Here is a 54,693-nt window from a genome sequence, read left to right on the forward strand (position 1 = left end):
GCGCGGTCCGCCGACCTCTCCCAATGGGAGAGGTGACTTGGTCTCTCAGGCGGCCTCCTGAGATGAAAGTCTCCACTCCTGTCCGAACCAACCGGTGTGACACTTGAAAGCGGGGGCATCGATTGCGCTGGCCCGTCACTCGGCCTATGTGTTTCGCCAAGAGCTGCTGTTGATGCGGCACCAAACGGAGACACGTCATGGCCTCGCCGACACCGGCCCCAGAAGGCACTTTGTTAGGCATCTCGCCAGGCACCGCACAACGCGGCCCGAAGCCCCCTATTCCGCTTTCCGTCCTGACCGGTTTTCTGGGCGCGGGCAAGACCACGCTTTTGAACCGGATCCTGAAGGACCCGGCGATGGCGGATACGGCGGTCATCATCAACGAATTCGGCGAGATCGGCCTCGATCACCTCTTTGTCGACCAGGCGGGCGACGGCATTGTCGAACTGGCCTCCGGGTGCCTGTGCTGCACCATCCGCGGCGACCTGGTGACGACGCTGGAAAACCTGTTGCGCCGGCTGGACAACGGCCGCGCCGAGAAGCTCAGCCGCGTCATCGTCGAGACGACAGGCCTTGCCGATCCGGCGCCGATCCTGCACACGGTGATGCTGCATCCCTATCTGGTGATGCGCTACCGCCTGGAAAGCGTCATCACGCTGGTCGATGCGGTCAACGGCCTCTCGACGCTGGACGAGCATGAAGAAGCCCGCAAGCAGGCCGCCGTTGCCGACCGGTTGGTCTTCACCAAGACCGATCTTCTGGAAAGCGCGGACGCCCGGGCTGGTTTCGAGGCGCTGACGCAGCAGCTTCTGGGTCTGAACCCCGGGGCGAAACGCCTGGACGCGCAGTTCGGCGACGCGACCCCGGACAATCTCTTCAATGCGGGGCTCTACGACCCGAAAAGCAAAATCCCGGATGTCGCTGCCTGGCTCAACGCGGAAGCCTATGAGGCGCCGCATGATCATGGGCATCATGATCATCACCACGGGCACGATCACGGGCACCATCATCACGACGTGAACCGCCACAGCGACTCGATCCGCGCCTTCACCCTGTCGACGGACCGGCCGGTGCCGGCCTCGGCGCTGGAAATGTTCCTGGATCTGTTGCGCTCCGCTCACGGGCCGAAGCTGCTTCGGGTCAAGGGCATCGTGCAGCTGCGGGAAGATCCGGACCGGCCCGTCGTCATCCACGGCGTCCAGCACGTCTTCCACCCGCCGGCAACCCTCGCCGCCTGGCCGGACGACGACCACCGCACCCGCATGGTCTTCATCACCAAGGACCTGCCGGAAGGCTTCGTGCGCAAGATGTTCGAGGCTTTTTCGGGTGCTCTCCTGCCCGACACACCGGATCACCAGGCCCTCACGGAAAATCCGTTGGCAGTATCGGGCTTCACCAGCCCGCTGCGGTGAGTTGTGCGACCACTCAAGGACAGCCCGACCACCAACTCAGCCTCATCCTGAGGAGCCCGGCGAAGCCGGGCGTCTCGAAGGATCGGCCACGCACTCAGGAACAAGCGGCCCATCCTTCGAGACGGGCCTCTCGGCCCTCCTCAGGATGAGGTTTTTGGTGTGGGCAAGGCTGTGGGGATGACCGGCCTGGTGAGGTGAACAGGGAAAAAAATCAGAGACCAAGACAGCCCCTCCACCCATTCCGCCTCATCCTGGGGAGCCCGGCAAAGCCGGGCGTCTCGACCCCCTCAGGATGAGGTTTTTGGGGTGGCAAGGCTGTGGGGATGACCGGGCTACACCAGCCCGCTGCGGTGAGTTGTGCGACCACTCAAGGACAGCCCCACCACCAACTCAGCCTCATCCTGAGGAGCTGCGCAGCAGCGTCTCGATGGATCGGCCACACACTCAGAGCCAAGCGGCCCATCCTTCGAGACGGGCCTCTCGGCCCTCCTCAGGATGAGGTTTTGGGGTGGCATTGCTGTGGGTTTGACCGGGGTTCACCAACCCCTGCGGTGAGATGCAGATCCACACCAGGACAGCCTTACCACCAGTTCAGCCTCATCCTGAGGAGCTGCGCAGCAGCGTCTCGAAGGATCGGCCACGCACTCAGGAACAAGCGGCCCATCCTTCGAGACGGGCCTTTCGACCCTCCTCAGGATGAGGATTTTGGGGTGGGCAAGGCTGTGGGGATGACCGGGCTACACCAGCCCGCTGCGGTGAGTTACCAGTTCCACCAGGACAGCCTCACCACCACCTCAGCCTCATCCTGAGGAGCTGCGCAGCAGCGTCTCGAAGGATCGGCTACTTGCTCAGTCTTTCCTTGACTTCCTGCCCCGCTTTGACAATTCAGGCAGAAGCTCGAAGTCGCCGCGGATCAGCGCCTCTTTCTTCTCCCGCCGCCATCCCTTTATTTGCCGTTCGCACTCAATCGCTTCGGTTATGCGTTCGAAATGGCAGTTGAAGACGAGTTCGACAGGCCGATGCCGAGCCGTGTATCCGTCATAAAGTCCCTGCTGATGCTCGCTCACCCGGCTTTCGAGATCTTTTTTGGTGACTCCGGTGTAGTAGCTGCCGTTGGAGCATTTGAGGATATAGACGGTTGCGCTCATGCAAGTTGCGTATCACGGTCCTGAAACTTAAGGGAGTTTTTTCAGGCAGGCGGCCCTCCTCAGGATGAGGTTTTTGGGGCGGCAAGGCTGTGGAGATGACTGGCCTGGTGAAGTGAACAGGGCAAAAAATCAGGGCCAAATCAGCCCCTCCACCCATTCCGCCTCATCCTGAGGAGCCCAGCAACGCCGGGCGTCTCGAAGGATCGGCCACACACTCCGGAGCCAGGCGGCCCATCCTTCGAGACGGGCCTCTCGGCCCTCCTCAGGATGAGGGAGTGGCGGGTTGACGCCCCGGTTTACGCCGGAACGCTCGGGTATTTCATGCCGGCGACTTCCTGCATCAGGCGGATGACCTGGGTGCTGTAGCCGGCTTCGTTGTCGTACCAGACGTAGAGAACCAGGCGGTTGCCGTCGACGATGGTGGCCTGGCTGTCGACCACGCCGGCATGGGTGGAGCCGACGAGGTCGGAGGAAACCAGTTCGGTGGACGCCGTGTAGTCGATCTGGTCCTGCATCGGCGACTGGACGGAAATGCCGCGCAGGTAGTCGTTCATTTCCCTGGCCGTCGTCTCGCGCTTCAGGTTGAGGTTGAGGATCGCCATGGAGACATTGGGGATCGGCACCCGCACCGCGTTGCCGGTCAGCTTGCCCTTCATTTCCGGCAGGCACTTGGCGACGGCGCTGGCCGCGCCCGTGCTGGTCAAGACCATGTTCAGCGGTGCTGCACGGCCGCGGCGGTCGCCGCTGTGGTAGTTGTCGATCAGGTTCTGGTCGTTGGTGAAGGCGTGGATGGTTTCCACGTGGCCGTTCTCGATGCCGAACTCGTCGTTGATCACCTTCAAGACCGGCGTGATGGCGTTGGTGGTGCAGGAGGCCGCGCTCAGGATGCGGTCAGCGGCCGTGATGTCGCCGTGGTTGACGCCATAGACGATGTTCTTGATGCTGCCCTTGCCCGGCGCGGTCAGGATCACCTTCGCGGCGCCCGGGCATTTCAGGTGCTTGCCAAGGCCGTCCTCGTCGCGCCAGATGCCGGTGTTGTCGACCACCAGCGCATTCCTGATGCCAAACTTTGTGTAGTCCACCTCGGCGGGCGAATTGGCATAGATCACCTTGATGGTGTTGCCGTTGGCGATGATGGCGTTGTTTTCTTCGTCAACAGTAATAGACCCGCTGAAGGCGCCGTGGACGCTGTCCCGCCGCAGCAGGCTGGAGCGTTTTTTCAGGTCCCCCGCCTTGCCGCCGCGCACGACGATGGCGCGCAGGCGCATCTTGTTGCCGGCGCCGACGCGCTCAATCAGCATGCGGGCGAGCAGGCGGCCGATGCGGCCGAAGCCATAAAGAACGACGTCCTGCGGTTCCGGCAGGATGGTGGCCTTGCCGGTGTTGACGCTGGCCAGCTCCCGCGCGACGAAGCTCTTGACGTCGCCGCCCTCTTCCATGAAGCGGTGGCACAGCTTGCCGAGATCAACGCGGGAGGCGGCCAGGTCCATCTCCAGCATCGCCTTGACGATCTCAAGGCTCCTGGTGACGTCCAGCTCCTGGCCGGTGATCTGCAGCGCATAGCGGTGCGCTTTCAGGATCTCGATGGCGGAGTTGTTCAAAAGGCGGCGGCCGAAGATGCGGATGTTGATGCCGTAGTCGCGGTAGAGAAGCCCCACCAGCGGGATCATCTGCTCGGCGGCGGATTGCTGGTCCTTCCAGTTGTCGAAGTGATTGTCCATAACCGCCAACATCTCCTTGATTGTCTTTTTGAAGCTTCCCGGTGGGCTCAAGTCTTTCGCCCGCGCCCGGGGTTTAGCTGCAGTGCAAACCAAATGTCCAGAAGGTGTTTGAAGACTAATCGATTGAAATGTCTGGGAGTGACTTATGTCGCATTTCGGAGGCGAGAAAAGTTACAGTGCGGGTGTTGGGGAGGGCGGGAAATTGAGGCGGGGAGACTTGGTTTGGGGGGAATGGAAGGTGGCATGGCGTGTTCTGTGGCGTTGAGTATGTATTTCACTCACTGACGATGCTTGTTGATGTCTTTCATGCGGCAGATATGGCGACTCGTAGCGTTCGATGGGGCTCAAGCTAAAAGCCGTGAATGTTAAGCGAAGGGGCCACCGGTATCTGAACGCTAGGTCGCGGCAGTGTGGTAGTCCCTACCCATTTTTCAATTGTTTGGATATACTCGAAATGTTCGGTTGTTGGGGGAATTCAGATGCAGCGCGTTCGATCATTTTGCTTTGCGATAGCGACAAGTTTGCTCCTAGTGGCGGGCGCTGCCGCACAAGATGTTATGCCGTTAGCGCAGCCGACGGATGCCCTTATTCAGCTCAAGGAAACGGATTGGCCAGAGCTAGCCAAAGCTGTCGAAGTAATTTCTGTGGAATGGGATTTCATAGCGGAAAGTTTTGACAAGGCCGGCGGCCCGCCCACAGACCGATTTCAGCTAACGATGGAGCACAATAAATCACTATTACAAAAGGCCGCAGCCGCGCCTAATAATCAATACTCGCTTGATATTGTTGGTTACGTTGAAGAAGATTTAATGCTGAAAGCTAATTATATTAGAGAAAAATCGGCTGGAGCTGTCGTCACTGCCGCTGCGTATAGCGAAGTTGCTGTAGATGTTAGGACAATGAAGAACGGTAGCGAGGTCGACGGCTATTTTATTGGCTTTAGTCCCAGGTATATGGCGGGTGGCAATCCTTTAATTACCTTCAACAATCCAACTAACCCGAGTGAGGGATCTCTTGCTCCTGGTAGATACGAGATGATGGCAATCCAGGACGGCAAGGTTGTCCAGCGCCAAGAAGTAAGCGTTGGAATACTAGGCCAAAAGGGGCCCATCATTTGTTTGGTTCCCTAAAATGAAGCTTGAAGACTTAACAAAAGAGCTAAAGGCAGGTTGGGTTGCTGCGTCAACTTTGGCCGCTTTTGTTACGACTATTATCGCAGGCATCGTTGCAAGTCCTCCCACGCTTTGGCGCGAGGCAGGACAGACACCTGAAGTAGTTAACTTTTTGGTGACCATCGTTGTTGCGGCTGGCATTGGGAGTATCATGGCGGGGAGAAGCCTTGAGCAGCGTGCAACTTTCACGCGGATCGTGCCACTGGCACTTGTATCCGCAATTGTTTACTTTCTCTTAAGTGCACAATTCAGCTGCCCGTTTTCCGACAATCGGATGGCGATAGGCTGGACCTATTTGGCTGATGCTGCGAACCATCTTGCCAGAAATCCCGAGCAAGGTTGCAGCCTGCTTATTGCCGACTTCACAGGAAATACAGACAAGATATGGCCGAAACACGAGATCTTGATCGTGTGGTCTGCACTCTTCTTGAGTTATGTGGCGGCAGTAACATTCCTAGCGACGACAATAGTGCGGGTTATGCAGCATCTCTTAGGTCGATAAATCGAAACATCAACGACCTGCACGATCCCTTGTCATAAAAGATTACCTCGTGATAGCTGCAAGCTATCCGATAGAACGTCTCTCCCGCTTGCTGGCCTTCACTTCCCTTCTAAGTTTCGACTTCATCGCTGTAGCGTGAACGCATCTCTTGTAACATTCGCTTCAATTCGCCTGTTCTGCTAATAGTGACTGCTTCAAGTTCGCTTGAAAAAATCAGTGTTGCCATGGAGCCACCGTCGAATTCCGCCGCAGCGAACTCGGCTTGTGACTTTGCATACTGTTCCCAGTTTTCTTGTGCGTCCTTCAGGGCTAAGAGCTGCTTCTCTTCCAGCCAACCTGACTTTTCGAGTGCAATAATAGCTCTTTCCATCTGTTGTCTGGCGACGTCTGCGCGCCGAAATGCCTCTGCGTTCATCTCAGCCTGCGTCATATAGGTGCTTTCGATAACTTCAACTGCGTTATCAACGAAAGCTTCTTGCTGGTTAGTGAGCACACTTAAAAATTTCGTGGATTCATCTCGGGCATGTACGGCTAGCTTTGGATCTTTGCCAAGAGCCTTGAGTTTCTCCATAATTTGCAGAATTAACAAGTTGTCCTCGACGTTGGCCTTCTTTTTGGCCGAAGGGATGAACTTGTTTAGCCACTCGGTGGTAGCAGGCATGAATACTGATCGAAATAAATCAGCTGCAAATCCAAGAATGAAACCGCTCAACCAATCCATTTCAAATGTTCCGCTTTAGGCAAAGCAAGGCTACCCGAAAGCTTTACAGCTCACAATGCCAGAGGGCTGGCGTACAACTATGTTTCAAAAGCTACAATTCAAAAAAGTATGGCCAAACGCTCATCCAACAAACGGCGTGAAAGGCTGCTTTTAGACTGCAAGCAGGCAAATGCCACCGATCATGTTCGTCCATTTGGTAGTCAGCGTTGGTGATGTTGGAACCACTGTTGGACTGAAATCTCAGAATATCTTGCGCTCGGGCGAAAATGGGCCATAGGGGATTTCGAACAGCGGTCGTCCGAGTTCCGCTTCCATACCAACAATAGCGAAATTCTGCGCCTGTGCCGAACGCTCAAACTCGATAGTTGATAGCGTAATGGTATCTTCAGCCCCAACGACAAGAGGCCCAAGATCCCGAGCTTGGTTTTGTTCGGTACTGAGCCGGGAAAAGTGAATGATAAGTCCATCGAAATAGAAGCGAAACGTTGGCTCTTCAATGGCTGCCTGCCCTTCTTCCAATGAAGGAATTGTTTTCGTGAAAGCGATCGGAGCATGGTTGTGCCTTATCCCGATTGTCGAGATCTGTGTCAGGCTAATCGCATAAAAAGCTACTGGTTCCGGATCACCGTTGAGTACCATCTGTCTCAGCCGTTCGAGATGATCAGCAGGGATTTGGATCTCATTGAACTCCGGCCGACTGGTAGCTGCAGCTCTCCAAAGCAAGCTGAGAAAGAAAAGTCGCAACTTTTTCCAGTTGTCTCCGGAAACTGATCTGAGACCCCACGGCGAGCCTGGAAACTCGTCATAATCGTTGAGAGAAATACGTGGTCCCCAACCGCTCCAAACCATTGCGTGTTTGCGAAGAATCCTGATCGCCCAATCGTCATAGTGAGCCAAAATTTTTTCGCCCTCGGCGACCACAAGATGCTGATCGTACCAACTGCTTGATCGCTTCTCCTTGCGACCGTTTCCGAACTGGACAAGACCAGGAGCAAGGCCTTCAGCCTTAGTGAGCGCTTTCGGCAAAAGATGCGAGTCAACAAACGTGCCTCGTTCTCCCGTCAGTTTGCAGACACCATCGCGAGAAAGCTTCGCCCTATTGCCCATATTAACCTACTCCAAATTCTTGCAGTCTAAGGTTTTGCAAGCCTAGGTGTCGTCGAAATTGATAAATTCGATCAACTCCAAGCGGAATGCGGGTACAAATCGAATGACAAGCGTCGAATGGCTGTCAAGTGAGGCTAAACGACCGCAATGAAGCCAACACTCTATTTGGAGAACGACTAACGGGTTTGGCAGATTTTTTGATTTTTGACGCCAAATCGCTGAAAGTCAGGGCTCTTTTTGGTCATTTGCATGGATCGCAGCGATTTTCCGCTTCCCGCCCTTTCAAGGTATTGGATCAGCGTGCTGCGAACGGCAGCTTTGCAGATTAGGTCGAAATCCTGCGAATGACCGAAATGGCGACGCGCCTCACTCCTTAGCCCGCACCCTGATCAACCCCTCCTGCGCCGTCGAGGCAATCAGCACGCCCTCGCGCGTGAACAGCGAGCCCCGGTTGATGCCGCGCGAGCCTGAACTCGACGTGCTGTCGGTGGCGTAAAGCAGCCAGTCGTCGGTGCGGAAGGGGCGGTGGAACCACATGGCGTGGTCGAGGCTGGCGGCCTGGATCTTGGGGCTAAAGACGGAAGTGCCGTGGGGAAAGAGGGACGTGTCGAGCAGCGTCATGTCGGAGGCATAGGCGAGCACGCACTGGTGGATGCGCTCGTCGTCGGGCAGCTTGCCCGTAGCGCGCACCCAGACATATTGCTGCGGCGGCAGGGGCTTTTTTGAGAAATAATGGGTCATGTCGACCGGGCGCATCTCGATCGGCCGTTCGCGCTCCCAGTAGCGGCGGATGTTTTCCGGCGCATGCGAAAGAAACTTCTCCTTCAGCTCCTGTTCGCTCGGCAGGTCTTCCGGCGCCGGAACCTCCGGCATGCCGGTCTGGTGTTCCAGGCCTTCCTCGATCACCTGGAAGGAGGCGGACATGGAAAAGATCGCCTCGCCATGCTGGATCGCCACCACCCGGCGGGTGGTGAAGCTGCCGCCGTCGCGGATGCGGTCGACCTCGTAGATGATCGGCACGGCGGGATCGCCCGGCCGCAGGAAATAGCCATGCAAGGAGTGCACATGCCGGTCTTCGACGACCGTGCGGGAGGCCGCGACGAGGGCCTGGCCGATCACCTGGCCGCCGAAAACGCGCTGCCAGCCGACCTGGGGGCTGCGACCACGGAACAGGTTGCGTTCCAGCGGTTCCAGGTCGAGAATCTGAAGAAGGCTGTCAATGGCCGTGTTCATCCGCGCGATCCTTGTTATACCGACGAGTGTTGATTAAGCGGCTGGTAGATGGGTGCCGTTTGGGGCGTGCCGGTTGAGGCGTCGTTCCATGGCACTCTTGGACGGCAGGTGACGTTAAAGTCAAGATGTCTTTGGGGCTAGCCCGGGACAGGGGTTGGGCAAGGAGTAAAGACGATGGCGAAGAAAAAGGCCGCCCCGGACAGGAATACAGGCACGAATAAGGGCCTGAATACGGACATGTTCGATGTGGTGATCGCCGGCGGCGGCTATGTGGGCCTTTCGCTGGCCGTCGCGCTGAAACAGGGCGATCCCGGTCTTGCCTGCGCCGTCGTCGATCCGAAGCCCATGGCAGACCTTGCCAGGGACCCGCGCGCCTCGGCGATCGCCGCTGCCGCCTCGCGCATGCTGAGCCAGCTCGGCATCTGGGAGGGCATTGCCGGCGCCGCCCAGCCGATCAACGAGATGATCGTCACCGACAGCAAGCTGCGGGATGCGGTGCGGCCGGTGTTCCTGACCTTTGGCGGCGAAACCACCGAGGGCGAGCCTTTTGCCCACATGATGCCGAACGGCGTGATGATGCCGGCGCTCTATGAGGCCGCCAGGAAGCTGGGCGTCGAGTTCTTCGCCCCCGGCACCGCCGAAACCTTCCGCAGCCATCCCGACCATGTGGACCTGACGCTGGAAGACGGCATGGTTCTGAAAAGCCGCCTGCTGGTCGCCGCCGACGGGGTGCGCTCGCGCTTAAGGGATCTTGCCGGTATCCGCACGGTCAACTGGGACTATGGCCAGTCCGGCATCGTGACGACGGTGAAACATGAGCGGCCGCATAACGGCCGGGCGGAAGAGCATTTCCTGCCCGCCGGGCCCTTCGCTATCCTGCCGCTGCCGGAGAACCGCTCGTCGCTGGTCTGGACGGAAAAGACGCTGGATGCAGAGCGGCTGGTGCGCTCCGACGATTTCACCTTCGAGCTGGAGCTGGAACGCCGCTTCGGCCATCACCTGGGGGCGCTTGAACTGGCAGGCCCGCGCCGGGCCTATCCGCTGGGGCTGAAGCTGGCGCGCGATTTTGTCAAGCCGCGCTTTGCGCTGATCGGCGATGCCGCCCACGGCATCCACCCGATTGCCGGCCAGGGGCTGAACCTCGGCTTCAAGGACGTGGCAGCGCTCGCCGAAGTGCTGATCGATGCCCGCCGTCTCGGCCAGGACGTTGGCGGCTATGACGTGCTGGAGCGCTACCAGCGCTGGCGGCGGTTCGACACGTTCCAGATGGGCGTCGTCACCGACGTACTCAACCGGCTCTTTTCCAACGACAATGACGTCTTGCGGGCGGTGCGCGACTTCGGCCTCGGACTGGTTGATCGCATGCCGGGCCTCAAGACGCATTTCATCAAGGAAGCGGCGGGCTTTGCCGGGCCGGTTCCGAAATTGCTTTCCGGGGAGCCAATCTGATAGGAGTTCGGTCTCAAGTTTTTATGCCGGGCTTCTTTTTGAATGGATGATTACCCCCAGAGCTTTGCCGCGCCACGCTCGATCCTGATCACGGGGTGCTCGTCCGGCATCGGCGCGTCGGCGGCGCATATCCTGCGCGGGCGCAACTGGCGGGTTTTTGCCGCCGCCCGCCAGCAGAAGGACGTCGACCGGCTGACCGGGCTCGGCTTCGAGGCCTTCCTGCTGGATTACGAGGATGCGGCGAGCATCGCGGCGACAGCGGATACCGTGCTGGAGCGGACGGAAGGGCGGCTCGACGCTGTCTTCAACAACGGCGCCTATGCGGTGCCGGGCGCCCTGGAGGACATCCCGACGGCGGCGCTGCGGGCGCTGTTTGAAGCCAATTTCATCGGCTGGCACGATCTTACCCACAGGCTGCTGCCGGGTATGATCGCCAGGCGGTCCGGCCGCATCGTGCAGTGCTCGTCGGTTCTGGGCTTCGTGGCCCTGAAATATCGCGGGGCCTATACGGCCTCAAAATTCGCGCTTGAAGCCTATTCCGACACGCTGCGGCAGGAGCTTTCCGGCACCGGGGTGCAAGTCAGCCTGATCGAGCCGGGGCCGATCGACACCCGCTTCACGGCGAATGCGCTGGCGAATTTCGATCAGTGGATCGGCGATAAAGGTCTGCAGGCCTCTCGCCACCGTAAAACCTACGAAAAGCGCCGGGTGCGCATGGAGCGCGGCGAGCCGGGCCCCTTCAAGCTGCAGCCGGAGGCCGTCGTCAAACGGCTGGTGCATGCGGTGGAGGCGAAGCGGCCGAAAGCGCGCTATCATGTGACGGTGCCGACCACCGTCATGGCCGTGGCGAAACGCCTGCTGCCGACCGGCCTTCTCGACCGGTTCTGCATCCGGGCGGCCGACAGCGAAGAATAACGGGCGGAACTTTCGCCCACCCAGAGCATGTCTCGTTTGTACTGAGTCACTCGACATGCTCTAAGAGTTTGTTTTGACGCGTTTCCGTACGGCGAACCGGTTCCCACTTCGCCTGGAAACGCTCGAGGAAAAGAACATGGCAGACATTATCAACACGCTCGTTCCCATCGGCATGGCCGCCGTCGCCCTTGTCCTTCTGCTCGGCATCTGGAACATGTTCCGCGCCGGGCCGTCCAACCGGTCGCAGATGCTGATGCGCTGGCGCGTCGGCCTGCAGTTTCTGGTTATTGTGCTGGTGATGGGCGGCCTCTACTTTTTCGGGACCGGGCATTAGGCTCCGGTCAAGGACCTGCGATTGATCCGGTAGAGCTAGGGGACGGGGCTGAATGGTTGTTCTGAACAAGATCTATACGAAGACCGGCGACGACGGCACGACGGCCCTCGGCTCCGGCGAACGGCGGCCGAAGAACGATCTCAGGATCGAGGCCTACGGCACGGTTGACGAGACCAATGCGGTGGTCGGCCTCATCAGGCTGCATACTGGCAACGGTGCGGGCAACGGGGCGGGCGAGGGCGCGGCAGAAGTCGACACGGTGCTGGGCCGCATCCAGAACGATCTCTTCGATCTTGGCGCAGATCTGGCAACGCCGGAGACGGACCAGGATCTCGGCTACGAGCCGCTGCGCATTACCGACGGCCAGGTGAAGGCGCTGGAAGAAGCCATCGATGCCCTCAACGGAGATCTGAAGCCGCTGCGCTCCTTCGTCCTGCCGGGCGGTAGCGCGGCCGCGGCCCATCTGCATCTTGCCCGCACGGTCTCGCGCCGGGCCGAGCGGCTGATGGTGGAGCTGTCGGCGCGGGAAAAGATCAACCCGGCAGCCGTGCGCTACATGAACCGGCTTTCCGACTATTTCTTCGTCGCCTCGCGTTATCTCAACGACAAGGGGGCCCAGGACGTTCTCTGGGTTCCGGGTCAAAACCGCTGAGCGCGGCAGGCGGATCATATTGAAGGGGTGGAGGCCGGGTCCTGAATGTTTCTTCCCCTGCATGATCAGAACCGGCTGGTGCGGGTTCCACGGCCCTATGTGAACCTCGCGCTCATCGCCGCCAACGTGCTGATCTTCCTGTTCTACCAGCAGGCGGGCACGGAAAAGGCGGTCGCGGCCTCGTCCTATTCCTTCGGGCTCATTCCGGTGGTGCTGTTCGACATCCGCGATCTGGCGCCGGCCCTGCAGATGCAGCCGGACTGGATGTCGCTGGTGACCTATGCCTTCCTGCATGGCGGCTTCATGCATCTCATCGGCAACATGCTGTTCCTGTGGGTCTTCGGCGACAATGTCGAAGATGCCATGGGGCACCTGCGCTACCTGATCTTCTATCTCCTGTGCGGCATTGCCGGCGGCCTTGCCTATGCCATGGTGGACGTGGATTCCGCCGTGCCGCTGATCGGGGCATCGGGGGCGGTCTCCGGTGTCGTCGCCGCCTATCTGGTGCTGCATCCGCGGGTCAAGATCTGGGTTCTGGCATTGGGCCGCATTCCCTTGCGGCTCTCGGCCATGTGGATCCTCGGCGCCTGGGTGCTCTACCAGGTCTATAACGCGGTCACGGCTCCGGAGAGCGAAGTCGCCTGGATCGCGCATCTCGGCGGCCTTGTCGCAGGCGCGGTCCTGATCGTTTTCCTCCGCCACAGGGACGTGCCGCTGTTCGACCGGGGAACGGAGTAGAGCGGTTACTCAGGCCTGTTCCGGGTTGCCGACGGCGCGGATATAGCGGGTCAGGTCGTCCACCTGGCCTTCGATCACCGCCGGGTCCTCGAATAGGTGGGTCAGGAGCGAGGCGCCCTGCAGGACGGTGAGGACGTGGACCGCATGCTGGCGGGAGACCCCTTCAGAACAGCCAAGCGCCCGGAATTCACCGGTTAGCCAGTCGAGGAGCCCGGCGAAGATGGCGGCGAGCTCAGCTCTCAGAGCCTGGTCCTGCTTGCCAAGCTCGGTTCCAAGCGAGCCGACCGGGCAGCCGAAGCGGCTCAGAGACTCGCTGTTCCCGGCGGTCATCACGACAAAGGCGAGGATCCGTTCACGCGGGTCCGGCAACGCCTCCCAGCTGCTGCGCATCTCCGCATAGCGATCGGCAAGGGAGGCGATCACGCCCCTCGCGACATCCTCGCGCGTCTTGAAATAGTAATAGACGCTGCCGACGGGAATGCCGGCTGCCTCAGCCACATCGGCCAGCGTCGTCCTGGTATATCCCTTTTCGTAGATGGTCCCGGCGGCGGCCTCGGTTATCTCGGCCTTCCGGTTGGAAGCGGGTCTGGGCATGGTCGTCCCCCATCGCGCACCGTCGCCTCGGGTCGGTTCGGCGGTGGCGTGGCCTGTTGCATTTCGGAAAGGCGCCCGGCTCTGCGGTCCGGGCCCCGTCCGAAAGATTTCACGGTCTGAGGTCATTCCGCCTCGCCTTGTCCGGCTGCGGCTGGGTGACCTAGTCAACTAACTACCTATAAATTTCATCGCCGGTTCAAACTGTCAAGATTGCCCAACCTGTCAAGATTGGCCGAATTTCCCCACCGTCCCCTCGGCCGCGACGAGGGTTGACTCTTCCAGGAATTGAATCTAGCTAGTTAACTAACTACAAAATGAACATCGAGCCGGACCGGTTTCGAAACAGCGTGCCCAATCGTTGCGGGCAATCGATGCGGCCAGACTGTCTCGCCAAATGGTCCGATCCAGTGTTCCGGTCCAGTGACCCGGACTAAAGGCCCGGCCCGATGGCCCTGCGGCTCCGGCAGACTGGATCCGCCGAGTGACGTGGCAAACCCGGCCGGCATGGCATTGCCGGCACAAGCTGAAGGAGGACAAGATGACAGACCTGTTCCAGGCTCATGACGAGACAACGGCTCCCAAGGAGGTGCGTGAGGCGATCGCGGCCATGCGCGGCCGTCTCGGTTTCCTGCCGTCGATGATGGCGAAATTCGCCGAAGCCCCTGCCCTTCTGAAAGGCTACCAGGCGGCCGCGGGCGAATTCGAGAAGACCTCGCTCAGCCCGGAGCAAAGGCTCGTCGTGCTGATGACGGCGAGTTTCCTGCATAATTGCGACTTCTGCATGAGCGCCCACAGCTGGGGCGCCCGGCGGCAGGATCTTGCCGCAGGTCTTGTCGACGAGCTGAGGTCCGGCGGGCCAATTTCCGACCCGAAGCTGGAAGCGCTGCGGGTGTTCACGGCCAGGGTGGTGACCAACCGCGGCGCGGTTGGACGGGCGGATACGGAGGTGTTCCTGGCGGCCGGGTTCACGACGCGCCAGGCGCTGGAAGTGGTCCTCGGCGTCGCGCTGAAGGTGATGACCAACTACACCAACGCGCTCGCCGGAACCCCGCCGAACCCGGAATTCGGCGAAGACATCTGGATCCGGCACCAAAAGGCAGCCGCCGCGGAATGACGGCCAGTCGCCGGTACAGACTTTCCCCAAACCCGATCATGCGCCGGTGGTGGCGCCAACGGAGACAGACATGAGCAAGCAGACACGCCAGTTGAAGACCTTCGGACCCTGGGCCCTGGTGACCGGCGCTTCATCGGGGATCGGCGCCGAATTCGCGCGGCAATTGGCCGAGAAGGGTCTCAACATCGTCCTCGTCGCGCGGCGCAGGCAGCTGCTCGACGGGCTTTGCCAGGATCTTGAACGCGACCACGGCATCAGGACCCGAAGCGTTGCCCTGGACCTTTCCGAATCCGGATCCGTTGCGGAGTTGGCAAATGCGGTTGCCGATCTCGATATCGGTGCCGTGATCTCGAATGCCGGCACGGGCTTTCCGGCAAGGTTCCTGGAGCTTGAGCCGGACCGGTTGCACTATCATCTGCAGCTGAACGCCCGGTCCCATCTCGACATCGCCCACCACTTTGGCCGCAGGCTGGCGGAGCGGGGCCGCGGTGGCCTCCTCTTCGGCGGTGCCATGGGGGCGGAGCATGGCATTCCGTTCATGGCCAACGATGCCGGCGCGAAAGCCTATGTGCAGAGCCTTGCCCGGTCGCTGCATCTGGAACTCAAGCCTGCCGGTATCCACGTGACGGTGATGATCGTGCCGCCGACGGATACGGCCATCATCGACAAGTTCGGCCTCGACCGGGACAAGATGCCGATGAAGCCGATGCCAGTCGGGCAATGTGTTTCGGAAAGCCTCGCCGCCTTTGAAAAGAACAGGTCCGTGTGCCTGCCCGGGGCGAAAAACCGGATCATGCGGTCCCTCGTGCCATCAGCGCTGGCCCGGGTGATGATGGGCAAGATGATCGAAAAGACGCTGTTGCTGAACAAGGCGGCGCCTGAACCGTCAGGCAAGCCAGTGTCACAGGCGTAGGGAGCGTGACCGAATGAATGGGAGACGCTTGCCCGAACCTGCGCAAGCGTCTCTCACGGGCGTTTTCAGATGATCTTCCAGACGGCGTTAGACATCCGGCAGGCGGAGCCCTCGCGGTTTACGGATTGACCCGATGCCAGGCGGTATCTCTCCGTATAGGAGCGGCAAAACGCACCGTCGTCGTTCTTCCAGGTTTTCAGGGGTGTTGCCGAGCCGCTTGCGCCGCTGGCCGGGTTTTCCCAGCGCTGGGGTTTGCCAGAAAGCGAATTTTCCAGTGCGGCCTGAAGGTTCTTGCCTGCCATGGCCTGGTCGGACGATTGCAGCCCGGTTTCGGTCGTTTGGGTTAACTTGGGGCTCTGGGGTGTGGCTCCCGGGCTGTCTTGAGAAACCAGGGAACAGCCGGATATGGCAAACGCGCCACACACCACAAACACGATCCCGGCCGGGATCTGCAATTCAAAAACTCTCAAGCCCGATCCCGCCTCTTGGATCTACTGCCAGCCGTTCTGGATCGCCTCCCGCTCTTCCCTTTCGGACAGCGCGTTTCCGGACGGCTCACTGTCGCCGCTGAACTGACGTTCGCCAAAAATCTTGCCTAGGAAACCGCCAGAAGCGGGCTTTTCTGTGGCAGCGCTTGCGGTAGTCGCGGCCGCCGGCTGTTCAGCAACTTCGGAGGGCGCAGACGCCTTGGAGGCGGAACTTGGAGCCGAACCCGAACGATTGCCGGAGGGGGCGGACGAGGAGTTTTTGCTTCCGCCCTGGCTGCTTTTGCTTTCGCTTCCGGACGGGCTGCCGCCACTGGAGGCACCGCCGCCACCGCTGTTGCTGGCGCCGCCGCCACCCCGGTCATTTCCGCCCCGGTCGTTACCACCTCTATCGCGACCTCCACGGTCAGAGTTGTCGCGGCCACCCCGGTCATTGCCCGCACGGCCGCCCCGGTCTCCGCGGCCACCATTGTCGCGGCCGCCGTGGTCGCGGGATTGTGCGGCCGCGCCGATGGTGTCTTTCGTGTCAATCAAGGGGCTAAAGAAGACAAGAGAGAACACCAGCGCCGCGGCCGCAATGCCCGACAGAAACCGGGTCATCGCAGAGAGGCGTCCTTGCAATGTGTTCTGGCGGGCGTGAGTCATTGGTTGCGGTTTCAAGTCGTATTCTTCAGTGGTTGCGGCCGGTGGGTGCGAGTGTGAGAGCGGTATCCGGACCCTTGCCTGCACAACACCTGGGCATTCTTTCTTCTTCCCCAAATTAGTCTAAAAATATTCGGATCAAAAGTGCTGCCCAGGTGTTGTGCCGCTGAGAGCGGTGTGCGGAGAACTCCTTGCCTGAAGATTCGTTAAAGACGGAGATGATCCGTCTGCTCCCAAAGCTGAGGAGTTTTGCGTTAAGGCTGTGCCGGAACCCGGATCAGGCAGACGATCTGGTGCAGATGACCTGCGAACGTGCGATCCGCTCCCTCGATCAGTTCGATCCGGCAACCCGGCTCGACAGCTGGATGTTCCGCATCCTGCAAAATCTTTATTTCAACTCGGTCCGGGACAGTGCCAACCGGGCGAGGCTCCTCGATCTGGCCATGCTGGATTTCGAAGACAGCTACGACGGCGCGAAGGCTGCGGTGAACAGCCTGGAACTGCAGAAGGTTCAGGCCTTCATCGACGAACTTGAGGAGGACAACAGGGAGGTCCTCCTGAAGATCGCCATCGAAGGCCGAAGCTACAAGGATGTGGCGGAGGAACTCGGCGTGCCGATCGGAACGGTGACCAGCCGTCTCGCCCGCGCCAGGCTGAAACTGCGAGAATGGCTGGACGAGACCGGCGCTCCCCAGGGGGTCCGGTTGCGCAGCATGCCAGGGGGTATGTGATGACATTCGACGAAAAGCGCGAGCAGGTCCTGCTCGCAAAGGATATCGGCAAGATCCTAGACGGCGAAGGGTCCGAACAGGAACGTACGGCCCTGCGCCGCCGTGTCGAGCGGAGCACCGACGGCGCAGCCATGCTGGATGCCATGTCGCAGGACCAGATTCTCCTGCAGAAATCGGTCGCCTCGCCCGTGCCGGACGCCAGCATGGATCGTTTCCAGGCGATGATCGACAGGGAATTCGCCAAGCGGCAGACGCCGCCGCATCGCCCTGTGCTCAGCGGCTGGACCGGACATCTCGTTCAGATGGCCGCAGCGCTGGTGATGATCGCAGGCACATTTGCCTTTACGACCTACTGGATGCAGTCGCGGATGGACGATGCCGTTTCGTCGCTGGCCGCCCATATGGAAACCGAGCGGGCACTGCTGGCGCAGTCCGTCCAGAACGCGCTTGAGACCAAGGTCAGCGGCGAGCCGGTCTTTGTCGGCCAGGAAGGCAACTGGAGCGAGGTCCTGACCCCGATCAAGACCTATCGCAGCAAGAGCGGTCACTGGTGCCGGCAGTATCTGCGTCAGACAACCTTCGGCGGACTTGATCTGTCGATCCGCGGAACGGCCTGCCGCGACGAGATCGGCACCTGGGTGACCGTCTTTGCCGAGCCGGTCTCCGACAAATTCTCGCCGCAGACACCCGGGATCTGATTTTCCGGCAAGACGCATGTCAGGCTGCGCGTGCCCGGACAAGGCGCGCGCAGTTTTGGTTCAGGGCGCGAAAACCGGGTTTGACGGGGTGTTTTCGCCGCATTGCTGCGTCGCCGAACTGTTCACATTGCGACGCCCGTTTTTCCAGTCCCGGCAAATTGCACCCTTAGACCTTTTACCGCAATTGACAGCTGCCGCGCCGGTCAGTACCGTCCCCCGCCATGCGCCACGATTGGCTCAATTCCGCCGTTTGTGACTTTAGGTCATGCTGGCGGCGAGCCGGAGAATGCGGTGCGGTGAAAGCCGGCCCAGCAAGAGGTTGAGACCAAATGAAGATCCTCGTACCCGTCAAGCGGGTCATCGACTACAACGTGAAGGTCCGTGTGAAGGCGGACGGTTCTGGCGTCGATCTTGCCAACGTCAAGATGTCCATGAACCCGTTTGACGAAATCTCCGTCGAAGAAGCCCTGCGGCTGAAGGAAGCCGGCAAGGCAACGGAAGTGATTGTCGTCTCCGTCGGCCCGCAGCAGGCGACTGAAACCCTGCGCACGGGCCTGGCCATGGGCGCCGACCGTGGCATCCTGGTCAAGACCGACGACACCACCGAGCCGCTGGCGGTTGCCAAGATCCTCAAGGCCATCGTGGACGAAGAACAGCCGGGCCTTGTGATCCTCGGCAAGCAGGCGATCGACGACGACTGCAACCAGACCGGCCAGATGTTGGCGGCCCTCCTCGGCTGGAGCCAGGGCACCTTTGCCTCCAAGGTCGATCTCGGCGACGGCACTGCCAACGTCACCCGTGAAGTCGACGGCGGCTTGCAGACCATCAAGGTCAAGTTGCCGGCAATCGTCACCACCGACCTGCGCCTCAACGAGCCGCGTTACGCGACGCTGCCGAACATCATGAAGGCAAAGAAAAAGCCGATCGACGAAAAGACCCCGGCCGATTTCGGTGTCGACACCACCCCGCGCCTGACCGTCGTCTCCACCGCCGAGCCGGCAGCACGCCAGGCCGGCGTCAAGGTCGGTTCGGTTGCCGAGCTGGTCGACAAACTCAAGAACGAAGCCGGTGTCCTTTAAGGACGGCGCAGGAGGAAAACAATGACAACACTTCTTGTAGCTGATCATGCCGGTGGCGCTCTCAGCGATGCCACGGCGAAAGCCCTGAGCGCAGCCGTCGCCCTGGGCGGCGATGTCCATGTCCTGGTCGCCGGCAAGGGCGTCCAGAGCGTTGCGGACGCCGCCTCCAAGCTCTCCGGCGTTGCCAAGGTGCTGGTCGCCGAAAGCGACGCGCTGGAACACCAGCTGGCCGAACCGACCGCAGACCTGATCGTCGGCCTTGCAGGCTCTTACGATGCGATCGTGGCGGCTGCCACCGCCAACGGCAAGAACACCCTGCCGCGTGTTGCAGCCCTGCTCGACGTGATGCAGATCTCCGACGTGACCGCCGTCATCGACGCCGACACCTTCGAGCGCCCGATCTATGCCGGCAATGCGATCCAGACCGTGAAGTCGACCGACCCAAAAAAGGTCATCACGGTACGGACATCGACATTCCAGGCTGCGGAAGCAGGTGGTTCGGCCGCGATCGAAACCGTTGCCGGTACGGACGGTGCGGGTCTTTCCGAATTCGTCGGCGAGGAGCTTTCCAAGTCCGACCGTCCGGAGCTGACGTCTGCCAAGATCATCATCTCCGGCGGCCGTGCGCTTGGCTCTTCTGAAAAGTTCCAGGAAGTCATCATGCCGGTGGCTGATGCGCTTGGTGCTGCCGTCGGTGCATCGCGCGCCGCGGTCGATGCGGGCTATGCCCCGAACGACTGGCAGGTCGGCCAGACCGGCAAGGTCGTCGCCCCGGACCTCTACATTGCCTGCGGCATCTCCGGTGCCATCCAGCACCTCGCCGGCATGAAGGATTCCAAGGTGATCGTCGCGATCAACAAGGACGAGGAAGCACCGATCTTCCAGGTCGCGGATTACGGTCTCGTCGCAGATCTCTTCGAAGCGCTGCCGGAATTGAAGGCTGCCGTCGAGTAAGACCTGCGGCAAATTGATCACGGACCCCGGGGCGAATGACAGTTTTCGCTCCGGGGTTCTTGCTGTTCGGCGCAAGACTTGCCAAAAATACCCGCAACCCGCCTTGCCGGGACATTTTGTGAGATCGGATTTTCAGGATGGCAGTCGAAATCAAGAAAGTCGGCGTGATTGGCGCCGGTCAGATGGGCAGCGGCATTGCGCATGTGTGCGCGCTTGCCGGCTTCGAGGTGGGTCTGAGCGACCTGTCGATGGAGCGGATCGAGTCGGGCCTCGCCTCGATCAACGGCAATCTGGCCCGCCAGGTCTCCAAGTCCATGATCACCGAGGAAGAACGCGACGCGGCACTCGACCGGATCAAGGTGGCGGAAGATCTCGATCTTCTGCGCGATGCCGACCTGGTGATCGAATCGGCGGTGGAGAACGAGCAGGTCAAGCGAAAGATCTTCTCCCAGCTCTGCCCGATCCTGAAGCCGGAAGCGATCCTCGCCACCAACACCTCCTCGATCTCGATCACGCGCCTTGCCGCCACAACCGACCGCCCCGAACGTTTCATCGGCATTCACTTCATGAATCCGGTGCCGATCATGGAGCTGGTGGAACTGGTGCGCGGCATCGCCACGGAAGACGAGACCTTCGAAGCTTCCAAGGGCTTCTGCGTCCGTCTCGGCAAGCAGATTGCCGTTGCCGAGGATTTCCCGGCCTTCATGGTCAACCGCATCCTGCTGCCGATGATCAACGAAGCCATCTACACGCTCTATGAAGGCGTCGGCTCGGTGGAATCCATCGACAAGGCCATGCGTCTTGGTGCCAACCATCCGATGGGCCCGCTGCAGCTGGCAGACTTCATCGGCCTCGACACGTGCCTGTCCATCATGCAGGTGCTTTATGAAGGCCTGGCGGACACCAAGTACCGTCCGTGCCCGCTTCTGGTGAAATATGTCGAAGCAGGCTGGCTCGGCCGCAAGACCCAGCGCGGTTTCTACGACTATCGCGGCGAACATCCGGTTCCGACCCGCTAAATCGCAATGAACCTTGCCCGCTACTGCCTCACCAGCGCCGCTCCGGACCCGGAGAAGACGGCGCTGGAAGTGGTGGGCGCGGGTGGACAGCTCGTGGAGACCTGGAGCTACGGTGCGCTGACCGAAGCTGTCCTGTCGGTGGCGAGCGGCCTGCGCGGTCTTGATCTCGCGGCCGGAGACCGGGTGCTCCTCAGGATCGGCCATTCCAGCGATTTTCCGCTGCTGTTCTTTGGTGCGATTGCGGGCGGTTTCGTGCCCGTGCCAACCTCCTCCCAGCTCACCTCCTCGGAAGCGTCGGCAATTCTGGCCGATAGCGGTGCGCGGCTTGTGCTGCACGACGGCACCACCTCTCTGCCAGCGAAGGCTGACGCATTGATGCTCGGGCCCGACGGGATCGAGCAGCTGAAGCAGGGAATACCCGGTGGCTTTGCGCAGACCGGCGCAGACGATCCCGCCTTCCTTATCTATACGTCCGGCACCAGCGGCACGCCGAAGGGCGTCCTGCATGCGCAGCGGGCGGCACAAGCCCGCCGGCCGATGGATCGGGGCTGGTACGGCCTCGGGGCATCGGACCGGCTGCTGCATGCCGGTGCCTTCAACTGGACCTATACGCTCGGTGCCGGGTTGATGGATCCCTGGGCGAACGGCGCGACCAGTGTCGTCTATGACGGCCCTCGCGAGCCCGACCTCTGGCCCGGGATCATGAAGGCAACCCGGGCAACGCTCTTTGCCGCCGTGCCGAGTCTCTACAGGCGCATCCTGAAATACGGCGAGGTTTCGCCGGCATCTTTCGCGGATTTGCGCCACGGGCTGACAGCCGGCGAAGCACTGGCACCCGGTCTTTACCGGGACTGGAAAAGCCGCACCGGACGGGAGCTTTACGAGGCGCTCGGCATGAGCGAGATCTCGACCTATCTTTCCAGCAGTCCACTGGTTCCGGTCCGTCCGGGCTCACCGGGCAAACCGCAACCGGAGCGCAAGGTCGCGATCCTGAGCGAAAGTGAACCGGGCGCGGGTGAAAAAGATGTGGCCTTTGCAAGGCCTGGTGAAGCGGGCCTTCTGGCGGTTCACAAGGACGAGCCGGGACTGATGCTCGGTTACTGGAACCGGCCGGAGGAAACCCGGGCGGCCTTTCGCGGCGACTGGTTCCTGACAGGCGACAGGGCGCGAGCGGATGCCGACGGCTATTACTGGTACGAAGGCAGGGCCGACGACCTGATGAACGCGTTCGGCTACCGGGTAGCGCCGGAGGAAGTGGAGCGGGTCCTATCCGCAGCTCCGCAGGTGCAGGAGGCCGCGGTGACGGCAGTGACCGCACACAACGGCGTCAGCCTGATCACTGCCTTTGTCGTTCCTGTGGACGCCGCCCATTTCGACCTCGACGGCCTGGCCGCGCACGCGGCAGCGCATCTGGCCGAATACAAGCGGCCGAAGGTCTATCACATGCTTGAGCACCTGCCGCGCACACCTTCAGGCAAGGTGCGCCGGTCGGCACTGCGCGATCTGCCGCAAGCACATCGTTAACGGCCGATTAAGGGGAGGGGGCTAGGGTGGCTGCAACCTCAGGAGTTATTGATGGACAGCGTCGGCATTGCCAACACCTTTGTGGCTCAGACCCAGGCTCAGACAGCCCAGGCGCTTCAGTCTGAGATAATGAAGATGGCTGCCCAGCAGGACGCCAACCTTGTCGCGCTTCTGCAAGAGGGTGCCGCGAACCTTGAGGCTACCCAGGCCGCTCCCCCACCGGGCCTCGGCGGCCGGGTGGATGTCACCGCCTGACGGTATTGCCGCTCCACTTTCCTTAACATTTGGACATTTGCGGCGTTTCGGTCTCTCTATTCGTGGGCCGAAAGCAAGGCGGCGCACGCTCTGCCGGCTTCGCCGTATTCGGGATCGGACTTCCAAAAAACGATTTTCTTCAAACAGATCCGTTGAGATCATTAAAGATTTAATCAAAAGCTCCTGATTCAGTAAGTACTCTGATCATCCTGCCCAAAGGTAAGTTCTACAATTTACCTTTTGCTTCAGCTATTTGTCTCATGATCGAAAAGCAAAATCGTATCCAAGGATTGGAGCGAAAATGCCTGAAGCAATTGGATATGGACCGTCTCTGGCGTTTCAGCCCGACGTGAGCAACTCGCGTGTACAAAAGGTTGCCGAGATGACCGAGGCCTTCAAGGCCAAGCGGTCGGAAGCGGCTGCCGAGATCGTGCAGCGCCAGGCCAGTTTCAGCACGAACCGGGCAGAAGCCCTGAGCCGGCAGGCTGAACAACTGGAAGACAAGGCTCAGACAAGCAACCCGGGAAATGGCCCAGGTAACGGCCCAGGTAACGGATTGGGCACACAGGTCAATATCCTGGCCTGAACCAAAGGCGACCCGCGTCTAGCGACGGGTCGGAAACCAACGATCCGACGCGGAACGGAACGACCGGCGTTCGATGAACGCTGACGTTTTTCCGGCCGCAGGATCGCCCCATCGACACGCCAAAGGAGTACCCGATTATGGCGAGTGTTTCCGACAGCACCTCCTCTTCGGCCGCATACAACACTGCAAATGTCCGTAACCAGCTGGCCGCCAATGCGGTGAAAGACCAGAACGATCAGGAGCGCCAGGTCGCCGCACGGCTGGAAGAGGCCAAGGAGACCCAGGAAGAGGATCGCCGCGAATCCCGCAAGATCCCCGGCCTCGGCAACGCCGTCGATATCACGGTCTAAGGGCCGCAGGCCAAAAACGATGAAAATTTGAAGTCTCCGGACGCAACGCGGCTGGGCGTCAAGCTCCCGGCTTTTGTTATGCGTGCGACAAACTCCACCAGCGTCATCCCGGACGCAGCGAAGCGGAGATCCGGGACCGGGGAGCCAAAGGACCGTCGAATTAACTCAAGCAACAGCAAAAACTTGTGCCTCCCCGGTCCCGGCTCGCGCTGCGCTTGGCCGGGATGACGCTGGAGGGTCCGGTTTGTTAGTGGCTTGGGCCGGGTGTCAGGCGCCCGGCTTTTGTTTTGCCGAATTCAGCGCACTCTCCACAAGCGCCTTGGCTTCGCCGGAATGCCATTCGGCCGGGCCGTACATCGTGCCGATCTCGCAGCTTTCCGGGCCGATCAGGATCGTGGTCGGCAGTCCGGTTGCTCGCGCCACCTTGCGCAATTCCTTCAGGATGCCGTTGGAACTGTCCTGGTAAAGCGTCAGGTTGCCGACGCCGATTTCCTCCAGAAAAGCCGCCGGCTTCTCCGATCCGCCCCGGTCGAGATTGACCGCAACCACCTCGAAATCTTCATTGCCGAGATCGGCCTGGAGTGCATCCAGGGCCGGCATTTCCTTGCGGCAGGGCGCGCACCATGTCGCCCAGAGATTGAGCAGTACCGTCCGGTCCTTGAAATCGGCGAGTGAGACATCCTTGCCGTCCGGGTCCTTGAAGGTCAGCGCCGCGAGGTCGAGCGGTGCCTGCGCCGGCAGAAAAGCCGCCACCTCACCGGTGGCAAAGGGCTTCGCGGCGGCGGCGCTTGCAAGCGACGCCGTACAGCTTTGGCCCTTGCCTATATTGCCATTCGGTCCGCCGATCACGTATAGAGCCGCTACGGCGGCCACTGCACCTGCGAGCCCTGCGGCATAGACGCCGCGGCGTGAGGTTCTTGCGGGTTCGGTTGGCTGTGTCATTCGTTCACCCCCCCGAACGGGGGACCTTCTAAGGGACAGGACATGAGCAATCGCATGTGGGGAGGCCGGTTCGCTGAAGGACCGGACGCCATCATGGAGGAGATCAACGCCTCCATCGACTTCGACCGGAAGCTATATAAGCAGGACATCGACGGCTCGAAAGCCCATGTGCGCATGCTCGCCGAAAAAGACATTGTGACGCGGGACGATGCCGACAAGATCGTTCAAGGTCTAGACACAATCCTGTCAGAGATCGAAGCCGGCACCTTCACGTTCACCCGGGCGCTTGAAGACATTCACATGAATATCGAGGCGCGGCTTGCCGAGCTGATCGGTCCGGCGGCCGGACGGCTTCACACCGCACGCTCGCGCAACGACCAGGTTGCGACCGATTTCCGACTCTGGGTGCGCGATACACTCGACACGCTGGACATCCAGCTCGGTGAGCTGATGCAGGCGCTGTCCGAAAAGGCGGAGACCCACGCCTCCGACGTCATGCCGGGTTTCACCCATTTGCAGTCGGCCCAGCCGGTCACCTTCGGCCATCATCTGCTGGCCTATGTGGAAATGTTCGGCCGCGACCGGGGCCGGGTGCGCGATGCGCGCAAGCGCATGAACGAATGCCCGCTCGGCGCGGCAGCCCTTGCCGGCACGTCTTTCCCGATCGACCGCCACATGACGGCCAAGGCCCTCGGCTTCGACCGCCCGTCGGCGAACTCGCTCGATGCCGTCTCCGACCGCGACTTCGTCATCGAGGCACTGGCGGCAGCGTCGCTGACCGCCACGCACCTGTCGCGCCTGGCGGAAGAAATCGTCATCTGGTGTTCGGCCCAGTTCGGCTTCATCAAGCTGTCGGACAAATTCTCGACCGGCTCGTCCATCATGCCGCAGAAGAAGAACCCGGATGCGGCCGAACTGGTGCGCGCCAAGACAGGCCGCATCTACGGCTCGCTACAGGCGCTGCTGGTGATGATGAAGGGTCTGCCGCTGGCTTATTCCAAGGACATGCAGGAAGACAAGGAGCAGGCGTTTGACGGCCTTGCCAGCGTCTCCCTGGCGCTTGCCGCCATGACCGGCATGGTGCGGGACCTGGAGCCGGTGGTCAAAACCATGAAGAAGGCGGCAGGCTCCGGCTATTCCACCGCAACGGACCTTGCCGACTGGCTGGTGCGCGTGCTTGGTCTGCCCTTCCGCGATGCCCACCACGTCACCGGCCGGATTGTCGGCCTTGCCGTGGAAAAGGGAGTCGAACTGCACAAGGTCTCGTTGGAAGAGATGCAGGCGGTCGAGCCGAAGATCACCGGAGAAATCTTCCAGGTGCTTTCCGTCGACAAGTCCGTGCGCAGCCGCACCAGCTACGGTGGCACCTCTCCGGTCAATGTGCGCAAGCAGGCGCGCCGCTGGCTGAAAGAGCTCGGCAAGAGCTGAAGCTCTTGCCGAAAGCGCCGTGTCATGCGAGGAGAAGACCACGCATGACTTCAGGAATTTGGCCCTGCGTCCATCCGGACGCAGGCCAGCCGAACCAAAAGGGCAGTATGGCGATGACAACCCGGCTCAAAACCCTGGCTTTGCTCGGCCTCTGTCTGAGCCTGACCCTGGCCGGGTGCGGCCGCAAGGGCAGTCTGGACGTCCCGGGCGCGCCGGCGGCAGCCGAGACCGGAAGCGCCGTCGATCCGGCCCTCGCCGCAGTTCCGGAACAGCCGGAAACGCCGGAAAACGACAAACCGTTCTTCCTGGACTTCCTGATCAATTGAGTTTTCGCGCAGCCGCGCTGCGCAATCGAACATCCTGGATATCGACCGGCCAGCCGACTTCCGTTCGCGGGGTAAACAGGACCGGTCCAGCCGCATGAGGGCGTGCCTTGCATCACTTTGATTACCGGAACGGCGAGCTTCATGCCGAGGACGTGGCGATCGCGGACATCGCGCGCGCGGTCGGAACGCCGTTCTACTGCTATTCCACCGCCACGCTGACCCGCCACTATCAGGTGTTCTCGTCCGCCTTTGGCGATATCCCGTCTCTCGTCTGTTACGCCATGAAGGCGAATTCCAACCAGGCCGTCCTGAAGACGCTGGCTCAGCTCGGCGCCGGCATGGATGTGGTCTCCGAAGGCGAATTGCGCCGCGCCCGGGCCGCCGGGGTGCCCGCCTCCAAGATCGTCTTTTCCGGTGTCGGCAAGACCGAAGCCGAACAGGCCTATGCGCTGGAAGAGGATATCCTCTGCTTCAACGTGGAATCCGAGCCGGAGCTGCGCCAGCTCTCGAAAGTGGCAAGCGCCATGGGCAAGACCGCAAGGGTCTCCATGCGCATCAATCCGGATGTCGATGCCAAGACCCACGCCAAGATCGCGACGGGCAAGGCGGAGAACAAGTTCGGCATTCCCTGGCAGCGGGCCCGGGAAGTCTATGCGGAAGCGGCTTCGCTGCCGGGCATCAAGGTGACCGGCATCGACATGCATATCGGCTCGCAGATCACCGAACTGGAACCCTTCGATAATGCCTTCGCACGCCTTGGTGACCTGATCTCGGATCTCAGATCGCAGGGCCACAGCATCGACCACGTCGATCTCGGCGGCGGGCTCGGCATTCCCTATGTCACCGACAACAACCCGCCCCCGCATCCGGACGCCTATGCCCAGGTGGTCAAGAAGCATGTGCGCGAGCTGGGCTGCATGGTGATGTTCGAGCCGGGCCGCATGATCGCCGGCAATGCCGGCATCCTGGTGACCGAGGTCGTCTATGTGAAGGAAGGCGCCGACAAGACCTTTGTCATCGTCGACGCAGCGATGAACGACCTTATCCGGCCCACACTCTACGAGGCCTATCACGAGGTGCGTCCTGTCAGCGAACCGTCGACGGAAGCCGAGCGAATCAAGGCCGATATCGTCGGTCCGGTCTGCGAAACCGGTGACTTTCTCGCCCAGAACCGGGATATGCCCAGGGTAAACGCCGGCGAGATGCTGGCTGTCTATTCCGCCGGAGCCTATGGCGCGGTGCAGTCCTGCACCTACAATTCGCGTCTGCTGGTGCCGGAAGTGCTGGTAAATGCTGATCAATTCGCCGTTGTCCGGCCGCGAACCAGCTATGAGGAGCTGATCGGACTGGACCGGATTCCGGACTGGCTCAAGGGTTCGTGACCAAATCGGCCGACAATTAGTTGAACCGACAGGTTGCCGGACGGCCCGTTCTGCCTCACCTTAGTCTCAGGTGGGCAGGTCCAGCGGGCTGCGATCCGGCATGGCCGGCAGCCCTTGGTGCCAGAACCGGAGGTGCCATTGAGCCCTAGCGACAGCGAACACGAGCAAGAGCGTCAGATATCTTCCGAGCTTTCCGGCTGGCGGGCTGCCATCAAGGCCCGGCTGGACCGGCTGGTCCGCCATAGCCGCTGGGCGCTGTTCGTCGAGCGCCTGTGGCGCGCGATGCTGCCTCTCCTTGTCGTCATCGGTCTCTTTGTCGGTCTGTCCTGGCTCGGCCTCTGGCTTGTGTTGCCGGCCTGGGCGGGGCCACTCGGCATTGTCGCCTTTGCCGTCCTGGCGCTATGGGCAGCCAGGGACCTGCCGAAACTTGCCTGGCCGTCGCGCGAGGACGCGCTCTCCCGCGTCGAGAAATCCTCCGGCCAGCTGCACCGGCCGCTGACGGCGCTCGAGGACGAGCTGTCGGTCGGGACCGGCAATTCCGAAAGCCAGGCGATCTGGGCACTGCACCAGCGTCGCACGGCGGAAGCCGTGAACCGCATCCGCTCCAGGGCCCCCGATCCGCAGGCCTACCGGCGCGACCCCTGGGCGCTGCGCGTTCTTGCCGCCTGTCTGCTCATCATCGGTTTTTCCACCGCGCAGGGCGACTATCTCGGCCGGCTCGGTTCCGCGTTCCAGAACCCGTTCAAGACTGTGGAAGCACCCAGCCGGCTGGATGCCTGGGTTACTCCGCCGCTTTATACCAGCGAGCCGCCGATCTATCTGACCGGCGAAAGCGCCCAGCTGCGTGATCCCGGCGCGCCGATCTCCGTGCCCGAAGGCTCGATCCTGGTGGTCAGGACCCAGGGTGCACGCAATCTTTCCATGACCTTCGCCGGCGCGGACGATGCAGAGCCGGCCGTCATCGAACCGGAAGAGACCGCCGAGACCGTGGACCCGGAGCTAAAGAAGCTGCTGCCGGTGGAACGCCGGCTCAAGCTGGAGACGACCGGGGTGGTCGAGTTGCTCAACGGCGAAGAGCCGATGCTGAGCTATGTCTTTGCCGTGCGCCCGGACGATGCGCCGGAAATCCGGCTGACCGACGATCCGGAGGCGCAGCTCAGCGGGGCGTTGAAATTCTCCTATCTCGTCAATGACGATTATGGCGTCGTCGGCGCCGAAGCCCGGATCACGCCGCTGCCGGATCCCGACAACGGCAACCGGGTTCCGCGGCCGCTGGTCGATGCACCGCAATTCCCGCTGTCGCTGCCGCCGCGGGCGGGTACCGCCAAGACCGCGGAAACCATCCGCGATCTCGCCTCCCATCCCTGGGCCGGTTCGGAGGTCGACCTCCTCCTGACGGCACGGGACCAAGCCGGCCAGGAGGGCCTGTCGCCGTCCTACCGCATTACCCTGCCCCAGCGCCGCTTCGGCAAGCCGCTGGCCCGTGCGGTGGTGGAGCAACGGCGCAATCTGGCGCTCGACGCGGAAAGCCATGCGGAGATCATCACCGCTTTCGATGCCCTGCTGCTGGCCCCCGACACGTTCGACTTCAAGGTGCGCGACTATCTCGGCATGCGCTTTGCCTACAGCCAGCTGATCGATGCCCGCACGGACCAGGAGCTGAAGGACCTGCTGCCGCTGCTCTGGGACTTGGCGCTTTCCATCGAGGACGGCGACCTGTCGGCGGCGGAGCGCAAGCTGCGCGATGCCCAGGAAGCCTTGCGCAAGGCGCTGGAGGAAGGTGCCAGCGACGAGGAGATCGCCAAGCTGACGCAGCAGCTTCGCGAGGCCCTGAACGAATACATGCAGGCGCTTGCCGAGCAGATGCGCCAGAACCCGCAGGCCATGCAACCTTTCGACGGCAACCAGCAGACCTTGAACGAGCAGGACCTTGCCGAGATGCTGGACCGGATCGAGGAGCTGGCCAGGACCGGCTCCAGAGATGCCGCCCGGGAGCTGCTCGCCCAGATGCAGCAGATGCTGGAAAACCTGCAGGCCGGACGGCCGCAGATGATGCCAAACGGCATGTCCAGCGAAATGATGGAAATGCTCAATCAGCTCGGTGAGATGATCCAGAAACAGCAGCAGCTGATGGACCAGACGCACAAGTTCAACCAGGACCAGCAGCAGCGCCGCGGCCAACAACAGCAGCAAGGACAGCAGCAACAGCAGGACCAGGGCCAGCAGCTGACCCAGGAACAGCTTCAGAAGATGCTTGAACAACTGCAGCAGGGCCAGGGCGACCTGGCGCAGCAGCTGCAGCAGCTTATGGAACAATTGAACCAGAACGGCATGGGCCAGAACCAGGCGCTCGGCGAGGCAGGCGAATCCATGGGCGAAGCGCAGCAGTCGCTCGGGCAGGGCCAGGGCCAGCAGGCGCTCGGCGAGCAGGGTGATGCACTGGACGCGCTGCGCCGCGGTGCCCAGGGTCTGACCGAGCAGATGATGGGCCAGGGCGAAGGCCCGGGCTCGCCCAACGGCCCGTCGCCCATGGACGAGGACCCGCTCGGCCGGCCGCGTCGCACAGAAGGCCCTGATTTCAACAACCGGGTGAAGATCCCGGACGAGATCGACGTCCAGCGCGCCCGCCGTATTCTGGAAGAACTCCGCAAACGCTTCTCCGACCCGTCGCGGCCGAAGCTGGAGCTGGATTACCTGGAGCGGCTGCTGAAGCGGTATTGAGGTGGGTAAGGCTTTTCAGGAGAGTTGGAGACCCCGCTTCGGCGGGGTTTTTTTATATGAACACCTTCTCATTCCGTCATCCCGGACGCAGCGAAGCGAAGATCCGGGACCGGGGAGCCGAGGTCTCTCGGGTGCGTTCGGAATATCGGGATTTCCATGCCTCCCCGGTCCCGGCTCGCGCTGCGCTTGGCCGGGATGACAAAAGAGAGGCCGGCGTTATTCGTTGGTTTGTGCAGGCGCTTCGGTGCGTCTTTTTTGCCAGGTGATGAGCAATTGGCCCATCCTTCGAGACAGCGCTCCGCGCTTCCTCAGGATGAGGAGGAAGGGAAGCGTGGCCGACCACACCTCACCTCATCCTGAGGAGGGCTGAAAGCCCGTCTCGAAGGATGGGCCGCTTGCTCAACCTGCGACCGTGATTATCAACAAGCGTTAGAAAAACAAAAACCCCGCCGGAGCGGGGTCTTGAACGCATTGGAATCGGATGTCCCGTCACGCGTAGCGGCGGGTTTCCTGCGGGACTTCGCCGGAGATCGCGCCGCGCACGGCCTTGCGGATGTCGGCCAGGGAAAACGGCTTGGTGACGACGTCGTGCACCAGGGCTTCCAGGCCGTTGGCGCGTTCGCGCTGGTCGGCAAAGCCGGTCATCAGCAGGATCGGCATTTTCGGGTAGTCGCGGGCCGTGTGCAGGGCAAGGGCGATGCCGTCCATGACGGGCATCTTGATGTCGGACAGAAGCAGGTCGAAACTGCCCTTTTCCCGGGTCAGCAGTTCAACGGCTTCGCCGCCGTCCTCGGCCGCCTCGACGGAATGACCGTCCAGTTCCAGAGCACGCTTCACGAAGCTGCGGACAGCTTCGTCGTCTTCGGTAAGAAGAATGCGAGCCATGCTCACTCTCCTGTGTTGCCGTCGGCCGCTCCCTCGTCCGGGGCGACAACGTATCCAATATAGGGCAGCTGCCTCCAGGCGTGGCCCATATCCATACCATATCCGACGACAAACTTATCAGGACAGGCAAATCCGACATAATCGGCAGATATGGCAGCTTTGCGGCGCTCGGGTTTATCGAGGAGCGCTGCGATCTTCACCGAACGCGCGCCCCGGTTCAAAAGCCGTTCCTTGGCGAAGGCCAGGGTGCGACCGGATTCCAGGATATCATCCACCAAAATAATATCGCGGTCGTTAACGTCACTTTCAACATCGCGCAAAATCCGGATGGTGTCCGAGCCTTCCGTGCCGGCGCCATACGAGGATAAATGCATGAACTCCATTTCCGGTTCCAGGCCCACGCGGTGCATGGCGCGCACGAGGTCGGCGGAAAAGATGAAGCTGCCCTTCAGGACGGCGACGACAAGCAGCTTCTGCGGTCTGCCTTCCGAGATTTCCGCGGCAAGCGCCTCAACGCGCAAGGCGATGGCGTCTTCATCGAACAGCGTATGGATATTGGCTTTCATGGTCACTCGAGAACTATCTGGCGTTTGCCGCGCTCGACAAACCGAACCTGGATGTCGAACGCGCCCTTTGGCGGGTCGGCTAATATCGTCCTGAACCGGGTTTCGTCCAGAGCATTCAGAGATTTTGTGCGGGGTTCGACCGTCCAGGCGTAGACTTCCTGATGATCGGCGCTACGGATCGACAGACGAACGGCGGGGACAGTGTTGCGTTCCTGCAGGAGATTGCGGATCGATCCTTCGACAACGAGAACCTTCTTGCCTTCCTCGACCTCGGTAAAGGTCCTGAGGTTGCGGAACTCCAGCCCGCGCAGATTGACGTCCAGGCCGACCAGCTGGAAGAGGCTGGCGAGGTCCGGCGATTGCTTGACGATGTTGTCGCGCATCAGAACGAAGACGGCACAGCCGGCAAGCGCTGCGGCGAACAGGGCGACACCGCCGATGCGGCGATAGTTGCGGCGAAAAATCCAGTTCAGCACCAGGCCTATGTGATCCCGGCGGAACTTGTTCGGGTTGACGATGATCTTCGGCCGCTTGGCGGAGGATTCAATGTCAGTCGCAGCCGCGGCCTCGGCCGCTTTGGCGCTTGCTTTGGCATCGCCTTTTTGGGCAGCGGATTTGCCCTTGTCCTTCTTGCCGGGCGCAGCCGCCGGAGCGGGTTTGACCTCTTCCTCGTCGTCGTCGTCCTCATCGTCCTCGGCGGGGAAGTTGTCGTCTTCGGCGTCTGCGGCCCATTGGGCCTCGTCGTCTTCTGGATTATCTTCGGCGAAATCCTCGTCCGGTTCGTCAGGTACGTCTGCAGGACGGAAGTCGACCTCGCCCTCTTCCTCTTCGGTGGACGAGACGAACCAGCGATTGCCGCATTTGGCGCATTTCACGCTGCGCCCCTCCGGGCCAAGCGCTTCCGCCTTGATTTCGTAGGACGTTGCGCAGTCCGGACATTTGATCTTCATGTGCGAAGACCTTTCGCCATGGCATGCTTCTTGGGCTCGAGCTGGAACCGCGGGGCCGGAAACCGGCAGGAAAGTCTGGACAAAGGCCAGTCGGATCCAATGACGGGGTTTCAGCTCTCTAATGGACCTTTATATGATTAATGCACCGTTAATGGCCAGCCTATAGCGTGGCGTCCATCAACAGGAAGGAACAGGGGTGATTTTGTGATCCGCTTTGAAAATGTCGGATTGAGATACGGCATGGGACCGGAAATCCTGCGCGATCTGACGTTTCAGATCGAGCCGCAGTCGTTCCAGTTCCTGACCGGCCCGTCCGGCGCGGGCAAGACCAGCCTCATCCGGCTTCTGTTCATGTCCCTCAGGCCGACCCGCGGCCTGATCAAGGTGTTCAACCGCGATCTCAGCGTCATCGACAAGCAGGAGCTGCCGCGATTGCGGCGCAAGATCGGCGTGGTGTTTCAGGATTTCCGCCTGCTCGAACACCTGACGACCTATGAAAACGTCGCCTTGCCGCTGCGCGTCATAGGCAAGGAAGAGGCGGAGTACCGTTCCGATGTCATCGACCTCTTGAAATGGGTCGGACTGGGAGACCGCATGCATGTGCTGCCACCGGTCCTTTCAGGTGGAGAGAAGCAGCGCGCGGCGATCGCGCGGGCCCTGATCACGCGGCCGGAGGTGCTGCTCGCGGACGAGCCGACCGGCAACGTCGACCCGCCACTCGCCCGGCGCCTGTTGCGCCTTTTCATCGAATTGAACAAACTCGGCACGTCCGTCATCATCGCGACCCATGACATCGCGCTGCTGGAACAGGTGGACGCCCGGCGCATGGTGCTGGCCGACGGGCGCCTCTCAATATTCGATTAGGCGGCAAATGGCTCAGTCCGACGATACCGACAAGAAACAGGCAGCCTCCGCCGAAGTCCGGCCACCCCGGCGCCTGGAACGGCCGAAGAAGAAGCGCAAGCCCGCGCCGAAGAGTGCGCCCAAGCCGAAGAAGGAACCGGAGGGCGACGATGCCAAGCTGCGCCCCGCAGCGGCTATCGTGCCGCCCCAGGCGGTTGCCGGGCGGGCGCTGACGCTGGTGGTTGCCATCATGAGCTTCCTTGCCTGCCTGACCGTCGGCGCCGTGTCGGTGGTCTGGGATGCGGCAGATGCCTGGCAGAACGACCTGGTGCGCGAAATCACCATCCAGATCCGGCCGACGGAAGGTGTCGACATGCTCCGCGAGATCGACAAGGCCGTCGCGCTTGCGCAGGAGTTTCCCGGCATCGACAGCGTGCGCGCCATGTCCGACGCGGAAACCAAGCAGTTGCTGGAGCCGTGGCTCGGCGAAGGCCTGCAACTGGACGGCCTGCCCGTTCCGCGCCTGATCCAGATCACGGTCGGCGATCCGGCCGAACTGGATCTCGCCCAGCTGAGGGTCATGGTGTCCCAGACGGTGACCGGGGCCAGCGTCGACGATCACTCGATCTGGACGTCGCGCCTTTCCGCCATGGCGGGGGCCGTCGTCGTCGGCGGTTTTGCCATCATGGTGCTGGTGCTCGGTTCCATGGTGCTGAGCGTCGTCTTCGCTACCCAGGCGGCGATGGCCGGCAACAAGGATGTGGTCTCGGTGCTGCATTTCGTCGGCGCGGAAGACGGGTTCATCGCGCGGGAGTTCCAGCGGCACTTCCTGGTTCTGGGGATGAAGGGCGGGGTTTCGGGCGGCGTTGCGGCGATCCTCTCGTTCCTGCTGATCGATGTGTTCACCCGGCAGAGCTCCGGTCAGGCCGGGACGGACCAGGTCTCCGCGCTCTTCGGCGGCATCTCCGTCAGTCTGCCCGGCTATTTCGGTGTTTTCGGTGTCGTCTTCCTGGTGGCCATCCTGACGGCCCTCACCTCCGGTCTCGCAGTCAAGGCGCATCTGGCGAAAGTTGATTGATTTTCCCGCAAAATGCCGTGAAATTGGCCGAATCACTTATCATAGTCACGCCATGACACACGCTGACACTGTCATAGACCCCACTCTCGACGACGCGTTGCCCCACGCGGCGAGAAGCCGTGCGGGCGGCAGACGAACCCCTCGGCGCGCCCCAGGGAGTGCTACCGGGAGCACCACCGGGCGCAAGAAGCGCTTCGGGCTCAGGATTGTTTTCGTGTCCGTCGTTGTCGCGCTGGTGGCCGGTCTGTTCGGGCAGTTCGCCTTCTTCGCCCACCGGATCGCCACCGCCAGGGTTCCGGGCACCGCCAACGCGGATGCCATCGTCGTGCTCACCGGCGGCCATGCGCGGGTCAGAGAGGCCATCCGCCTTCTGGAGGAAGGCCGGGCCAACCGGCTGCTGATTTCCGGCGTCCACCCGGGCACTACGCGGGAACAGCTTGCAGCCGTCACGTCCTCCCCCATGCCGCTGGAAAAACAGAGCGTTGATCTCGACCGGGTTGCCCTCAATACGGCAGGCAATGCGACCGAGACCGCCAACTGGGTGCGCAAGAACGGCTTCTCGTCGCTGCTGGTCGTCACCAGCGCCTATCACCTGCCCCGGGCCGAGGTTGAGCTCGCGGGCGCCCTGCCGAATGTCAACCTTATTGCCTATCCGGTCTTCTCCAAGGATCTCAACCTTGCGGCCTGGTACCGGGAACCGGCGACGATGCGGCTTCTCATGCGCGAATATGTGAAGTATATCCTCGCCCGACTGCGGATTACCGTTCAGGGTGTGAGCTGACAACAAGTCAGGTCATGGCCGGACGGCCCAACCGTCTCGACCAAAGCGTGTTGCGTTTATTCGAATTGACGTGACCCGCTTCAACTCTCTTTCTGACGCACGTCTTGTTGCGAAAAACAGGTGCCCACTTTTTCGCGACGTGCTGTAGCTTTCACGGTGCCATGGTCTTTCTGCGTTCCACCCTGTTTCAGATCCTCTTCTATCTCGTCACGCTCATTCTGATGATCGTGTTCTCGCCGGTGATGCTCCTTCCCGAACGCTGGGGCTGGTGGGTGGTGCCGACCTGGTCGCGCGCCCTGCAGCTGTTGATGCGCGTCGTCGGCGGCATCAAGGTCGAGGTCCGGGGCAAGGAAAACCTGCCGGATGGCGGTTTCATCGCTGCCATGAAGCACCAGTCGGCCTGGGAAACCGTGGCGCTGATCCCGCTTTTCCGGAGCCCGACCTTCATCCTGAAGCGCGAGCTGCGCTGGATCCCGATCTTTGGCTGGTACACGGCCAAGTACCGGCAGATCCCGATCAACCGCGGCAAGCGCTCGGAAGCTCTTGCCTCCATGATGCAGGCTGCCAAGGAGGCGATCGCCGAAAAGCGGCAGATCCTGATCTTCCCGGAAGGCACACGCCGGCCGGCCGGCGCCGAGCCGAAATACAAATACGGCATCGCCCATCTTTACCGGGACCTGAAATGTCCCGTGGTGCCGATTGCCCATAATGCCGGTCTTTACTGGCCGCGCGCCTCGTGGAAGGTCTATCCGGGCACGGTGATCGTCGAAATCCTGCCGCCGATCGAGGCGGGCCTTGCGCCGGAGGTCTTCTATGAGCGCATGGTCACCGACATCGAGACGGCGAGCAACCGGTTGATCGAGGAAGCCCGGAAGGCACGGCAGCCCTCGCCGGTGCTGGAAGACATCGCAGCGAAGGCTTGAGCCCTCGCAAGAAAAAAAAGACCGCTCCGTCGTAACGGAGCGGCCAGAGGAAGTTCGATTGGGCTTGTTGCTTAGTGCGCGGCCCGCCCGGCTTCCGCCGATTGCATCCGCATCAGGCCGAGATGCAGGACACCGCCCAGCACCGCACCGATGACCCAGCCATAGCCCGATAGCTCCGAGAGAGCCGGGACCCAGACCGTTGCGACCGAGAACAGTGCCGCGATGGCAAAGGCGAGGATCGCCTTCATGTTCCAGCCGTTGTTGTAGTGGTATCGGCCCGCCGGGTTGGACGAAAACAGGTCGTCCATGTCGATCTGCTGTTTGCGCACCAGGTAATAATCCGCGACCAGGATGCCATAGAGCGGGGCAAGGAACGCGCCGAGCGTGTCGACAAAACCGGCAATGCCGATGTTGGAGATGACCGTCACCCAGAGCGCTCCGATAAAAAAGGCGATGACCGCTGTGATGATGCCACCGGTCCTGGCCGAGATCTTCTCCGGGTTGAGGTTGGCGATGTCATAGGCCGGCGGAATGAAGTTCGCGACCAGGTTGATGCCGACGGTCGCCGCGAAGAAGGTGACGGCCGCAATCAGCGTCAGGAAGACGTTGTCGACGCGGTCGACGATGTCGGCCGGGTTCACCAGCTTCTCGCCGAAGAGCACGACGGTGCCCGCGGTCACGAAGAGCGCGATGAAGGAGAAGAAGGCCATGGAGACCGGCAAACCCCAGAAATTGCCCCGCTTCATGGCACCTTCATCGGATACAAAGCGCGAGAAGTCGCCGAAATTGATCACGACGGCGGCAAAATAGGCGATCATCGTGCCGACGACGGTGAAGAAGGCGGCGACCGGTCCGCGCGGATCGGTGGCCTCGCTTCCCTCGAAGATCGTGCCGAGGGCGGAGAAGATGCCGTTGCCGGCTTTCCACCAGATCACCACGCAGAGCGCGATCATGACGACATAGACAAAGGGGCCCGCCCAGTTGAGGAACTTGCCGACCCAGTCGATGCCCTTCATGAACAGCGCGACCTGGAAGACGCAGACGATGAGATAGGACAGCCAGCCGACTGCCGTCATGCCAAGGAACTCGGGGCCGCCTTCGATGCCGAGCAGCGTGTTGAGGAGCAAAGCCACGGCGGTGGAGGCGAAATAGGTCTGGACGCCGTACCAGAAGATCGCGACGATGCCGCGCACCAGGGCCGGGAACCGGGCACCGTAGACGCCCATGGAGGCGCGGGCGATGACCGGATAAGGCACACCGTGCTTGACCGACGGCCGGCCGGTGAGGTTCACCAGCACCATGACGAAGAAGCCTGCAAGCACGATGGCGGCGAAGACCGCCCATCCGTTGAGGCCGTAGGTGATGAAGAGCGATGCGGCCAGGGTGTAGCCGAAGAGGCTCTGGATGTCGTTGTTCCAGACATTGAAGATCTCGAACGCACCCCACTTGCGCTTCGACGCCGGGATCGGCGCGAGGTCTTCGTTGTAGAGGCTGCCGTCCTGCTGCCCCGGCTTGCCAGATAAATTCGCCATAGTCTCCTCCCGAAACCGGCCTTCCTACAGACCGCGATGCCGTTTCGGAATTGGCTGGCGCGTGGCGCTCAACCCTCCGGAACCGGCGGATTTCAACCTGTGCAATCCAGCATATCCGCCGTCGGCGAACCGTGGAAATCGTCAGGCTGTACATTGCAAAGTCCTGAACTTGCATCTAACATTTTACAAAGAATGCTAGCTGACAGACTATAAGGAATTTCAAGCAGGACCTTCAGGCTTTGCTTGTTAATGGCGTGGAACCGGCAAATGACAAACGCAAACAAGGGCGACCTGTTGAACGACAAGGCCTTCGGGGCGCTGATCGCGGCCTTTCGCGGCGGGGCGTTGCGTCACGGCCAGTTCGTGTCGATGGGGCAACTGGTGGATCTTCTGGGCTACCCGATCGCCCCGGTGCGCGAGGCGGTCAAGCAGGCAAGCGCCCAGGGCTTCCTTGCAACCGTGCCGAAGCGCGGCGTGCAGGTGATGGAGGCAAGCCCTGAGAATATCCGTGAAAGCCTCGATGTGCGCATGGCGCTGGATCAGGAAGGAGCGCGGCGGCGCATTTCAACCGGTAACCTCCATGGTCTTGCGGCCTTGCGGCAGCGGCACGAGGACATGCGCGATGCGGCCGGAAAAGACGCCACCGCCGATCTGCCGCCGAAGGCGATCGATGTCGACCTGTCCCTGCACAATTACCTGGCCGACGGCCTCGGCAATTCGCTGCTTGGCAATGCCTATGAAGCCAACAGGGTGCGTATTGCCATCATCCAGAACGCCCGACCGTTCCTGCAGGACCGGATTGTCTCGGCGATGGACGAGCACCTGGCCATTATCGATGCCTTGGAGGCGCGAGATGCGCAGGCGGCCACGGCGGCGCTGATGCGCCACTGCGAGCAGACGCTGCGCTGGTGGGGCGTTACCTGAAACGGACCGGGATTACTCCGCCGGGGCCGGAGTGTCCTTGGCGTGGCGGCCGAAGTCCGGTGCGTCCGTTTCCTGACCGGCCTCGATGATCGACCGGCGGATGCCGCGGGTGCGGGTGAAGAGATCGAACAGCATCTGCCCGTCGCCCCAGCGGATTGCCCGCTGCAGTGCCGAGAGATCTTCGGAAAACCGCGCCAGCATCTCCAGGATCGCGTCCTTGTTGTGCAGGCAGACGTCCCGCCACATGGTGGGGTCGGAGGCGGCCAGGCGCGTGAAGTCGCGGAAACCGGAGGCGGAATACTTGATCACTTCCGACTTGGTCACGGTTTCAAGATCGTCCGCCGTGCCGACGATGTTGTAGGCAATCAGATGCGGCAGGTGCGAAACGATGGCCAGCACCAGGTCGTGGTGCTTGGGGTCCATGGTGTCGACGTCCGAGCCGCAGCCGCGCCAGAAAGCGGCGAGCCTGTCGATAGCGGCCTGATCCGTACCTTCCGGCGGCGTCAGGATGCACCAGCGCTGGTCGAAGAGCGTCGCAAAGCCCGCGTCCGGGCCCGAATGCTCGGTGCCCGCGATCGGGTGCCCGGGGATGAAGTGCACACCCTCCGGCACATGCGGGCTGACCTGATCGACGACCGAGCCCTTGGTGGAGCCGACATCGGTCAGGATGGCGCCTTTCTTGAGAGCCGGCGCGATCCACTTGGCAATCGCCTCGTTGGCGCCGACCGGCACACACAGGATGACCAGATCGGCCCCCTCCACCGCCGCGGCGGCGTCGAGCGCATAGGTATCGCCGAGACCCAGTTCCTCGGCCCTGCGCAGAGTGTCGGGGGAGCGGGTGGAAATGGCGATTTCCTTGACGAGGCCGCGCTGGCGCGCGACCTGGGCAAGGGAGGATCCGATCAGGCCGATCCCGATCAGGGCCATGCGGTCGAAAAGTGGGGCACCGGTCATCTTGATCTTATTTCTGTCCCAGGAAGTCCTTCAGGTGGTTCACCACGGTCCGGTTGGCGTCTTCGGAGCCGATGGTCATGCGGATGGAGTTGGGCAGGCCGTAATTGCCGACCATGCGCAACACGCAGCCGCGCTCCAGAAGATAGGCATCGGCATCGGGCGCGCGCTTGCCGTCCTCATCCGGGAAATGCACCAGCACGAAATTGCCGACGCTCGGTGTCACCTTCAGGCCGAGCTTTTCAAGCTCGGTCGTCACCCAGACCAGCCAGGTGTCGTTGTGCTCGATGGACTTCGTCACGAACTCCCTGTCGCGCACGGCGGCGATGCCGGCGGCGGCGGCCATGCCGTTGACGTTGAAGGGCCCGCGGATGCGGTTGAGCGCATCGATGACGTGGGCCGGGCCGAAGCCCCAGCCGAGACGAAGATTGGCGAGGCCGTAAATCTTGGAGAAGGTCCGCGTCATGATGACGTTGTCGGAGGTCGCCGCCAGTTCGATACCACTTTCATAGTCGTTGCGGCGGACATATTCGGCATAGGCCGCGTCCAGCACCAGCAGCACGTTTGCCGGCAGGTTCTGGTGCAGGCGCTTGATCTCCTCGAACGGCAGATAGGTGCCGGTCGGGTTGTTCGGGTTGGCGACGAACACCATCCGGGTCTTGCCGGTCACCCTGGCAAGGATCGCGTCGACGTCGGTCGTCAGGTCCTTTTCCGGTGCGATCACCGGAACGGCACCGGCGGCACGGATGGCGATGTCATAGACCAGGAAGCCGTGCTCGGAGTAAATCGCCTCGTCGCCTTCGCTCAGGTAGCCATAGGCGATCAGGCTGAGGATCTCGTCGGAGCCGGCACCGCAGATGATGCGGTCCGGGTTGAGGCCGTAGACTTCGCCGATAGCCGCACGCAGTTCCGCGGAGGAGCCGTCCGGATAGAGCTCAAGCTTCTGTGCGATCGTCTCGATGGCGGCACGGGCCGAGGCGCTGGTGCCGAGCGGCGTCTCGTTGGACGACAGCTTGTGCACGGTCTTGCCGTGGGTGCCCTTGGACTTGCCCGGAACATAAGGGGCGATGTCCAGAACGCCGGCGCGCGGCTGCGGACGGTTCGAAGCGGCCTCACCGGCCGGGGAAACGCTCGTCATCTCGTTCATTCCTGAGGCTCCTCGTCCTCGCCAGCAAATGTGTCGTCCGGATCGCCGTTGCCGTCGATGGGCGCGGCATAGCCGCCGACACGTCTCAATACATCCGGTGAGGCGCCCGCAGCCGTGCAGGCGGCCAGCACATCCTCTTCCGTCAGATCGCCCGAAATCGCCAAAAGGGCATCAACCCCGTTGGCGGAGCGGAAGAAACTGAGCACCTCGATGCCCAGGTCCATCAGCCGCCCGGGCAGAAGATCCGACCAGCGGGCGTCATAAACCGCAACGTCGGCGTTGTCGATCATGCTGTCGGCCCTGGCGAGCACCAGCGCCGGAAGATCGGCGGGCCGCTCGTCCAGAACGACGAACGGCAGACGCGCCCGCACCAGGGCGCCCGCTTCACTGAGGCCGCGCCACCAGGGCAGCTCGGCGCGGTCGGTCAGCGCGACGAGGCCGAGATCGCCCTCGGAGGCCGTCACCGCCCCGACGACGTCGGCGGCATCGCTACCGGGCACAAGCTCGACGGAAAATCCGAAATAGAAGCGCGCCAGATCGAGCATCTCGATCAGGTCGGCGCTGCCGTCGAGATGAACGGCGGTGTCCGCCTGCAGGCTGGTGCAGGCGCAGATGAGGTCGCGCCAGAGATGTTCGACGGTCGACAGCGGCAGGTCGCCCTTGTGACGCTCCACCATCTGGCGCATCTGGTCGGCGTCGCGTTCCGGGTGAAACAGCGCGGGACCTGCGCCTGCCGCGAGCTGGGCCGCCTGGATGCCGGCTTCTGCCCGGGCGCGTTCCATCAGGGCGTCGTGAATGCGCGCGTCGATCTCGTCGACCCGCTCTCTCAGGTCGTCGAGGGACATCCCGCTGTCCGGTATGTGCGACATGGATTGGCTCCGGCCTGGTTCGTGTCTGGCGGCGCATAGTCATAGGCATGTGAATGGCCAAAGGCAAAAGAAAACATTGACTCCGGCGCGCCCGCACGGCTAGGTCGCCAGTCTGGCCGATGCACGGGCGGTTGCGCCGGGCGAATGGCCCCAAAAGACCCCGCCCGGGAAACAGCAAACCCGAAAGAGCCATGTCCGCAGACACACCACGTCCAGCTCCCCAGGAAGATCTGAAGGCAAGTGAGGCGGTGACGCCCTCCAGCAAGCTTGTGCGCTTTCCGGTGGACGAACCGCTGGAACTGGACTCCGGCGTTCGGCTCGGTCCCTGGCAGATCGCCTACGAGACCTATGGCGCGCTCAACGCGGACAAGTCCAACGCGATCGTGGTCTGCCACGCGCTGACAGGCGACCAGTATGTCGCCTCGACCAACCCGGTGACCGGCAAGCCCGGCTGGTGGGAGCTGATGGTCGGACCCGGCAGGCCGGTCGATACCAACCACTATTTCGTCATCTGCGCCAATGTGCTTGGCGGCTGCCTCGGCACCACGGGTCCGGCGACGATCAATCCGGCAACCGGTCAGGCCTATGGGCTGGAACTTCCCGTCATCACCATCCGCGACATGGTGCGGGCGCAGGCCCGGCTGGTCGATCACCTGGGCATCGACACGCTCTTTGCGGTGATCGGCGGCTCCATGGGTGGCATGCAGGTGCTGCAATGGGCGGCCAGCTATCCGGAGCGCGTCTTTGCCGCCGTGCCGATCGCGGCCGCTGCCCGGCACACGTCGCAGAACATTGCCTTTCACGAGGTCGGCCGCCAGGCAATCATGGCCGATCCCAACTGGTGCGGCGGCAGTTATATTGCCGAAGGCGTGCGCCCGACAAAGGGCCTGGCCGTGGCGCGCATGGCGGCCCACGTCACCTACATGTCGGACGAGTCCCTGCACCAGAAATTCGGCCGTAACCTGCAGGACCGCGAGAACGTCACCTTCGGCTTCGATGCGGATTTCCAGATCGAAAGCTACCTGCGCCACCAGGGCATGACCTTCGTCGACCGGTTCGATGCCAATTCGTATCTCTATGTCACCCGGGCGATGGACTATTTCGACCTGGCGCATGAGTTCGGCGGCACGCTCGCCAATGCCTTCAAGGATACCAAGACCCGCTTCTGCGTCATGTCCTTCACCTCCGACTGGCTGTTCCCGACCTCGGAAAGCCGGCGCGTGGTCAGGGCGCTCAATGCGGCCGCCGCCAACGTTTCCTTTGTCGAGATCGAGAGCGACCGCGGCCACGACAGCTTCCTTCTGGACGTGCCGGAAATGTTCCAGACGATCAACGGCTTCATGACCGGTGCCGCCCATGCGCGCGGCCTGCCGGCGCCCGGCGAGAAGGTTTGACGTCCATGAACCTTGCTCCGAGACAAACCCGGCCCGGCGAAGTGCGCGGCGACCACAAGGTGGTGGCGTCCCTGGTGCCGGAAGGCGCGCGCGTCCTTGATATCGGCTCCGGTGACGGTGAACTGCTGGATCTACTGGTGCGCGAGCGCCGCGTCGACGGACGCGGCATCGAACTCTCCCAGGACGGCGTCAACCGCTGCGTCGCCCGCGGCCTTTCCGCCATCCAGGGCGATGCCGACCAGGACCTGTCGGACTATCCGGACCGCGCCTTCGACGTCGTCATCCTCAGCCAGACGCTGCAGGCAACGCGCGAACCGAAGAAGGTCATGCGCGAGCTCCTGCGCATCGGCGAGCAGGTGGTCGTCTCGATCCCGAACTTCGCCCATTGGCGCAACCGGGCACAACTGCTGTTCCGCGGCCGCATGCCGGTGACCAAGTATCTGCCTTACGAATGGTACGACACGCCGAACATCCACTTCTGCTCGCTGCGCGATTTCGTCGAGCTCTGCCGGGAACTGGATGCCGATGTCGACAAGGCAATCGCGCTGAGTGCCAGAGGCAACAAGATCCCGGTCAACGCCCCCTGGTGGGTCTGGAATATCGTCGCCGAACAGGCAGTGTTTCTGCTGAAGCGTTAATACGCTCAACCGTATCTCGCCGTCATTCCGGACAAGCGCAGCTTTAGCTGCGCGCTGATCCGGAATCCAGAGGTCAGCGTGAGCGCGGCGAACTCACAAGTTTTATGATTTGCCGCGCTTTCAGCGCGAAATACATCTGGTTCCCGGATCTGCGTTCGGCTCCGCCTCACTTGTGCGTAATGACGGTGCCGAGGGGGTGAAAGGCTATTGCGTTTCAATCGTCCTGTGCACCGGGCGGACCGGCTTCAGGCCCGTGGTGACGCCTTCCGGGATGAAGACCGGGCGCAGGACACGGAAGCGGCTTTTCTTGCCGTCTGCCGGCAGGCTCTGGAACACCACCTTTTCCGCCTCCATGATCAGGATGCCGCCGAAGACCGGCCAGATCCTGCGGCCGATGCTTTCCCAGGTGCGGGCGGCTTTCAGGATGGTGCCGGCGCGCGAAGGCGGCATGAAAAGGGCTTCCTTGTCCTCCAGGACGTTGAACTGGCAGTTCTTCAGCAGATCCTTCAGCTGGCTGCCCGAATACGGGCGCCCGTAACCGAAGGGCGAGAGTTCGGAGCGCGCCCAGAGGCCGCGCCGGTTCGGCACCACGGCAATCAGGCGTCCGCCGGGCGCCAGAACGCGCCAGGCCTCCTTCAGCATCGCTGCGGGATCGGAGCAATGGTCGAGCGCATGCACCAGCATGATGCGGTCGAAATAGGCGTCGGAGAAGGGCAGCTCCTTGTCCTCGACCAGGACACTTGCGTTTTCCTCACGTTCGCGCGGCCATCCCACCGCACCCTGCGGGGCCGGCATGGCGGCAATCGCTCTGTCGACCGTCTCCAGATAGGGCCGCATGAAGGGGCCGGCATAGCCGATGCCGAGCATCGTCTGGCCCTTCAGGTCGGGCCACATCCGATGGATCGGTCCACCGATCAGGCTGCGCAACAGCTGTCCGAGCGGTAAATCGTAAAAGGCGCGCAGATGGACGACGTCGAGATACATTCAGCCTGCCCGGTGTGTAAGGACGGCCGCGATTGAACATGGATCGGTGGCCAAGTGCAAGGTCTGATGCCTTGCCCTTGCCGCCGGACTTTGCGACTGTGCGGTTCAATTTGCCCTGCCTCACGAGGAGCCCGCCATGGCCTTGAGCGACACCACCGAGATCCACCAGTTCCCCTGCCTCGACGACAATTTCGGCGTTCTGGTGCACGACACGGAAAGCGGTACAACCATCGCGGTCGACGTGCCCCATGCAGGCGCCTATGTGGAGGCGCTGGAAAAAACCGGCTGGTCGCTGACCCATATCCTGATCACCCATCATCATTGGGACCACGTCCAGGGCTTGGGTGAGCTGAAGCAGAAGACCGGGGCGACGGTGATCGGTCCGGAACGCTCCCGGCTGAAGATTTCCGAACTGGACAATACGGTCGAAGACGGCGACGAAGTCCGCTGCGGACCTTATGAGGTCAAGGCGATTTCGACGCCGGGGCACACCCTGGACCAGATCTCCTGGTTCATCCCGTCGATCAAGATGGCCCACACGGGCGACACCCTGTTTTCGCTCGGTTGCGGCCGGGTGTTCGAGGGCGACAAGGAGATGATGTGGTCGTCGCTCGCCAAGCTGATGCGCCAGTTGCCCGACGACACGGTGATCTATTGCGGCCACGAATACACGGAAGCCAATGCACGGTTTTCCCTGACCATCGAGCCGGCCAATGCCGAGCTGAAGGCGCGGGCGGAGGAAGTCGCCGCGTTGCGCGCCAGGGGCGAGGCGACCCTGCCGACCACGATGGGCCGGGAAAAGGCAACCAACCCGTTCCTGCGCGCAGGAGAGCCTTCCGTGGCGGCCGCCCTCGGCATGGAGGGCAAGCCGGCCGCGGAGGTGTTCACGGAGATCCGCACCCGCAAGGACAATGCGTGAAACAAAGCACTCTATTGCACTTTCTATCTGAGCAGCGCGATTGAATTCGCTGGCGCAGTTCGAACAAACTCGGCGTCACCCCGGGCGAACGAAGTGAGACCCGGGGCCTACTCATTTCCAGAGCACCTGATTGGTGGTCAGGCCCGAGCGCAATTCATCTGCTGCAGCAGTTGGCATTGCGAGTGGGTCCCGGTTCTGCGCTACGCTTGCCCGGGGTGACGCAGCAAGCCACAGCCACTTCAATCGCATTTGCAGCGGAAGCTGCGCTTCTCAGATTGATCATCCGGCAGTTGTGCTGCTTTTCTTCAACCGGAACACTTAAAACCGCCGGGAATTGCCCCCATATGCACGCTATCGCGTTCAGGAAGGGGCATTCCATGACACTTGCGAGTAGCGACGCCCATTTGGGGCGTTCAGCGGAACAGCGGGCCAAGGATGTGGTCCATCGGATCGTCAGCCAGGCGGAAGCCATCCCGCTCCAGCAGGGCGGCGGCCACAAGCTCGACATGCAGGTCCTTTACGAGGAAGTGGTTGCCGCCTTGCGCGAAACCATCGATGATCTCGCCTTCTGCACCGGGTCGAAAACGTCCTGACCGGACCTGCCCGGCCCTTCGACCCTTTGCCGAGCCCGGGAAATTTAATGACCGTTTCAAGCGGTGCGACCGCCGACCAAATCATTGCTCTGTTGAACATGCAGCCGCATCCGGAAGGCGGGTACTATGCCGAGACCTTCCGTGACGAGGTGACCGATGCGGACGGCCGGGCGGCCTCCACGCTGATTTACTTCCTGCTTCCGCGAGGTGTGCTGTCGCGCTGGCACAGGGTCGATGCGGTCGAAACCTGGCACTGGTATGCGGGCAGCCCGCTTGAGCTTTCCCTCAGTGCCGACGGCAGGACCAGGGATGTGATCACCCTCGGCAACGATCTTCTGGCCGGCGAGCGGCCACAGGGCATCGTCCCGCGCGACGGCTGGCAGCAGGCCCGCTCGCTCGGCGCCTGGACGCTGGTCGGCTGCACGGTGGCGCCGGGGTTTCAGTTCGAAGGCTTCGAGATGGCACCGGAGGGATGGGAGCCGGGCAATTGATCCGGCGCCTGTTCAGCAAACGCATCCTCGGCGGTTTTGCGCTCAGCTCCCTTGTTGCGGCCCTTGCGCTCCATCTCACTATCAATTTCACGATAGGAAGCGAAGAGGGCTTCAACACGAACGTTTTCTTTTTTGTCCTGCTGCTGGTTCTGGTCGCGCTCTACACCCTGATCCCGTCAGCCCTGTTGGTCTTCTTTTGCGAGAAGAAATCCATCCGCCATCCGGTCATCTATGTCGGCTTCGCCGCGCTGATGGCCTTTGCCGGACTGCCGCTTGTGCTGAGGAAGCTTGATCCGGACATCGTGTTTATTGCGCTTTGCTGCGTTCCGGCAGGCGTCGTTTCAGGCCTCGTCTACTGGTACTACGCTGGCCGGAAGGCCGGCGATGACACCAGACACCTGCAGGAGCAGATTGCAGCCTTCGACTGAAGGTCTCGCATCGGCGTTCAGGCCGGCGGTCCGGCTTGAGGCAAAAAAAACATAACTTTGCAGCGAGCGCGGAACCAATCGTCCGCTCCCGGGTTCTCTTTCCAGTGAAAGGAGAGAGACATGAACAGCATCATCTATCTGGTCGGTCTTGTCGTCGTTGTCGGCGCCATCCTGTCCTTCATCGGCGTCGTCTGATTTATTTGCGGACTGCCCGCCCCTTGCAGTCCCGAATGGCAGCCAACGCCCCCATGCTCTGACAGCCACATATTTGCCCCTTGGGCCGGACGCCCGCCCGCAGCCGAACGGTCGCCCCCATCCGTTCCCCGCGTCCGGCCCATTTCCTTTTTCAAAAGGAGACAGCAATGCACAACGTCATCTATCTGGTGGGACTTGTGGTGGTCGTCATCGCAATCCTGTCGTTTCTCGGCCTCGGCTGACCTCGCTGCATCGAGCCCCCTTTAGCGAACAATTTCGGACGCACTTGATCATCGGTGCAGGCGGCCCCTTCGCAGGCTCTCTGGAGCAGGCCAGGATTCGGAAACGCTTGCCCGGCATTGATTTGGCCGGGAAGGTGGAGAGAGCCTCTTCATGAAACATTCCCCGTGGATTCAAGGTGCCGCACGCGCCGGATATTTTTCCCGGGGCGTCGTTTACAGCATCGTGGGGGTCTTCGCGGTGCTTGCGTCCTTCGGAGCCGGCAGCAGCAAGGGCACCAAGGGAGCGCTTGTCACCCTTCTTTCCCAGCCATTTGGAACCGTGCTTGTGGCCGTGCTTGTCGCGGGACTTTTCGGCTTTGTCGTCTGGCGCTCCGTTCAGGCTGTCCTGGACGCCGACGATCATGGGCTCGATCTCAAAGGGGTCGTCGTACGTCTGGCGCTGCTCGGCAGCGCGGTTACCTATGGTGCGCTCGCGCTCTATGCACTGGGTCTTCTGGGACTGATGACATCGGGTGGGAGCAATCCGTTGCCGAAGGTGATCGCCGCCTTGGCCGGGCTTCTTGGCATAAACCTGCTCGCGTGGCTGCTGTCACTGGTGTTTTTCGGGATCGCCGCCGCGCACTGGTGGAAGGTCTATTCAGGCAAATACAGCAGGCATTTCGACGGGTCGTCGGCCCCGATGGGCGCGATACATATTATTTCCGCGCTCGGCTTGAGTGCGCGCGGCGTCGTATTCGCCCTGCTTGCAGCTATGGTCTGGCTTGGCATCAAAGGACCATCCACGTCCGAAGGCGAACTGCCCACGACGCAGGACGCCCTTCATTACATTCAGGACCTCCCCTTCGGACAGGCCCTCCTGTTCGTGCTGGCGCTCGGATTGCTGATCTTCGCGGCATATTCCTTTGCCGAAGCCAGATGGCGCAGGGTTAGCGTTTCCTGAGCTGCTCAGGCCAGGCCGGCAATGGCGCTGGCAAAGTCCTTGGCCGAGAACGGTTCGAGATCGGCGACCCCTTCCCCGACACCGATGAAATGCACCGGCAGGCCGTATTTCGCGGCGATTGCTACCAGTATGCCGCCGCGGGCGGTGCCGTCGAGCTTGGTCATGACAAGACCGGTGACGCCGGCGACCTTGCCGAAGATCTCAACCTGGTTCAGCGCGTTCTGGCCCGTTGTCGCGTCGAGGGTCAGGAGAACCGTGTGCGGGGCCTCCGGATCGTGTTTCCTGATCACCCGGATGACCTTTACCAGCTCGTCCATCAGCTCGGCCTTGTTCTGCAGGCGGCCGGCCGTATCCACCAGAAGCACGTCGACGGCTTTCGTCCGTGCTTCCTTCATGGCGTCATAGGCAAGGCCGGCGGCATCGGCACCGGTATCGCGGGCGATCACATCCGCACCGGTGCGTTCGCCCCAGATCTTCAGCTGTTCGACGGCCGCCGCGCGGAACGTATCACCGGCGGCAAGCATGACCGTCTTGCCTTCGGACCGCAGCTTTTGGGAGAGCTTGCCGATGGTGGTTGTCTTGCCGGTGCCGTTGACGCCGACCATCAGCACCACATGCGGCTTCTTGCCGGTGTCGAGGTCGAGCGGCTTTGCCACCGGTGCCAGCACCTTTTCCACTTCCTCCGACAGGATGGCGCGGACTTCCTCCGGCGAGATTTCCTTGTTGTAGCGACCGTCCGAAAGGCGATCGGTGATCGCCATTGCCGTATCGACGCCAAGATCGGCCTGGATGAGGATATCCTCCAGCTCCTCCAGCATGGAGGCGTCAAGCTTGCGCTTGGTGAAGATAGACGTGATGCCCTCGGTCAGTGACGCGGATGAGCGTGACAGGCCCTGCTTCAGCCGCTGGAACCAGGAGCGTTTCGGTTCTTCCACGACTGGTGCGGGCGCAACCGGAGCCGGTGCAATCGGCGCCGGAGAAACTGGCGTCGGAGGAACTGGTACTGGCGCAGCCACCTCGGGTTCGGGTGCTGAAGCTGTGGACTCCAGCTCAGTTTCCGGTTCAGTTTCCGGCTCAGGCTCCGACTTTGCCTCGCCTGCCTCTTCCCTGACGTCCTCCGGCTCAAGGTCGAGAGCGACGTCGGTCGGCATGGGATCCAGCGGCTCGAAGGGTGCCTTCAGTGGCGTAAAGGCCTCTGGAGTTGCGGCCATCACATCCATTCGCTCAGGATCGAACGGCTCGTTCAGCGCGGCGACCGGCCGGACGTCCATTTCAACGTCCAGGGAAGGATCATCTTCCTGTGGTTCGGCCGCAGCCGCCACGTTTTCTGCGGTTGCCGGAGCGGCTTCGTCTTCCGCCTTGTCCTTGCCGCCGAAGAGACGTCCAAGAAAACCGCGCTTTTTCTCGCTCATGAACCCGCCTTTAATTTTTCATCCGTCATCGCGGGTCCCTGTCAGCGGATCCGGCGAGGCCTTACTTTCTGCCTCATCCTGAGGAGGGCTGAAAGCCCGTCTCGAAGGATCGGCCGCTTGCTCCGAACATGCCACCCATCCTTCGAGACGCCGCTGACGCGGCTCCTCAGGATGAGGGTGTTTTTCGACCGGTTCCAGTGAGCCCGACACATTCCTCAAGACAGCCTGTTGAAACATGGCTGCACCCCTTTGCTCACGCAGCCTTGGAGAGGGCTTCGCCCAGAAGATGGCGACCGGTATGGCCGATTATTCTGGTTTCGACAATCTCTCCGGCGTCGAAACCCGCCAGCTCGACCGGGGTGTACTGCTCCGTGCGGCCTATGTCTTCATGTTCCATCAGCACAGGCCGGATCTTGCCGACCTCGCCGGTCAGATATCGGACCAGCACTTCTTCGCCCTTGGCGCGCAGGCGGGCGCCGCGTTCCTTGACGATCGTTCGCGGCAATTGCGGCATGCGAGCCGCCGGGGTACCGGGACGGGCCGAGAACGGGAAGACATGCAGATGGGTCAGGCCGCATTCGTCGACGATCTTTAGGGAGTTTTCGAACATTTCCTCGGTTTCCGTCGGGAACCCGGCAATGATGTCCGCGCCGAAGACAACGTCCGGACGCAGCCGGCGGACCTCGTTGCAGAAGCGGATCGTGTCGGCGCGCAGGTGCCGCCGCTTCATCCGCTTCAGGATCATGTCGTCGCCAGCCTGAAGGGACAGGTGGAAATGCGGCATCAGCCGTTCATCTTCTGCGATCACCCGCATCAGGTCGTCGTCGGCCTCGATGCTGTCGATGGAGGACAGCCGCAGCCGCTTCAGCTCCGGAACCAGTGCCAGGATCTTGGCGGCAAGCGTGCCGAGCTTCGGTGTGCCCGGCAGGTCGGCGCCGTAGGAGGTGATGTCGACGCCGGTCAGCACGATCTCGTTGTAGCCGTTTGCGACAAGACGCCGGATCTGGTCGACGATGACACCCATCGGGACGGAGCGGGAATTGCCGCGGCCATAGGGGATGATACAGAAGGTGCAGCGGTGGTCGCAGCCGTTCTGGACCTGGACAAAGGCGCGCGCGTGGCCGGTCAGCCCGTCGATCAGGTGACCGGCAGTTTCCTCAACGCTCATGATGTCGTTGACGCGTACCCTCTCGCTCTCGCCCATGCCGAAAGCGGCAACGTCCCGATAGGACCTGCGTTCCAGCTTTTCCGTGTTGCCGAGCACGAGATCGACTTCCTCCATGCTGGAGAAGGTCTCGGTCTCCGTCTGGGCGGCACAGCCGGTGACGATCACACGCACATCGGGATTGTCTCGCTTGGCCTTGCGCACGGCCTGGCGCGCCTTGCGCACCGCTTCGCCGGTAACCGCGCAAGTGTTGATCAGGACGGCGTCCCTGAGGCCGGCCGCTTCCGCCTCGCGCTTCATCACCTCCGACTCATACGAGTTGAGCCGGCACCCGAACGTCACGACATCAATGCTCATAACGCCGCTCCGGCCTCCAGCGGAGCATCGCCCTGGCCGGTCTTGCGCCAGGAAAGCGTGTCGAGATCGACCTCGCCCTCGTATTCCACTTCCGTCAGGCCGGTCATCAGCACATGGCCATCACTTTCGCGCCATTCGATGCCGATCGGCCCGCCCGGCAGGTGAATGGTGGTCTTGCGGCCGGTCTTGTTGTCCCGTGCGGCGGCAACGCCGACGGCACAGGCGGCGGTGCCGCAGGCAAGCGTCAGGCCGACGCCGCGTTCCCACACCTTCACCCGGATCTGGTCGGTGTCGAAGACATGGGCCAGCGAAATGTTGGCGTATTCCGGGAAGATCGGATGGCGCTCCAGCAGCGGCCCGATCCGCTCCAGATCATAGGCCTCGACATCGCCGACCCAGAAGATCGCATGCGGATTGCCCATGTTGACCACGGCCGGCGTGTGCAGGATCGGATCGTCGATCGGGCCGATCTGCAGCTCGATGGCGCGGGTGTCGGCGAATTCTTCCGCCAGCGGGATTTCGTGCCACTCGAGGCACGGCACGCCCATGTCGACGGTGACACGGCGCGGGCCGTCGGCGTCGAAGGCATGCAGCAGGCCGGCGCCGGTCTCGATGGTGACGACGTCCTTGCCGGCCTCTTCCATCAAGAGGCGGCCGATGCAGCGGGTGGCATTGCCGCAAGCGGAGACTTCGCTGCCATCGCGGTTATGAATGCGCATGAAGGCATCAACGCCGAAAGACGAGCGCTCGACGGTAATCATCTGGTCGAAACCGATGCCCTTCTCCCGGTCGCCAAGATGCGCGATCGCTTCGCGGGAAAGCCGCAGCGGTTGTTCGCGCGCATCCCAGACCACGAAATCGTTGCCGAGGCCGTTCATCTTCAAAAAGGGTCTGGTTTCAGACGCCATGCGGATTGCACTTCTTCAAAAGGGATCAGGAAAGAGGTCCGCACTGCCACGGACATTTGCCTCTATATGGCGGAAAATGCCGGAAATTACCAGTGGGGCGAGGCGTCGCTGCGGAAGGGAAGAAACGGAGTTCGAATGACAGCCGGAGTTACCCGTCAATTGCGCGGGCACCTATAGCTCTGCCGCATCGAACGTGTTGCATGTACCCAGATCGCCTGACTGGAAGCCCCTCTTGAACCAGCGCGCTCTTTGCGCCGAGGTGCCGTGGTTGAAGCTTTCGGGCACCACATAGCCCTGGGACTGGCGCTGCAGGGTATCGTCGCCGATACGGCTCGCCGCATTCAGTGCCTCGTCGATGTCGCCTTCCTCGACGAAGCCGTTCTGGCGCGCTGCATAGTGGGCCCAGATGCCGGCATAACAGTCCGCCTGAAGTTCCACACGCACGGAGAGGGCATTTCCCTCCGCCTTCGACATGTTGCGCCGGGCCTTGTGGAATTCGGGCAGGACCCCCAGCACGTTCTGGATGTGGTGGCCGACCTCGTGGGCCAGCACATAGGCCTGGGCGAAGTCGCCAGGCGCATTCAGCTGGCTGGCGAGTTCCTGATAGAAGGAAAGGTCGATATAGAGCTTGCTGTCGGCGCCGCAATAGAACGGGCCGGTGGCGGCGCTGGCATAGCCGCAGGCGGACGAAACCGAGCCGGAAAAGAGCACCAGCGTCGGCTCAGGATAGCGGCTGCCGCCGTTTTCGAAGATGCCGCCCCAGGTGTTTTCCGTGTCCGCCAGTATGACGGAGACGAATTCCGCCGTTTCCTGGTCCGCGGCACTGCGCGGTGCCTGGGTCTGGGTGCTCGGGCTGTCATAGCCGTCACCGCCATCCAGCTGGCCGAGAAGCGTCAGCGGATTGACGCCGGTCAGCCAGGCGATCCCCAGGACGATCAGGATCCCCGTGAGGCCGAGGCCGCCACCCCTGCGTGCCCTGCGTCCGGAAGGCATGCGCAAGCGCGGACCTCCCGCCATGCGCCTGTCATCGATGTTGCTGCTGCCGCGTCGGCCTTTCCAGCGCATGTCGTTTTAGTCCTCCGTGACTTCTTTAACTCGTCTTAGCAGACAAGGTTGCCTGTACCTATGCAAAAGACCGGTCACGCAGGCCGGCGTTGCTCTCACGCTGCCCTCACGTCAGTTCTGTTGAATGGACAGGCCCGGTCACAGAATATCACGCGACTGTGATGCCGGTTACAGCGCGAATGGCGGGGGTTCCCTAGTCTTCCGGTCGCGGGGCAGAACAGAAGGATCTTGCAGATGCCCGACGTGAATGCACAACAGGCGCAGCGCCTGATCAGTTTCGCCACCCAGAGACTGGGTCAGGTCGAAGGCAATGGCGAGTGCTGGACGCTCGTCAATAACGGTTTTGAAAGTGTCGGCTTTATCAAACCGGCCGGCACCTATGTCTGGGGACGGGTCGTCGCCCAGCTCTCCGATGCCCGTCCGGGGGACGTGTTCCAGTTCAACCAGTTCCGGGTGACCGTCCGCACGGAACATCCCGACGGCAGCTGGGAAGAGCAGACGATTTCCCGGGGCGCACCACGGCATACGGCCATTCTGGAAAGCGTCAACGGCAATATGGCCACCTTCCTGGAAAGCAACGTGACCGACGACCAGACCGTCAAACGGAACAATTTCGGCGTGCGTACCGCGACCTCGACCGACGGCAGCGGCGTCAGAACGTCGGTT

General features: G+C 61.9%; 57 protein-coding genes (1 of these 57 only partly in view). 36 read left to right on the forward strand and 21 right to left on the reverse strand.

All coding sequences use genetic code 11. The annotated features are described in order from the left end of the window. Window positions 1–197 precede the first annotated feature (197 nt). Complete coding sequence (locus tag ACX3M4_RS18775; protein WP_459354510.1) at window positions 198–1,412, forward strand: CobW family GTP-binding protein; 1,215 nt, start codon at window positions 198–200, stop codon at window positions 1,410–1,412. 848 nt (window positions 1,413–2,260) lie between these two features. Here ACX3M4_RS18775 and ACX3M4_RS18780 read toward each other — a convergent pair. Next, a complete protein-coding gene (locus ACX3M4_RS18780) occupies window positions 2,261–2,560 on the reverse strand; it encodes a GIY-YIG nuclease family protein (RefSeq protein WP_459354511.1) in 300 nt (99 codons plus the stop codon). A 296-nt stretch (window positions 2,561–2,856) separates the two neighbouring features. Then, on the reverse strand, window positions 2,857–4,281 hold the full coding sequence (locus ACX3M4_RS18785) for a glyceraldehyde-3-phosphate dehydrogenase (protein ID WP_459354512.1): 1,425 nt from the start codon (window positions 4,279–4,281) through the stop codon (window positions 2,857–2,859). Between the two features lie 479 nt (window positions 4,282–4,760). Here ACX3M4_RS18785 and ACX3M4_RS18790 point away from each other — a divergent pair, with 479 nt between their 5' ends. After that, window positions 4,761–5,411, forward strand: a complete 651-nt coding sequence (locus ACX3M4_RS18790; RefSeq protein ID WP_459354513.1) for a hypothetical protein — start codon at window positions 4,761–4,763, stop codon at window positions 5,409–5,411. Window position 5,412: 1 nt separating this feature from the next. Next, a complete protein-coding gene (locus ACX3M4_RS18795) occupies window positions 5,413–5,955 on the forward strand; it encodes a hypothetical protein (protein WP_459354514.1) in 543 nt (180 codons plus the stop codon). Between the two features lie 109 nt (window positions 5,956–6,064). On the opposite strand, the gene ACX3M4_RS18800 is transcribed toward ACX3M4_RS18795, so the two are convergent. The 3 genes from ACX3M4_RS18800 to tesB all read right to left on the reverse strand — a co-directional run bounded on the left by ACX3M4_RS18800 (window position 6,065) and on the right by tesB (window position 9,016). Beyond that, a complete protein-coding gene (locus ACX3M4_RS18800) occupies window positions 6,065–6,676 on the reverse strand; it encodes a lysozyme inhibitor LprI family protein (RefSeq protein WP_459354515.1) in 612 nt (203 codons plus the stop codon). Between the two features lie 240 nt (window positions 6,677–6,916). Further along, window positions 6,917–7,783, reverse strand: a complete 867-nt coding sequence (locus tag ACX3M4_RS18805; RefSeq protein ID WP_459354516.1) for a hypothetical protein — start codon at window positions 7,781–7,783, stop codon at window positions 6,917–6,919. 366 nt (window positions 7,784–8,149) lie between these two features. Further along, a complete protein-coding gene (gene tesB / locus ACX3M4_RS18810) occupies window positions 8,150–9,016 on the reverse strand; it encodes an acyl-CoA thioesterase II (protein ID WP_459354517.1) in 867 nt (288 codons plus the stop codon). 237 nt (window positions 9,017–9,253) lie between these two features. Between tesB and ACX3M4_RS18815 the strand changes: the two genes are divergently transcribed. From ACX3M4_RS18815 to ACX3M4_RS18835, 5 genes are all read left to right on the forward strand, one after another. After that, entirely contained in the window at window positions 9,254–10,465 is a 1,212-nt protein-coding gene (locus ACX3M4_RS18815) for a ubiquinone biosynthesis hydroxylase (RefSeq protein WP_459359461.1), read from the forward strand. A gap of 42 nt (window positions 10,466–10,507) precedes the next feature. Next, the gene (locus ACX3M4_RS18820) at window positions 10,508–11,380 is read left to right on the forward strand and encodes an SDR family NAD(P)-dependent oxidoreductase (RefSeq protein ID WP_459354518.1); all 873 of its coding nucleotides are present in this window, start codon (window positions 10,508–10,510) and stop codon (window positions 11,378–11,380) included. Window positions 11,381–11,516: 136 nt separating this feature from the next. After that, window positions 11,517–11,714 (forward strand): twin transmembrane helix small protein, encoded by a 198-nt coding sequence (locus ACX3M4_RS18825; RefSeq protein ID WP_459354519.1) that lies wholly within the window; start codon window positions 11,517–11,519, stop codon window positions 11,712–11,714. A 52-nt stretch (window positions 11,715–11,766) separates the two neighbouring features. After that, entirely contained in the window at window positions 11,767–12,366 is a 600-nt protein-coding gene (locus tag ACX3M4_RS18830; protein WP_459354520.1) for a cob(I)yrinic acid a,c-diamide adenosyltransferase, read from the forward strand. A 45-nt stretch (window positions 12,367–12,411) separates the two neighbouring features. Continuing rightward, complete coding sequence (locus ACX3M4_RS18835; RefSeq protein WP_459354521.1) at window positions 12,412–13,104, forward strand: rhomboid family intramembrane serine protease; 693 nt, start codon at window positions 12,412–12,414, stop codon at window positions 13,102–13,104. 9 nt (window positions 13,105–13,113) lie between these two features. On the opposite strand, the gene ACX3M4_RS18840 is transcribed toward ACX3M4_RS18835, so the two are convergent. Then, window positions 13,114–13,698 carry a TetR/AcrR family transcriptional regulator gene (locus ACX3M4_RS18840; protein ID WP_459354522.1) on the reverse strand — a complete coding sequence of 195 codons (585 nt, stop codon included), beginning with the start codon at window positions 13,696–13,698 and terminating at the stop codon, window positions 13,114–13,116. Between the two features lie 538 nt (window positions 13,699–14,236). Here ACX3M4_RS18840 and ACX3M4_RS18845 point away from each other — a divergent pair. Next, window positions 14,237–14,812, forward strand: a complete 576-nt coding sequence (locus ACX3M4_RS18845; protein ID WP_459354523.1) for a carboxymuconolactone decarboxylase family protein — start codon at window positions 14,237–14,239, stop codon at window positions 14,810–14,812. Between the two features lie 70 nt (window positions 14,813–14,882). After that, window positions 14,883–15,725 (forward strand): SDR family NAD(P)-dependent oxidoreductase, encoded by an 843-nt coding sequence (locus ACX3M4_RS18850; RefSeq protein WP_459354524.1) that lies wholly within the window; start codon window positions 14,883–14,885, stop codon window positions 15,723–15,725. Window positions 15,726–15,790: 65 nt separating this feature from the next. Here the strand turns inward: ACX3M4_RS18850 and ACX3M4_RS18855 are convergent, their stop codons facing one another. Continuing rightward, a complete protein-coding gene (locus ACX3M4_RS18855) occupies window positions 15,791–16,180 on the reverse strand; it encodes an RT0821/Lpp0805 family surface protein (protein ID WP_459354525.1) in 390 nt (129 codons plus the stop codon). 36 nt (window positions 16,181–16,216) lie between these two features. Continuing rightward, window positions 16,217–16,810, reverse strand: a complete 594-nt coding sequence (locus ACX3M4_RS18860) for a hypothetical protein (protein ID WP_459354526.1) — start codon at window positions 16,808–16,810, stop codon at window positions 16,217–16,219. Between the two features lie 260 nt (window positions 16,811–17,070). On the opposite strand from ACX3M4_RS18860, the gene ACX3M4_RS18865 reads away from it, so the two are divergent. The 9 genes from ACX3M4_RS18865 (at window position 17,071) to ACX3M4_RS18905 (ending at window position 24,048) form a co-directional block, all read left to right on the forward strand. Then, complete coding sequence (locus ACX3M4_RS18865) at window positions 17,071–17,583, forward strand: RNA polymerase sigma factor (protein WP_459354527.1); 513 nt, start codon at window positions 17,071–17,073, stop codon at window positions 17,581–17,583. Continuing rightward, the gene (locus tag ACX3M4_RS18870) at window positions 17,583–18,281 is read left to right on the forward strand and encodes a hypothetical protein (RefSeq protein WP_459354528.1); all 699 of its coding nucleotides are present in this window, start codon (window positions 17,583–17,585) and stop codon (window positions 18,279–18,281) included. The genes ACX3M4_RS18865 and ACX3M4_RS18870 overlap by 1 nt, the downstream gene beginning before the upstream one ends. A 329-nt stretch (window positions 18,282–18,610) precedes the next feature. Continuing rightward, window positions 18,611–19,360 carry an electron transfer flavoprotein subunit beta/FixA family protein gene (locus ACX3M4_RS18875; protein WP_459354529.1) on the forward strand — a complete coding sequence of 250 codons (750 nt, stop codon included), beginning with the start codon at window positions 18,611–18,613 and terminating at the stop codon, window positions 19,358–19,360. 21 nt (window positions 19,361–19,381) lie between these two features. Then, window positions 19,382–20,314, forward strand: a complete 933-nt coding sequence (locus ACX3M4_RS18880) for an electron transfer flavoprotein subunit alpha/FixB family protein (RefSeq protein ID WP_459354530.1) — start codon at window positions 19,382–19,384, stop codon at window positions 20,312–20,314. A 137-nt stretch (window positions 20,315–20,451) separates the two neighbouring features. Next, entirely contained in the window at window positions 20,452–21,333 is an 882-nt protein-coding gene (locus ACX3M4_RS18885; protein WP_459354531.1) for a 3-hydroxybutyryl-CoA dehydrogenase, read from the forward strand. Window positions 21,334–21,339: 6 nt separating this feature from the next. Next, window positions 21,340–22,857, forward strand: a complete 1,518-nt coding sequence (locus ACX3M4_RS18890) for a class I adenylate-forming enzyme family protein (protein ID WP_459354532.1) — start codon at window positions 21,340–21,342, stop codon at window positions 22,855–22,857. 51 nt (window positions 22,858–22,908) lie between these two features. Continuing rightward, window positions 22,909–23,112, forward strand: coding sequence for a hypothetical protein (locus ACX3M4_RS18895; RefSeq protein ID WP_459354533.1), 204 nt, complete (start codon window positions 22,909–22,911; stop codon window positions 23,110–23,112). A gap of 301 nt (window positions 23,113–23,413) precedes the next feature. Then, window positions 23,414–23,698 carry a hypothetical protein gene (locus tag ACX3M4_RS18900; RefSeq protein WP_459354534.1) on the forward strand — a complete coding sequence of 95 codons (285 nt, stop codon included), beginning with the start codon at window positions 23,414–23,416 and terminating at the stop codon, window positions 23,696–23,698. A gap of 137 nt (window positions 23,699–23,835) precedes the next feature. Further along, the gene (locus ACX3M4_RS18905; protein WP_459354535.1) at window positions 23,836–24,048 is read left to right on the forward strand and encodes a hypothetical protein; all 213 of its coding nucleotides are present in this window, start codon (window positions 23,836–23,838) and stop codon (window positions 24,046–24,048) included. A 267-nt stretch (window positions 24,049–24,315) separates the two neighbouring features. On the opposite strand, the gene tlpA is transcribed toward ACX3M4_RS18905, so the two are convergent. Continuing rightward, a complete protein-coding gene (gene tlpA, locus ACX3M4_RS18910) occupies window positions 24,316–24,990 on the reverse strand; it encodes a thiol:disulfide interchange protein TlpA (RefSeq protein WP_459354536.1) in 675 nt (224 codons plus the stop codon). Between the two features lie 42 nt (window positions 24,991–25,032). On the opposite strand from tlpA, the gene argH reads away from it, so the two are divergent. From argH to ACX3M4_RS18930, 4 genes are all read left to right on the forward strand, one after another. Then, complete coding sequence (gene argH / locus ACX3M4_RS18915) at window positions 25,033–26,418, forward strand: argininosuccinate lyase (RefSeq protein WP_459354537.1); 1,386 nt, start codon at window positions 25,033–25,035, stop codon at window positions 26,416–26,418. Window positions 26,419–26,525: 107 nt separating this feature from the next. After that, window positions 26,526–26,744 carry an LPS translocon maturation chaperone LptM gene (lptM, locus tag ACX3M4_RS18920; RefSeq protein WP_459354538.1) on the forward strand — a complete coding sequence of 73 codons (219 nt, stop codon included), beginning with the start codon at window positions 26,526–26,528 and terminating at the stop codon, window positions 26,742–26,744. 107 nt (window positions 26,745–26,851) lie between these two features. Further along, window positions 26,852–28,126: a diaminopimelate decarboxylase gene (gene lysA, locus ACX3M4_RS18925; protein ID WP_459354539.1), complete on the forward strand. Its 1,275-nt coding sequence runs from the start codon at window positions 26,852–26,854 to the stop codon at window positions 28,124–28,126. Window positions 28,127–28,264: 138 nt separating this feature from the next. Further along, window positions 28,265–30,847 (forward strand): TIGR02302 family protein, encoded by a 2,583-nt coding sequence (locus ACX3M4_RS18930; RefSeq protein WP_459354540.1) that lies wholly within the window; start codon window positions 28,265–28,267, stop codon window positions 30,845–30,847. 489 nt (window positions 30,848–31,336) lie between these two features. On the opposite strand, the gene ACX3M4_RS18935 is transcribed toward ACX3M4_RS18930, so the two are convergent. Genes ACX3M4_RS18935 through ACX3M4_RS18945 form a run of 3 tightly spaced genes read right to left on the reverse strand, consistent with a single transcriptional unit; the run spans window position 31,337 to window position 33,248 of the window. Next, window positions 31,337–31,732 carry a response regulator gene (locus ACX3M4_RS18935; RefSeq protein WP_459354541.1) on the reverse strand — a complete coding sequence of 132 codons (396 nt, stop codon included), beginning with the start codon at window positions 31,730–31,732 and terminating at the stop codon, window positions 31,337–31,339. Window positions 31,733–31,734: 2 nt separating this feature from the next. Further along, entirely contained in the window at window positions 31,735–32,298 is a 564-nt protein-coding gene (gene hpt / locus ACX3M4_RS18940; protein ID WP_459354542.1) for a hypoxanthine phosphoribosyltransferase, read from the reverse strand. Window positions 32,299–32,300: 2 nt separating this feature from the next. Then, entirely contained in the window at window positions 32,301–33,248 is a 948-nt protein-coding gene (locus ACX3M4_RS18945; protein WP_459354543.1) for a zinc-ribbon domain-containing protein, read from the reverse strand. A gap of 204 nt (window positions 33,249–33,452) precedes the next feature. Between ACX3M4_RS18945 and ftsE the strand changes: the two genes are divergently transcribed. The 4 genes from ftsE to ACX3M4_RS18965 all read left to right on the forward strand — a co-directional run bounded on the left by ftsE (window position 33,453) and on the right by ACX3M4_RS18965 (window position 36,873). Continuing rightward, window positions 33,453–34,112, forward strand: coding sequence for a cell division ATP-binding protein FtsE (gene ftsE, locus ACX3M4_RS18950; RefSeq protein ID WP_459354544.1), 660 nt, complete (start codon window positions 33,453–33,455; stop codon window positions 34,110–34,112). 7 nt (window positions 34,113–34,119) lie between these two features. Next, window positions 34,120–35,169: a cell division protein FtsX gene (locus ACX3M4_RS18955; RefSeq protein ID WP_459354545.1), complete on the forward strand. Its 1,050-nt coding sequence runs from the start codon at window positions 34,120–34,122 to the stop codon at window positions 35,167–35,169. A 214-nt stretch (window positions 35,170–35,383) separates the two neighbouring features. Continuing rightward, a complete protein-coding gene (locus ACX3M4_RS18960) occupies window positions 35,384–35,950 on the forward strand; it encodes a YdcF family protein (protein ID WP_459354546.1) in 567 nt (188 codons plus the stop codon). 161 nt (window positions 35,951–36,111) lie between these two features. After that, a complete protein-coding gene (locus ACX3M4_RS18965) occupies window positions 36,112–36,873 on the forward strand; it encodes a lysophospholipid acyltransferase family protein (RefSeq protein WP_459354547.1) in 762 nt (253 codons plus the stop codon). 71 nt (window positions 36,874–36,944) lie between these two features. Here ACX3M4_RS18965 and ACX3M4_RS18970 read toward each other — a convergent pair whose 3' ends face one another. Further along, complete coding sequence (locus ACX3M4_RS18970; RefSeq protein WP_459354548.1) at window positions 36,945–38,405, reverse strand: NCS1 family nucleobase:cation symporter-1; 1,461 nt, start codon at window positions 38,403–38,405, stop codon at window positions 36,945–36,947. Between the two features lie 267 nt (window positions 38,406–38,672). On the opposite strand from ACX3M4_RS18970, the gene ACX3M4_RS18975 reads away from it, so the two are divergent. Further along, a complete protein-coding gene (locus ACX3M4_RS18975; RefSeq protein WP_459354549.1) occupies window positions 38,673–39,329 on the forward strand; it encodes a GntR family transcriptional regulator in 657 nt (218 codons plus the stop codon). A 12-nt stretch (window positions 39,330–39,341) separates the two neighbouring features. On the opposite strand, the gene ACX3M4_RS18980 is transcribed toward ACX3M4_RS18975, so the two are convergent. From ACX3M4_RS18980 to ACX3M4_RS18990, 3 genes are read right to left on the reverse strand one after another with little or no spacing between them, the layout of a single operon-like run. After that, window positions 39,342–40,283, reverse strand: coding sequence for a prephenate/arogenate dehydrogenase family protein (locus ACX3M4_RS18980; RefSeq protein ID WP_459354550.1), 942 nt, complete (start codon window positions 40,281–40,283; stop codon window positions 39,342–39,344). A 7-nt stretch (window positions 40,284–40,290) separates the two neighbouring features. Further along, window positions 40,291–41,427, reverse strand: a complete 1,137-nt coding sequence (gene hisC, locus ACX3M4_RS18985; protein ID WP_459354551.1) for a histidinol-phosphate transaminase — start codon at window positions 41,425–41,427, stop codon at window positions 40,291–40,293. Beyond that, the gene (locus ACX3M4_RS18990) at window positions 41,424–42,296 is read right to left on the reverse strand and encodes a chorismate mutase (RefSeq protein ID WP_459354552.1); all 873 of its coding nucleotides are present in this window, start codon (window positions 42,294–42,296) and stop codon (window positions 41,424–41,426) included. The genes hisC and ACX3M4_RS18990 overlap by 4 nt, the downstream gene beginning before the upstream one ends. A 191-nt stretch (window positions 42,297–42,487) precedes the next feature. Between ACX3M4_RS18990 and metX the strand changes: the two genes are divergently transcribed. Together metX and metW are read left to right on the forward strand one after the other, a co-directional pair. Then, window positions 42,488–43,690, forward strand: coding sequence for a homoserine O-acetyltransferase MetX (gene metX / locus ACX3M4_RS18995; protein ID WP_459354553.1), 1,203 nt, complete (start codon window positions 42,488–42,490; stop codon window positions 43,688–43,690). 5 nt (window positions 43,691–43,695) lie between these two features. After that, window positions 43,696–44,328: a methionine biosynthesis protein MetW gene (gene metW, locus ACX3M4_RS19000; RefSeq protein WP_459354554.1), complete on the forward strand. Its 633-nt coding sequence runs from the start codon at window positions 43,696–43,698 to the stop codon at window positions 44,326–44,328. A 204-nt stretch (window positions 44,329–44,532) separates the two neighbouring features. Here metW and ACX3M4_RS19005 read toward each other — a convergent pair whose 3' ends face one another. After that, window positions 44,533–45,312: a class I SAM-dependent methyltransferase gene (locus ACX3M4_RS19005; protein WP_459354555.1), complete on the reverse strand. Its 780-nt coding sequence runs from the start codon at window positions 45,310–45,312 to the stop codon at window positions 44,533–44,535. Window positions 45,313–45,448: 136 nt separating this feature from the next. Here ACX3M4_RS19005 and gloB point away from each other — a divergent pair, with 136 nt between their 5' ends. The 5 genes from gloB to ACX3M4_RS19030 all read left to right on the forward strand — a co-directional run bounded on the left by gloB (window position 45,449) and on the right by ACX3M4_RS19030 (window position 49,120). Beyond that, window positions 45,449–46,231 carry a hydroxyacylglutathione hydrolase gene (gene gloB / locus ACX3M4_RS19010; RefSeq protein WP_459354556.1) on the forward strand — a complete coding sequence of 261 codons (783 nt, stop codon included), beginning with the start codon at window positions 45,449–45,451 and terminating at the stop codon, window positions 46,229–46,231. A 377-nt stretch (window positions 46,232–46,608) separates the two neighbouring features. Further along, window positions 46,609–46,824: a hypothetical protein gene (locus ACX3M4_RS19015; protein WP_459354557.1), complete on the forward strand. Its 216-nt coding sequence runs from the start codon at window positions 46,609–46,611 to the stop codon at window positions 46,822–46,824. A 47-nt stretch (window positions 46,825–46,871) separates the two neighbouring features. Beyond that, the gene (locus ACX3M4_RS19020) at window positions 46,872–47,315 is read left to right on the forward strand and encodes a cupin domain-containing protein (RefSeq protein ID WP_459354558.1); all 444 of its coding nucleotides are present in this window, start codon (window positions 46,872–46,874) and stop codon (window positions 47,313–47,315) included. Further along, window positions 47,312–47,743 (forward strand): hypothetical protein, encoded by a 432-nt coding sequence (locus ACX3M4_RS19025; RefSeq protein WP_459354559.1) that lies wholly within the window; start codon window positions 47,312–47,314, stop codon window positions 47,741–47,743. The genes ACX3M4_RS19020 and ACX3M4_RS19025 overlap by 4 nt, the downstream gene beginning before the upstream one ends. A gap of 588 nt (window positions 47,744–48,331) precedes the next feature. Next, window positions 48,332–49,120 carry a DUF1206 domain-containing protein gene (locus tag ACX3M4_RS19030; RefSeq protein ID WP_459354560.1) on the forward strand — a complete coding sequence of 263 codons (789 nt, stop codon included), beginning with the start codon at window positions 48,332–48,334 and terminating at the stop codon, window positions 49,118–49,120. Window positions 49,121–49,125: 5 nt separating this feature from the next. Here the strand turns inward: ACX3M4_RS19030 and ftsY are convergent, their stop codons facing one another. The 4 genes from ftsY to ypfJ form a co-directional block, all read right to left on the reverse strand. Next, the gene (ftsY, locus tag ACX3M4_RS19035) at window positions 49,126–50,532 is read right to left on the reverse strand and encodes a signal recognition particle-docking protein FtsY (protein WP_459354561.1); all 1,407 of its coding nucleotides are present in this window, start codon (window positions 50,530–50,532) and stop codon (window positions 49,126–49,128) included. A 253-nt stretch (window positions 50,533–50,785) separates the two neighbouring features. Beyond that, a complete protein-coding gene (gene mtaB / locus ACX3M4_RS19040; protein ID WP_459354562.1) occupies window positions 50,786–52,054 on the reverse strand; it encodes a tRNA (N(6)-L-threonylcarbamoyladenosine(37)-C(2))-methylthiotransferase MtaB in 1,269 nt (422 codons plus the stop codon). After that, a complete protein-coding gene (dapF, locus tag ACX3M4_RS19045; RefSeq protein WP_459354563.1) occupies window positions 52,051–52,962 on the reverse strand; it encodes a diaminopimelate epimerase in 912 nt (303 codons plus the stop codon). Before dapF ends, mtaB begins: the two co-directional genes overlap by 4 nt. 171 nt (window positions 52,963–53,133) lie before the next feature. Then, window positions 53,134–54,027, reverse strand: a complete 894-nt coding sequence (gene ypfJ / locus ACX3M4_RS19050; protein WP_459354564.1) for a KPN_02809 family neutral zinc metallopeptidase — start codon at window positions 54,025–54,027, stop codon at window positions 53,134–53,136. 234 nt (window positions 54,028–54,261) lie between these two features. Here ypfJ and ACX3M4_RS19055 point away from each other — a divergent pair, with 234 nt between their 5' ends. Then, window positions 54,262–54,693: the 5' portion of a hypothetical protein gene (locus tag ACX3M4_RS19055; protein WP_459354565.1), read on the forward strand. Its footprint extends 54 nt past the window's final position; the window shows 432 of its 486 coding nt (coding positions 1–432); it begins with the start codon at window positions 54,262–54,264; its stop codon lies beyond the right edge, outside the window.

Source organism: Roseibium sp. M-1 (assembly GCF_054515675.1).

Excerpts from the sequence above, each read along its gene's own strand:
- ACX3M4_RS18775 (WP_459354510.1), top strand. The coding sequence starts at position 198 with ATGGCCTCGCCGACACCGGCCCCAGAAGGCACTTTGTTAGGCATCTCG.
- ACX3M4_RS18780 (WP_459354511.1), bottom strand. The coding sequence starts at position 2,560 with ATGAGCGCAACCGTCTATATCCTCAAATGCTCCAACGGCAGCTACTAC.
- ACX3M4_RS18785 (WP_459354512.1), bottom strand. The coding sequence starts at position 4,281 with ATGGACAATCACTTCGACAACTGGAAGGACCAGCAATCCGCCGCCGAG.
- ACX3M4_RS18790 (WP_459354513.1), top strand. The coding sequence starts at position 4,761 with ATGCAGCGCGTTCGATCATTTTGCTTTGCGATAGCGACAAGTTTGCTC.
- ACX3M4_RS18795 (WP_459354514.1), top strand. The coding sequence starts at position 5,413 with ATGAAGCTTGAAGACTTAACAAAAGAGCTAAAGGCAGGTTGGGTTGCT.
- ACX3M4_RS18800 (WP_459354515.1), bottom strand. The coding sequence starts at position 6,676 with ATGGATTGGTTGAGCGGTTTCATTCTTGGATTTGCAGCTGATTTATTT.
- ACX3M4_RS18805 (WP_459354516.1), bottom strand. The coding sequence starts at position 7,783 with ATGGGCAATAGGGCGAAGCTTTCTCGCGATGGTGTCTGCAAACTGACG.
- tesB (WP_459354517.1), bottom strand. The coding sequence starts at position 9,016 with ATGAACACGGCCATTGACAGCCTTCTTCAGATTCTCGACCTGGAACCG.
- ACX3M4_RS18815 (WP_459359461.1), top strand. The coding sequence starts at position 9,254 with ATGTTCGATGTGGTGATCGCCGGCGGCGGCTATGTGGGCCTTTCGCTG.
- ACX3M4_RS18820 (WP_459354518.1), top strand. The coding sequence starts at position 10,508 with ATGGATGATTACCCCCAGAGCTTTGCCGCGCCACGCTCGATCCTGATC.
- ACX3M4_RS18825 (WP_459354519.1), top strand. The coding sequence starts at position 11,517 with ATGGCAGACATTATCAACACGCTCGTTCCCATCGGCATGGCCGCCGTC.
- ACX3M4_RS18830 (WP_459354520.1), top strand. The coding sequence starts at position 11,767 with ATGGTTGTTCTGAACAAGATCTATACGAAGACCGGCGACGACGGCACG.
- ACX3M4_RS18835 (WP_459354521.1), top strand. The coding sequence starts at position 12,412 with ATGTTTCTTCCCCTGCATGATCAGAACCGGCTGGTGCGGGTTCCACGG.
- ACX3M4_RS18840 (WP_459354522.1), bottom strand. The coding sequence starts at position 13,698 with ATGCCCAGACCCGCTTCCAACCGGAAGGCCGAGATAACCGAGGCCGCC.
- ACX3M4_RS18845 (WP_459354523.1), top strand. The coding sequence starts at position 14,237 with ATGACAGACCTGTTCCAGGCTCATGACGAGACAACGGCTCCCAAGGAG.
- ACX3M4_RS18850 (WP_459354524.1), top strand. The coding sequence starts at position 14,883 with ATGAGCAAGCAGACACGCCAGTTGAAGACCTTCGGACCCTGGGCCCTG.
- ACX3M4_RS18860 (WP_459354526.1), bottom strand. The coding sequence starts at position 16,810 with ATGACCCGGTTTCTGTCGGGCATTGCGGCCGCGGCGCTGGTGTTCTCT.
- ACX3M4_RS18865 (WP_459354527.1), top strand. The coding sequence starts at position 17,071 with ATGATCCGTCTGCTCCCAAAGCTGAGGAGTTTTGCGTTAAGGCTGTGC.
- ACX3M4_RS18870 (WP_459354528.1), top strand. The coding sequence starts at position 17,583 with ATGACATTCGACGAAAAGCGCGAGCAGGTCCTGCTCGCAAAGGATATC.
- ACX3M4_RS18875 (WP_459354529.1), top strand. The coding sequence starts at position 18,611 with ATGAAGATCCTCGTACCCGTCAAGCGGGTCATCGACTACAACGTGAAG.
- ACX3M4_RS18880 (WP_459354530.1), top strand. The coding sequence starts at position 19,382 with ATGACAACACTTCTTGTAGCTGATCATGCCGGTGGCGCTCTCAGCGAT.
- ACX3M4_RS18885 (WP_459354531.1), top strand. The coding sequence starts at position 20,452 with ATGGCAGTCGAAATCAAGAAAGTCGGCGTGATTGGCGCCGGTCAGATG.
- ACX3M4_RS18890 (WP_459354532.1), top strand. The coding sequence starts at position 21,340 with ATGAACCTTGCCCGCTACTGCCTCACCAGCGCCGCTCCGGACCCGGAG.
- ACX3M4_RS18895 (WP_459354533.1), top strand. The coding sequence starts at position 22,909 with ATGGACAGCGTCGGCATTGCCAACACCTTTGTGGCTCAGACCCAGGCT.
- ACX3M4_RS18900 (WP_459354534.1), top strand. The coding sequence starts at position 23,414 with ATGCCTGAAGCAATTGGATATGGACCGTCTCTGGCGTTTCAGCCCGAC.
- ACX3M4_RS18905 (WP_459354535.1), top strand. The coding sequence starts at position 23,836 with ATGGCGAGTGTTTCCGACAGCACCTCCTCTTCGGCCGCATACAACACT.
- tlpA (WP_459354536.1), bottom strand. The coding sequence starts at position 24,990 with ATGACACAGCCAACCGAACCCGCAAGAACCTCACGCCGCGGCGTCTAT.
- argH (WP_459354537.1), top strand. The coding sequence starts at position 25,033 with ATGAGCAATCGCATGTGGGGAGGCCGGTTCGCTGAAGGACCGGACGCC.
- lptM (WP_459354538.1), top strand. The coding sequence starts at position 26,526 with ATGGCGATGACAACCCGGCTCAAAACCCTGGCTTTGCTCGGCCTCTGT.
- ACX3M4_RS18935 (WP_459354541.1), bottom strand. The coding sequence starts at position 31,732 with ATGGCTCGCATTCTTCTTACCGAAGACGACGAAGCTGTCCGCAGCTTC.
- hpt (WP_459354542.1), bottom strand. The coding sequence starts at position 32,298 with ATGAAAGCCAATATCCATACGCTGTTCGATGAAGACGCCATCGCCTTG.
- ACX3M4_RS18945 (WP_459354543.1), bottom strand. The coding sequence starts at position 33,248 with ATGAAGATCAAATGTCCGGACTGCGCAACGTCCTACGAAATCAAGGCG.
- ACX3M4_RS18955 (WP_459354545.1), top strand. The coding sequence starts at position 34,120 with ATGGCTCAGTCCGACGATACCGACAAGAAACAGGCAGCCTCCGCCGAA.
- ACX3M4_RS18965 (WP_459354547.1), top strand. The coding sequence starts at position 36,112 with ATGGTCTTTCTGCGTTCCACCCTGTTTCAGATCCTCTTCTATCTCGTC.
- ACX3M4_RS18970 (WP_459354548.1), bottom strand. The coding sequence starts at position 38,405 with ATGGCGAATTTATCTGGCAAGCCGGGGCAGCAGGACGGCAGCCTCTAC.
- ACX3M4_RS18975 (WP_459354549.1), top strand. The coding sequence starts at position 38,673 with ATGACAAACGCAAACAAGGGCGACCTGTTGAACGACAAGGCCTTCGGG.
- ACX3M4_RS18980 (WP_459354550.1), bottom strand. The coding sequence starts at position 40,283 with ATGACCGGTGCCCCACTTTTCGACCGCATGGCCCTGATCGGGATCGGC.
- hisC (WP_459354551.1), bottom strand. The coding sequence starts at position 41,427 with ATGAACGAGATGACGAGCGTTTCCCCGGCCGGTGAGGCCGCTTCGAAC.
- ACX3M4_RS18990 (WP_459354552.1), bottom strand. The coding sequence starts at position 42,296 with ATGTCGCACATACCGGACAGCGGGATGTCCCTCGACGACCTGAGAGAG.
- metX (WP_459354553.1), top strand. The coding sequence starts at position 42,488 with ATGTCCGCAGACACACCACGTCCAGCTCCCCAGGAAGATCTGAAGGCA.
- metW (WP_459354554.1), top strand. The coding sequence starts at position 43,696 with ATGAACCTTGCTCCGAGACAAACCCGGCCCGGCGAAGTGCGCGGCGAC.
- ACX3M4_RS19005 (WP_459354555.1), bottom strand. The coding sequence starts at position 45,312 with ATGTATCTCGACGTCGTCCATCTGCGCGCCTTTTACGATTTACCGCTC.
- gloB (WP_459354556.1), top strand. The coding sequence starts at position 45,449 with ATGGCCTTGAGCGACACCACCGAGATCCACCAGTTCCCCTGCCTCGAC.
- ACX3M4_RS19015 (WP_459354557.1), top strand. The coding sequence starts at position 46,609 with ATGACACTTGCGAGTAGCGACGCCCATTTGGGGCGTTCAGCGGAACAG.
- ACX3M4_RS19020 (WP_459354558.1), top strand. The coding sequence starts at position 46,872 with ATGACCGTTTCAAGCGGTGCGACCGCCGACCAAATCATTGCTCTGTTG.
- ACX3M4_RS19030 (WP_459354560.1), top strand. The coding sequence starts at position 48,332 with ATGAAACATTCCCCGTGGATTCAAGGTGCCGCACGCGCCGGATATTTT.
- ftsY (WP_459354561.1), bottom strand. The coding sequence starts at position 50,532 with ATGAGCGAGAAAAAGCGCGGTTTTCTTGGACGTCTCTTCGGCGGCAAG.
- mtaB (WP_459354562.1), bottom strand. The coding sequence starts at position 52,054 with ATGAGCATTGATGTCGTGACGTTCGGGTGCCGGCTCAACTCGTATGAG.
- dapF (WP_459354563.1), bottom strand. The coding sequence starts at position 52,962 with ATGGCGTCTGAAACCAGACCCTTTTTGAAGATGAACGGCCTCGGCAAC.
- ypfJ (WP_459354564.1), bottom strand. The coding sequence starts at position 54,027 with ATGCGCTGGAAAGGCCGACGCGGCAGCAGCAACATCGATGACAGGCGC.